General features: G+C 34.2%; 50 protein-coding genes (1 of these 50 running past the window's edge). 20 read left to right on the forward strand and 30 right to left on the reverse strand.

What is annotated here, in order from left to right; translation table 11 throughout:
* Positions 1–96: 96 nt before the first annotated feature.
* The 5 genes from OD803_RS12950 to OD803_RS12970 form a co-directional block, all read right to left on the reverse strand.
* Complete coding sequence (locus tag OD803_RS12950; protein WP_262733737.1) at positions 97–2,061, reverse strand: putative porin; 1,965 nt, start codon at positions 2,059–2,061, stop codon at positions 97–99.
* A gap of 114 nt (positions 2,062–2,175) precedes the next feature.
* A complete protein-coding gene (locus OD803_RS12955) occupies positions 2,176–3,027 on the reverse strand; it encodes a hypothetical protein (RefSeq protein WP_129761001.1) in 852 nt (283 codons plus the stop codon).
* 22 nt (positions 3,028–3,049) lie between these two features.
* Positions 3,050–3,865 (reverse strand): DUF4843 domain-containing protein, encoded by an 816-nt coding sequence (locus OD803_RS12960; RefSeq protein WP_262733739.1) that lies wholly within the window; start codon positions 3,863–3,865, stop codon positions 3,050–3,052.
* Between the two features lie 17 nt (positions 3,866–3,882).
* On the reverse strand, positions 3,883–5,301 hold the full coding sequence (locus OD803_RS12965) for a RagB/SusD family nutrient uptake outer membrane protein (RefSeq protein ID WP_262733740.1): 1,419 nt from the start codon (positions 5,299–5,301) through the stop codon (positions 3,883–3,885).
* Positions 5,302–5,313: 12 nt separating this feature from the next.
* Positions 5,314–8,349: a SusC/RagA family TonB-linked outer membrane protein gene (locus tag OD803_RS12970; protein WP_129761004.1), complete on the reverse strand. Its 3,036-nt coding sequence runs from the start codon at positions 8,347–8,349 to the stop codon at positions 5,314–5,316.
* Between the two features lie 198 nt (positions 8,350–8,547).
* On the opposite strand from OD803_RS12970, the gene OD803_RS12975 reads away from it, so the two are divergent.
* The 6 genes from OD803_RS12975 to OD803_RS12995 all read left to right on the forward strand — a co-directional run bounded on the left by OD803_RS12975 (position 8,548) and on the right by OD803_RS12995 (position 15,174).
* Complete coding sequence (locus OD803_RS12975) at positions 8,548–9,150, forward strand: ribonuclease HII (RefSeq protein ID WP_262733742.1); 603 nt, start codon at positions 8,548–8,550, stop codon at positions 9,148–9,150.
* 27 nt (positions 9,151–9,177) lie between these two features.
* Positions 9,178–11,616, forward strand: a complete 2,439-nt coding sequence (locus tag OD803_RS12980; RefSeq protein ID WP_262733743.1) for a ribonuclease HII — start codon at positions 9,178–9,180, stop codon at positions 11,614–11,616.
* 258 nt (positions 11,617–11,874) lie between these two features.
* Positions 11,875–12,924 (forward strand): nucleoid-associated protein, encoded by a 1,050-nt coding sequence (locus OD803_RS12985; RefSeq protein WP_129761007.1) that lies wholly within the window; start codon positions 11,875–11,877, stop codon positions 12,922–12,924.
* 123 nt (positions 12,925–13,047) lie between these two features.
* On the forward strand, positions 13,048–13,557 hold the full coding sequence (locus tag OD803_RS14685) for an STM3941 family protein (protein ID WP_442899863.1): 510 nt from the start codon (positions 13,048–13,050) through the stop codon (positions 13,555–13,557).
* 123 nt (positions 13,558–13,680) lie between these two features.
* Entirely contained in the window at positions 13,681–14,556 is an 876-nt protein-coding gene (locus tag OD803_RS12990) for a hypothetical protein (protein WP_262733744.1), read from the forward strand.
* Positions 14,557–14,823: 267 nt separating this feature from the next.
* Positions 14,824–15,174: a hypothetical protein gene (locus OD803_RS12995; protein WP_262733746.1), complete on the forward strand. Its 351-nt coding sequence runs from the start codon at positions 14,824–14,826 to the stop codon at positions 15,172–15,174.
* Here OD803_RS12995 and lipB read toward each other — a convergent pair.
* From lipB to OD803_RS13010, 3 genes are all read right to left on the reverse strand, one after another.
* Positions 15,171–15,881, reverse strand: coding sequence for a lipoyl(octanoyl) transferase LipB (lipB, locus tag OD803_RS13000; RefSeq protein ID WP_262733748.1), 711 nt, complete (start codon positions 15,879–15,881; stop codon positions 15,171–15,173). The two genes, OD803_RS12995 and lipB, sit on opposite strands and share 4 nt — an antisense overlap.
* Positions 15,882–15,885: 4 nt before the next feature.
* Positions 15,886–16,641 carry a hypothetical protein gene (locus OD803_RS13005; RefSeq protein ID WP_262733749.1) on the reverse strand — a complete coding sequence of 252 codons (756 nt, stop codon included), beginning with the start codon at positions 16,639–16,641 and terminating at the stop codon, positions 15,886–15,888.
* A 64-nt stretch (positions 16,642–16,705) separates the two neighbouring features.
* Entirely contained in the window at positions 16,706–16,864 is a 159-nt protein-coding gene (locus OD803_RS13010) for a YqaE/Pmp3 family membrane protein (protein WP_129761015.1), read from the reverse strand.
* A 276-nt stretch (positions 16,865–17,140) separates the two neighbouring features.
* On the opposite strand from OD803_RS13010, the gene OD803_RS13015 reads away from it, so the two are divergent.
* The 6 genes from OD803_RS13015 to OD803_RS13040 all read left to right on the forward strand — a co-directional run bounded on the left by OD803_RS13015 (position 17,141) and on the right by OD803_RS13040 (position 25,630).
* Positions 17,141–18,199, forward strand: coding sequence for a helix-turn-helix domain-containing protein (locus tag OD803_RS13015; protein WP_262733751.1), 1,059 nt, complete (start codon positions 17,141–17,143; stop codon positions 18,197–18,199).
* Between the two features lie 107 nt (positions 18,200–18,306).
* Positions 18,307–18,738 (forward strand): DUF1573 domain-containing protein, encoded by a 432-nt coding sequence (locus OD803_RS13020; protein ID WP_262733753.1) that lies wholly within the window; start codon positions 18,307–18,309, stop codon positions 18,736–18,738.
* A gap of 109 nt (positions 18,739–18,847) precedes the next feature.
* Positions 18,848–20,539, forward strand: coding sequence for a lysine--tRNA ligase (gene lysS / locus OD803_RS13025; RefSeq protein WP_262733755.1), 1,692 nt, complete (start codon positions 18,848–18,850; stop codon positions 20,537–20,539).
* A 185-nt stretch (positions 20,540–20,724) separates the two neighbouring features.
* Positions 20,725–21,987: a hypothetical protein gene (locus tag OD803_RS13030; protein WP_262733756.1), complete on the forward strand. Its 1,263-nt coding sequence runs from the start codon at positions 20,725–20,727 to the stop codon at positions 21,985–21,987.
* A 157-nt stretch (positions 21,988–22,144) separates the two neighbouring features.
* Positions 22,145–24,640 carry a zinc-dependent metalloprotease gene (locus OD803_RS13035; RefSeq protein ID WP_262733809.1) on the forward strand — a complete coding sequence of 832 codons (2,496 nt, stop codon included), beginning with the start codon at positions 22,145–22,147 and terminating at the stop codon, positions 24,638–24,640.
* A 93-nt stretch (positions 24,641–24,733) separates the two neighbouring features.
* Positions 24,734–25,630 carry an endonuclease/exonuclease/phosphatase family protein gene (locus OD803_RS13040; RefSeq protein ID WP_262733758.1) on the forward strand — a complete coding sequence of 299 codons (897 nt, stop codon included), beginning with the start codon at positions 24,734–24,736 and terminating at the stop codon, positions 25,628–25,630.
* 73 nt (positions 25,631–25,703) lie between these two features.
* Here OD803_RS13040 and OD803_RS13045 read toward each other — a convergent pair whose 3' ends face one another.
* The 7 genes from OD803_RS13045 to OD803_RS13075 form a co-directional block, all read right to left on the reverse strand.
* Entirely contained in the window at positions 25,704–27,341 is a 1,638-nt protein-coding gene (locus tag OD803_RS13045; protein ID WP_129761021.1) for a dipeptidyl-peptidase 3 family protein, read from the reverse strand.
* Between the two features lie 52 nt (positions 27,342–27,393).
* Positions 27,394–27,945, reverse strand: a complete 552-nt coding sequence (locus OD803_RS13050) for a GDYXXLXY domain-containing protein (RefSeq protein WP_262733760.1) — start codon at positions 27,943–27,945, stop codon at positions 27,394–27,396.
* Between the two features lie 10 nt (positions 27,946–27,955).
* The gene (locus OD803_RS13055; RefSeq protein WP_262733762.1) at positions 27,956–29,239 is read right to left on the reverse strand and encodes a DUF2157 domain-containing protein; all 1,284 of its coding nucleotides are present in this window, start codon (positions 29,237–29,239) and stop codon (positions 27,956–27,958) included.
* 31 nt (positions 29,240–29,270) lie between these two features.
* On the reverse strand, positions 29,271–29,534 hold the full coding sequence (locus OD803_RS13060; protein ID WP_129761024.1) for a hypothetical protein: 264 nt from the start codon (positions 29,532–29,534) through the stop codon (positions 29,271–29,273).
* Between the two features lie 69 nt (positions 29,535–29,603).
* Complete coding sequence (locus OD803_RS13065) at positions 29,604–30,086, reverse strand: hypothetical protein (RefSeq protein ID WP_262733764.1); 483 nt, start codon at positions 30,084–30,086, stop codon at positions 29,604–29,606.
* A gap of 35 nt (positions 30,087–30,121) precedes the next feature.
* The gene (locus OD803_RS13070; protein ID WP_262733766.1) at positions 30,122–30,589 is read right to left on the reverse strand and encodes a hypothetical protein; all 468 of its coding nucleotides are present in this window, start codon (positions 30,587–30,589) and stop codon (positions 30,122–30,124) included.
* 8 nt (positions 30,590–30,597) lie between these two features.
* On the reverse strand, positions 30,598–30,747 hold the full coding sequence (locus tag OD803_RS13075; RefSeq protein ID WP_161566759.1) for a hypothetical protein: 150 nt from the start codon (positions 30,745–30,747) through the stop codon (positions 30,598–30,600).
* A 151-nt stretch (positions 30,748–30,898) separates the two neighbouring features.
* Here OD803_RS13075 and OD803_RS13080 point away from each other — a divergent pair, with 151 nt between their 5' ends.
* The 3 genes from OD803_RS13080 (at position 30,899) to OD803_RS13090 (ending at position 33,436) form a co-directional block, all read left to right on the forward strand.
* Positions 30,899–32,410, forward strand: a complete 1,512-nt coding sequence (locus OD803_RS13080; protein ID WP_262733767.1) for a hypothetical protein — start codon at positions 30,899–30,901, stop codon at positions 32,408–32,410.
* A 78-nt stretch (positions 32,411–32,488) separates the two neighbouring features.
* Positions 32,489–32,959 carry a hypothetical protein gene (locus OD803_RS13085; RefSeq protein ID WP_131508974.1) on the forward strand — a complete coding sequence of 157 codons (471 nt, stop codon included), beginning with the start codon at positions 32,489–32,491 and terminating at the stop codon, positions 32,957–32,959.
* A gap of 138 nt (positions 32,960–33,097) precedes the next feature.
* Positions 33,098–33,436 (forward strand): hypothetical protein, encoded by a 339-nt coding sequence (locus tag OD803_RS13090; RefSeq protein ID WP_131508973.1) that lies wholly within the window; start codon positions 33,098–33,100, stop codon positions 33,434–33,436.
* A 33-nt stretch (positions 33,437–33,469) separates the two neighbouring features.
* Here the strand turns inward: OD803_RS13090 and hemL are convergent, their stop codons facing one another.
* From hemL to OD803_RS13105, 3 genes are read right to left on the reverse strand one after another with little or no spacing between them, the layout of a single operon-like run.
* Positions 33,470–34,756 carry a glutamate-1-semialdehyde 2,1-aminomutase gene (hemL, locus tag OD803_RS13095; protein WP_262733768.1) on the reverse strand — a complete coding sequence of 429 codons (1,287 nt, stop codon included), beginning with the start codon at positions 34,754–34,756 and terminating at the stop codon, positions 33,470–33,472.
* A gap of 3 nt (positions 34,757–34,759) precedes the next feature.
* Entirely contained in the window at positions 34,760–35,575 is an 816-nt protein-coding gene (locus OD803_RS13100) for a glucosaminidase domain-containing protein (protein ID WP_262733770.1), read from the reverse strand.
* Between the two features lie 6 nt (positions 35,576–35,581).
* Complete coding sequence (locus tag OD803_RS13105; protein WP_262733772.1) at positions 35,582–36,472, reverse strand: 1-aminocyclopropane-1-carboxylate deaminase/D-cysteine desulfhydrase; 891 nt, start codon at positions 36,470–36,472, stop codon at positions 35,582–35,584.
* Between the two features lie 131 nt (positions 36,473–36,603).
* Between OD803_RS13105 and OD803_RS13110 the strand changes: the two genes are divergently transcribed.
* On the forward strand, positions 36,604–40,308 hold the full coding sequence (locus OD803_RS13110; protein ID WP_262733774.1) for a T9SS type A sorting domain-containing protein: 3,705 nt from the start codon (positions 36,604–36,606) through the stop codon (positions 40,306–40,308).
* 79 nt (positions 40,309–40,387) lie between these two features.
* Here the strand turns inward: OD803_RS13110 and OD803_RS13115 are convergent, their stop codons facing one another.
* Positions 40,388–40,627 (reverse strand): hypothetical protein, encoded by a 240-nt coding sequence (locus tag OD803_RS13115; protein WP_332006943.1) that lies wholly within the window; start codon positions 40,625–40,627, stop codon positions 40,388–40,390.
* 134 nt (positions 40,628–40,761) lie between these two features.
* On the opposite strand from OD803_RS13115, the gene OD803_RS13120 reads away from it, so the two are divergent.
* The 4 genes from OD803_RS13120 (at position 40,762) to OD803_RS13135 (ending at position 45,301) form a co-directional block, all read left to right on the forward strand.
* Positions 40,762–40,923 carry a DUF5522 domain-containing protein gene (locus tag OD803_RS13120; RefSeq protein WP_161566758.1) on the forward strand — a complete coding sequence of 54 codons (162 nt, stop codon included), beginning with the start codon at positions 40,762–40,764 and terminating at the stop codon, positions 40,921–40,923.
* A 17-nt stretch (positions 40,924–40,940) separates the two neighbouring features.
* Positions 40,941–42,935: a urocanate hydratase gene (locus tag OD803_RS13125; protein ID WP_262733810.1), complete on the forward strand. Its 1,995-nt coding sequence runs from the start codon at positions 40,941–40,943 to the stop codon at positions 42,933–42,935.
* 18 nt (positions 42,936–42,953) lie between these two features.
* Positions 42,954–43,499 (forward strand): DUF4136 domain-containing protein, encoded by a 546-nt coding sequence (locus tag OD803_RS13130; RefSeq protein ID WP_131508967.1) that lies wholly within the window; start codon positions 42,954–42,956, stop codon positions 43,497–43,499.
* 125 nt (positions 43,500–43,624) lie between these two features.
* On the forward strand, positions 43,625–45,301 hold the full coding sequence (locus OD803_RS13135) for a SulP family inorganic anion transporter (protein WP_262733778.1): 1,677 nt from the start codon (positions 43,625–43,627) through the stop codon (positions 45,299–45,301).
* 33 nt (positions 45,302–45,334) lie between these two features.
* On the opposite strand, the gene OD803_RS13140 is transcribed toward OD803_RS13135, so the two are convergent.
* The 11 genes from OD803_RS13140 to OD803_RS13190 form a co-directional block, all read right to left on the reverse strand.
* Positions 45,335–47,410 carry an alpha-ketoacid dehydrogenase subunit alpha/beta gene (locus tag OD803_RS13140; RefSeq protein ID WP_262733780.1) on the reverse strand — a complete coding sequence of 692 codons (2,076 nt, stop codon included), beginning with the start codon at positions 47,408–47,410 and terminating at the stop codon, positions 45,335–45,337.
* Between the two features lie 112 nt (positions 47,411–47,522).
* Positions 47,523–48,590: a branched-chain amino acid aminotransferase gene (locus OD803_RS13145; protein WP_129761038.1), complete on the reverse strand. Its 1,068-nt coding sequence runs from the start codon at positions 48,588–48,590 to the stop codon at positions 47,523–47,525.
* A gap of 49 nt (positions 48,591–48,639) precedes the next feature.
* Complete coding sequence (locus OD803_RS13150) at positions 48,640–49,920, reverse strand: dihydrolipoamide acetyltransferase family protein (RefSeq protein ID WP_442899864.1); 1,281 nt, start codon at positions 49,918–49,920, stop codon at positions 48,640–48,642.
* Between the two features lie 206 nt (positions 49,921–50,126).
* Positions 50,127–50,723 carry an acyltransferase gene (locus OD803_RS13155; RefSeq protein ID WP_262733783.1) on the reverse strand — a complete coding sequence of 199 codons (597 nt, stop codon included), beginning with the start codon at positions 50,721–50,723 and terminating at the stop codon, positions 50,127–50,129.
* Complete coding sequence (locus OD803_RS13160) at positions 50,723–51,475, reverse strand: enoyl-CoA hydratase/isomerase family protein (RefSeq protein WP_262733784.1); 753 nt, start codon at positions 51,473–51,475, stop codon at positions 50,723–50,725. Before OD803_RS13160 ends, OD803_RS13155 begins: the two co-directional genes overlap by 1 nt.
* Positions 51,476–51,568: 93 nt before the next feature.
* Positions 51,569–54,106, reverse strand: a complete 2,538-nt coding sequence (paaZ, locus tag OD803_RS13165; RefSeq protein ID WP_262733785.1) for a phenylacetic acid degradation bifunctional protein PaaZ — start codon at positions 54,104–54,106, stop codon at positions 51,569–51,571.
* A gap of 213 nt (positions 54,107–54,319) precedes the next feature.
* Positions 54,320–55,531 (reverse strand): 3-oxoadipyl-CoA thiolase, encoded by a 1,212-nt coding sequence (pcaF, locus tag OD803_RS13170; RefSeq protein WP_262733787.1) that lies wholly within the window; start codon positions 55,529–55,531, stop codon positions 54,320–54,322.
* 25 nt (positions 55,532–55,556) lie between these two features.
* The gene (locus OD803_RS13175; protein WP_262733788.1) at positions 55,557–55,946 is read right to left on the reverse strand and encodes a four helix bundle protein; all 390 of its coding nucleotides are present in this window, start codon (positions 55,944–55,946) and stop codon (positions 55,557–55,559) included.
* Positions 55,947–55,972: 26 nt separating this feature from the next.
* Entirely contained in the window at positions 55,973–56,377 is a 405-nt protein-coding gene (locus OD803_RS13180; protein WP_131508958.1) for a PaaI family thioesterase, read from the reverse strand.
* Positions 56,377–57,531, reverse strand: coding sequence for a 3-hydroxyacyl-CoA dehydrogenase NAD-binding domain-containing protein (locus OD803_RS13185; RefSeq protein WP_262733790.1), 1,155 nt, complete (start codon positions 57,529–57,531; stop codon positions 56,377–56,379). The genes OD803_RS13180 and OD803_RS13185 overlap by 1 nt, the downstream gene beginning before the upstream one ends.
* Positions 57,532–57,605: 74 nt before the next feature.
* A protein-coding gene (locus OD803_RS13190; RefSeq protein WP_262733791.1) for a four helix bundle protein crosses the window boundary here: on the reverse strand, positions 57,606–57,671 show its end. Its footprint extends 300 nt past the window's final position; only the last 66 of its 366 coding nucleotides appear in the window; its start codon lies beyond the right edge, outside the window — the gene reads right to left on this strand; it ends in the stop codon at positions 57,606–57,608.

Below are 57,671 nucleotides of genomic sequence, written 5' to 3' on the forward strand. Positions count from 1 at the left end.
CTTTAAACATATATATACATACACTTAAAACACACAAAATAACTCTACACTATTAATCACTATTAACTATATGTATAGTATAGGTGTAATAAAAGTTTATAAAAAGAAGTTCCACACAACACCAAATCTTACTGTGAAGTCTCGGTATGGATAATTGGGAGCCGAGTAATAATTATAACCTGTCCAAGCTGAGTTAAAATGTTCTGCTTTTAAATAGATTCTTGTTTGACGAACTTTTGCATTGATAAAAAAGTCTAGCCTCGGAAAGTTTCCTATTTTAGTATTGTTTTGAACGTAAAATTCAGCAAGTACTGGATCGTAAGCATTCATATTATATTCGGAGAAATAATTAAATATGACTCCTGTTTGTAAATAGAGTGCTTTTTTAAAGAAGTGATTAGAATAGTATAATGTATTCCTAGTTATTATTTTTGGTACATTTAATATGTTTTCTCCATTTAGTACTTCTTGATACATGATGGTGTTGTCTAATGCAAATTTCCCATACTTAATTTCTTTATTAAGTTTTAATCTAAAATAATTAATTGAGGAATTAGCTTGATATGGTTTTACAAACGTAGTGTCAGTTTCTTTTTGAAAATAGGTGTAATTATCAATTATAGTATAATCAAAAGAAAGGTTTGCAATTTTTTTAGACTGTAATTGAAAAGCTATTTGTTGTGTATTAATATTTTTAAATAAGCTAGTGTTATCCCAATTATAGTTTAAATAGTCGCTTTGGTATAATTGAAAGTTATAATTTGGTGCTCTAGAACTTGAATTGAATGTTGCTAAAGCTTTAGTATTGTCATTAATTTTATAGGAGGCTTTAGCTTTAAAAAAGTTTCCCTCAAAATCTCCAGAAACGTTAACCCCTAGTTCTCCTTCTATACTAAACTTGTTGAAAGATTTATTATATGCTCCTCCTACAGATAAAACATCTCCCTTTATTCTATTAGTGATACTATTGTCATCTAAAAACACAACTGTATCATATCCATAGTTAAAATTATTGTAATCGAGATTTAATCTTAAATGACCAATATCTTTATTATGATAACTTGCATAAAACCTATTGTAGAAATCTTCTAAAGTTACTTTGTCATTAATACTACTGCTTAAAAAAGCGTCACCAAAATAATCGTTTTGGGTAGTTTGTGTAAATTGGTAATATTTATCTTCAAAAGAAATATTGTTACCGATTATTAGGGTATTATTAGCTAATGAGTCTTGAGCTTTGGTGATTTGGTATTGGTGCTCTAGATGAAACCTCTTACCTTCTAGTATGCTTTCAGCATTTTCAAAATTTGGATCAAATACAGAACGGTCTAAAAACTCTTCATCTCCAGTTTCAAAATTTACTAAGTCTTCATCTTGCAAACCTCCATTTTCTTGGTTCATTAAATCTTGCATGACAATGTGAGCTCTAACCTTGTATCTTCTATTTTTTGTAGTGTAATTGGTAGTAAACCTAAAATTACCAGTACTTGTTAATATGTGCTGGTATTTTCCTAACGAACGAAGTCCTTTGTATGCAATAGAAAAATTTAGTTGTTCAGAAGTATTAACTGTAAAGAAGGCGTCTAATAGTTGACCTTGTTCAAAAGCAGATTTATAAAGAAGTTCTGTAAAAGGGGTTGGAACGTGATAATAATTAATGTCTTCAATTTGCATATAATTAAAATGTCTTGCTCTTGCTCCAAAAAGAGGCATTGTTCTCTCGGAGTAAAAATTAGAACTTAATGTATTATATGTCTGTCCAAGATTTGAAAAGTTAAGTAACTCAAAGTTATCCTTTCTTAAATAGTTAAACTTATACTCCTTTTTTATTGTTAAACTGGTATCAACAATAGTGGTATCGTTTTCAAAAGATATTATTTTATATAAGTCAATTGTAGCATCTTGGTTCTTTATATTTTTATTTGAAGTACTCTTATTTGAACTTCGCATTGTATCATTGACAACTTGATTTCTCTTTAATGCAGCTTTATCAACAGAAATTTCTTGAGCTAATCCTTTTAAACTAAAAAAAAATAATACAATACAAAGAAGGTTTTTCATATGCTTTTGATATACTTGATGCAAAAGTAAATATTTAAAACGAGAATTATAGGTGAATATTATGTATAAAAAAACCCACTTTAAAAGTGGGTTTTTATAAAATATGATTTGTATTTACTGCTTAATAAGCTTGATTACAGCTTCATAATTAGTAGCACAACCAGAATCTGGTTCAAAATCTAAAATATTTACAGTTACTTCAGAATCGTCTGCAGAATCATATGTTCCTGGTGTAGAACCTGTAGATTGACCGATACTACCATTACCACAACCTAATGTACCATTACCTGGTTGAATAGTTCCAGAAACAAATACATTACCACATATTAAGTCTAATGTCATGAAATAAGGAGAGTCGAAAGATCCTGGAGCGTATACATAATTAAATGTACGCGTGTTAGCATCTGCAGTTATGTCAACTATTTGATTACCTCCAAAAGCAGAACCGATACCAAAAGGAGCCGTTCCTGATATTTGTTGCATCATGTAAGAACCAGTTAAGAAATCAGAATCTACTGGACATGATCTAAAAATTGACAAATTGAATTGACTTCTAGCTAAAACACTAGTTTCCTCAACACTGTCTAGATTAAGCTTTAATGAGCTACCCGCTAAAGTAGTTCCTGCATAAATACCTGTTACAGTAAAAGTTCCTACAACAGAACCTGCTGGAATTACTAGGTTACTAAGATTAATGCTATAGTCTACACCACTTTGAGCTGTTGATGAAGGATCTACAGAAACTACATATGATCTATCTGTTGCTTGAGCTTCAGATATACCTACTGTAACTGTGTATACTGCAGGAGCCTCTTCTTCAACTAAAAGTGTTCCACTATTTCCTGGCACAAAATATGCTACAGGAGTTCTATTATCTAAATAGCTTGTATCATCATCTGTACTATCACAAGATACAAACCCAATAAATGTTAATAGAACTAAACTTATTTTTAATATTTTCTTCATAATAATAGTGTTAAATTAAATGTTATTGAGGAGTATAAACTGAAACTCCATTTTCTCCATAACCTGTACAATACCAAGATAATGTAATCACACCTGTTCCTGAATCAACAGAATTAGTTCCACCATCTAATGGAATAATATCACCCCATGGATCAGTTTGACCTTCCCAACTTATATTTCCACAGAAATCTGTAAAAACTAATGTGTTATCTGCCGCATCTGTTCCATATGCACCAGCATAAGGACCTTCGCTATACAATCCACCAGAGAAATCAGATACAGAATAAACACCAGCATCAACTTCAGTAATATCAGCATCTATTGTACTTGGATTATAATCTGGTAAAAAGTCATGATAACCGTAAGTAGTAGTTACAGAATAAGAACCTGATAAATCAGACTCACATTGCTTAAAGATATCTAAGCTATAAGAATTACTAAAACCTGCTACTTCAGCATTTTCAGAATCTAAGTTTAATATTAAACGTGTTCCGTCAGGATCTGCACCATCATAAAGACCTTCTATAACTAATGAACCAGAGTACTCTCCAGCAGCAATAGTAATTGAGTTAGTCACTAAATTGAAATCAACACCTTCTTGTGCAGTTGATTCTGCATCAACAGATACAGAGAAAGATCGTGCAGCATCACTCAAATTAGTTGCAACTAATACAACTTCTTTAGTTGCTCCAGCAGTTGGAACTAATAATGAAGAAGTAGTTGCTCCATCAAAATATACAATACTGTTACCAGTATATTGGTGTACGTTATCATCTTCATCACATGATACTAATACCATTGACAAAAGAATGACTGATAAATAAAATATTTTTTTCATTGTTTTGATTTTTATAATTAGTATCCTGGGTTTTGCTCCATGTTAGGATTTACATCAATTTCACTTTTTGGAATAGGTAATTGAAATCTGTGATCAGAAGCAGTAAGTGTTAAGAATAATGGAGGTGTTCCTGTTCCATCAAAAAACTCACCAGCATTAGTTCTGTTGATAGGTAAACCTTGTCTCTTAACGTCAAAGAAACGGTGACCTTCAAAAGCTAACTCAAGTCTTCTTTCTAACTGAATAGCATCTTTAAGTGCTTGTCCAGTTTCTCCACCACTAACAAAACCAGCATATCTGTTAGATCTTACTAAATCTAATGCAGCCAAAGCAGCACCATCTTGTCCTGTCATTGACGCTAAAGCTTCTGCTTTGTTTAATTGAACTTCAGCAGCTCTAATTACCTTAGAGTCTACTACACCTGAACCAGTGTTAACAGAGCTAGATAAATACTTTGCTACGTGGTTGTAAATTCCAGTAGAACCAAATGGACTAGTATCAATATAAGCAAATCTACGGATGTCAGATGGCTGATATAAGTTGTTTAATCCAAATTCAACAACGTACTCAGAATAAATTCCGTCAGTTAATGTTTGACTGTATGGTACTCCTGTTGACACATTAGTATCAGCATCGAAGTTTTTTAATTCAAAAAGCACACCGTCATCACTTGAATCATCCCAAATACTTGGAAAGTTTGCAGTTGTACTAACACTTGCAGTAACTTGATTAGCTGCAGTTACAACATCTGGCATATTTCCTGCATATAAATGAACTCTAGATAATAATCCATATACAGCATTTCTGTTAAATCTTTCAATACCATTTTCAGAGCTAATTTGATTAGCTGCTGTTTGTAAATCAGTTATGATATTATCATAAACTTCGCTAACTGTATTTCTAGCCGGTGTTTGACGAATATCAGAACTAGTTAAGTAAGGCATACCTAAAGCGCTCCCTGCATCAGCAGATTGTGTTGGTATTTTACCAAATAAATTACATAGGTTAAAATGAGATAATGCTCTACCAGCTAAAGCTTGTGCCCTAATATTATTTTTTTGACTTCCTTCTTCAAGTCTGTCAATATTTTCTAAAATAAAATTAGCTTGTTGAATCACTCTGTATGCTTGAGCCATAAAAGCTCCTTGTGTAGCATTTGCATTATATCTCCACTCGTATGTTACTCTTTGAGTTTGTCTCCCATCTGGGTTATAAATCAAATTGTCTGTTAATACGTCTGGAAAAGACATAAAGTTAGCTCCATAATAGTTTGCTGACTCCATTTGAGTATACATACCATTAATGGCGTTCTCAAAATCAGCTGGTGTTACAAGAGCAACCTCTGCACCTGTAGAACCATAAGGATTCAAATCTAATCTTTCATCGCAAGAGAAAAAGATTAAACTTAATGTTAACAAATAAATATATTTTTTCATATCAAATATTTTTTAAAATTTTAAATCGATTCCTAAAGATAGGTTTCTTGTTGTAGGGTAACTGTAAAGTGAGAACTCCCCAGGAATTACATTAGTTCCTTGTGTTTCACCTGAACCAATACCAACTTCTGGATCACCTTTATAGTGAGGTGCATATGTCCATAAGTTAGTTCCAGAAACATAAATTCTTAAAGCATCGATTGACATTTTTTCTGTGAACTTACTAGGAAGATTATATCCTAACTGTAAACTTCTTAATCTAATGTAATCACCTTTTTGTAAAAATCTATCAGATGTTTGATTAGTGTCATTATTTGGTCTAGGAAGTACGTTAGTATCACCAGGAGTTGTCCAATAGTTAAATGCATCTACTCTTTGGTTTGAATTAGCATTATCACCATCACTTAACATATTCATTTCCATTAAGTTATAAATATAGTTACCTTGCTTGAAATAAAAGTTAGCAGATAAATCCCATCCTTTATAATCTAAAGTTGTGCTAATGCTTCCGTCTAATTCTGCAAATGGAGACTTACCAGACAATGCTACTTCATTACCTGCAGCTTCATTAGTAATATTACCATCAGTATCATAATATAAAGCATCACCATTTGCTGGATTCACTCCTGCATATCTAGGAATGTAGAATGTGTTAACTTCTTCTCCAACTCTAAGAATTGTGTAATAGTTAGAAGTAGTAAATAAATCCTCACCTGTGTTAGTTAACTTAGTAACTTCATTATCATAAAGGTTTAAGTTACCAGATACTGTCCATCTAAAGTCTTGGTTACGGATAATATCAGCTGATAATTCAAATTCCCAACCTTTATTAACCATTTCACCAAGGTTACCTGTAACTGCATATCCACCAGTTGTAAACGGTAATTGCTCGTTAAGTAATAATTCAGAAGTCGTTCTGTTATAATAATCGATTAAACCTCTTACTCTGTTTTTAAATAAACCAAACTCAACACCTACACCGTAGTTAAAGTTCTCCTCCCAACTTAAGTTAGGATCACCAATGTTAAAAGGAACAATACCATTAAGTCCATTGTTATAAGCTACAGGACCATAAGTGGTAATTGAAGCATAACGTCCAATTTGGTCGTTACCAGAAGTACCAGCTGATGCTCTTAACTTTAAGTTGCTTATTATGTCGTTATTTGCTAAAAACTCTTCGTTTGAGATATTCCAAGCAACACTACCACTGAAGAATGTACCGTATTTTGTATTCTTACCAAATCGAGATGAACCATCTCGTCTAATAGTACCTGTAACGATATATCTATCATCGTAGTTATAATCAACGTTTCCTGCAACAGAGAATATTGAGTACTCTGAACGTGCTCCAGCTACTGCAAAAGGAGTTGCTGCTGCATCTAAAACAGATGGTCCTCCTACAGTGAACCCTTGTCCATTAGCAGAATAAGATCTGAAGTTATTAGCAATATATTCAGTTAATGCAGTAACTTCTAAATTGTGTACTTCATTAAATGTATTGTTATACGTTAACTTGTTTAACCAAGTATATGTGAAGTCAAAGCTTCCATTATCAGTTTTACTACCTGTAGGAACTCCTCCGTTAACAATTAAATCTAAAACAGATCCTGGTTGTAAGTAGTTTTCTCTTCTATATTGTTCGTAAACACCTGAACCTTGAGTTCTAAATGTTAAGTTATCATGTAATCTTAAATCTAAGAATAAGTTACCAATCACACGATTGTAGAATCTTGAAGATATATTTTGAGTAAGCTCAGCAAGAACAGGATAACCTGCAGAAGTTGCGTTAAACTGTGGCTGACCGTTAGCATCTAAAATTAAATTACCTGCATCATCCTGTACATATACAGTTTCATAAGGATTGTAATCATAAATAGCTCTAAATGGGTTTTGAACGTTATTTCTATCTCTTGGATCTGTAGTCTCAATAGATGAGAAAGATAAACTTGTTCCAATTGTTGCCCACTCTTTAGCATCATAGTCAACGTTTAAACGACCAGAAAGTCTGTTGTAAGCGTCTAAAGTTTCAATAATACCAGTATCTTCATCATATCCTAATGAGAAGAAATATCTAGTTTTATCTTCTCCACCTTGTGCAGAAAAACTAATAGATTGTACAACACCATCTTGTAATAAATCATCTTCCCAGTTGTGCCCTAAAGCAACTAAGCGATTATACTCTGCATCAGAACTAATAGAAGAACCTTCACCTACGTTTAAACCGTAAGCTCCTAATTCTCTTTCATACTGAAGTTTTTGAGCCGCATTCATCATTTCAAAATTGTCTTTAAGTCTTCTGTTAAATCCAATTCTTGAGTTAATTCTAAAAACAGCATCTTTGTCTTTACCACCTCTTTTAGTTGTGATAAGTACAACACCATTACCACCACGAGCACCATAAATAGATGTAGAAGCAGCATCTTTAAGAACACTGATACTTTCAATCTCGTTAGGGTTAATAGCATTTACATCTTCTTCGTTAATCTGAGCACCATCCACAATATATAATGGTTGGTTACCAGCGTTAATTGATCCAATACCACGAACACGTATAAATGCCGTTTGACCAGGCTTACCGTTCTGAGCTGTTACTTGAACACCAGATGCCTGACCCTGAAGCATATTATCAATACTTACAGAAGGTGCAATTCTTTCAAGGTCTTCAGAAGTTACGTTTGATACTGCTGAAGTTAATTGATCTCTAGATTTTGTATTGAAACCTACAACAACAACTTCTTGTAATACCGCAACATCTTCTTCCATTGATAAATTAATAGTATTACTTGCTCCTACTTTTAATTCGGTAGTTTTCATACTTACAAAAGAAAAGACTAAAGTTTCTCCAACATTAGCTTGAATAGAATAATTTCCATCAAAATCTGTTTGAACTCCTCTAGTAGTTCCTTTTACAATTACATTTACACCAGGCAATGGCAAGCCATCTGCTGCTGATGTAACTGTTCCAGTGATAGTCTTCTCTTGTGCAAAAGAAAACTGCATCACAAACGCCATAAATAGCGTCATTAACCATGTTAACTTTAATTTCATAAAACAATTATTTGAGTTAGTCTAGCGCAAACATCTTAATAATATATTAAATATCCAAGTGTTTCTCATAAAAAAATGTTAACAAAACCACCATGAAACTTAATGTTTTAGCAATTTTAACATTTACATTAAGTTTTTAGCATTTTTAATTTTTATTTGATTTCTTTCTAATGTTTTATTTTTAACAAAAATTTACTTTTGAGTCTTATACACACCTTTTCAAAACATACTCTTGAATGTGGAACTGACGAAGCAGGCAGAGGCTGTCTAGCTGGTCCTGTTACAGCTGCTGCTGTTATACTTCCTAAATCATTTAAAAACTCATTACTTAACGATTCTAAACAGCTATCTCACAAAAATCGTTTTAAACTTAAGTCTATTATAGAACAAGAAGCTCTTGCTTTATGCTATACTCATGTTTGGCAAGATGAGATTGATAAAATCAATATATTAAATGCGTCTATTTTAGCAATGCACAAATCTATTGAAGGACTAAGTGTTGAACCTGAATTTATAATTGTTGATGGTAACAAGTTTAAACCTTATAATAGTATTCCTCATGAAACCATTATAAAAGGAGATAGTAAATACCTTAGTATTGCAGCTGCTTCGATAATTGCTAAAACCGAAAGAGATTTGTACATGAAGCAAATACATGAAGAATTCCCTCAATACAATTGGGCACAAAACAAAGGATACCCAACAAAACAACATAGAGAAGCTTTAAAAAAATATGGTATAACAAAGTACCATAGAACCTCGTTTAGATTATTACCTGAACAATTAAAATTAGACTTATAACTTTTTATATTTGCAAAAACCCTCTTAATGAAACACCTATTTGCATTTTTTATATTTGCTGTATTATTTTCAAGTTGTGACAACAACAGTAATAAAGCAAAGAAACTTGTTGATCTTATTCCTAGCAATGCTACTCTTGTTATAAAATCTAAAAACATTGAAGGTTTAAAAAGCGGACTAAAAAGCAATACGTTAATTGATAAGCTCTCAAGTTATTCTGAATTTAAAAATTTAGAGCAAAACTTCAAACCGCTGGATTATTTCAATCCAAACAGCGATGTTTTAATTTGCCTTAATAAAGATGCTAACGATAGTTTAGAATTTTCTGTTATTAGCAGATTTCATAAAGATATTTTTAAAACCGACTCTATTCCGAATATAATTTCAGAAACGGTTTCATCAAAAACTAAATCTATAACTAAGTCTACTATTAACAATAAGATTATTTACAGCACAATTGTTGATAGTATTTTTATTGCATCCAACAGACTTAAGACTTTAGAGTCCTCTATTGAAAACAACAATACTGTTGATGACGAGTTTAGAAAAATTTACTCAACAACCGACAACTCTAAAACCTTTTCAATAATTTCAAAATCTAAAGGGCAACACTACTTCCCTAAAGCTTTTCTTTCTGACTCCTTAAACAATTTACAGTTTAGCAATTATTTAATGCTGGATGTTGATGTGTTGCAAGACGATATTTTAAGCAACGGAATTACAAAAGCAACCGACTCATCACAAAGCTTAATAAACAGTTTTAAAGGCACATTTCCCCAAGAAAATTTGATTAGTAAAATCAGTCCAAAAGATACTGATGCTTTTGTGAGTTACACATTTAATGATATTAAAATTTTTAAAGAGAATTTAGATAAATTCTACCCTAAAGATTCCACTGAAATTGAAACCGAAATTTTTGACAATATTATAGAGGTTGGCACACTATATTCTAACAACAAAACAGCTGTGTTTTTCAACTCGTTGGACCCAACTACAACTGCTGCTAATTTAGATACATCTAATCCTATTGAAACCTTCAGAGACATTGATGTTTACGAGTTTAAATCACCAGAATTAATCAGCGATTATTTCTCGCCTTTAATCACCAATTCTTCAGCTTCAAATTATTTGAAAATTGAGGACTTTTTTGTGTTTTCAAATGACATTGATTTTTTAAAAGAAATCATTTCAAATTATCAAAATAACACTACGCTTTTTGAACAAGATCATTACAGTCGTATTATGCAAAATTTAAGTGACGAAGCTTCTATTTTAATTTACGGAAATGCTTCAAGACTTAACACTGTTTTAAACACCAATTTTTCAGAAGAAAAAACCCTAGACTTATCAGGTTATCAATCGTCTGCAATTCAATACATCTATGATACTGATTTTGCGCATGTAAACGCTATTATTAAAAAGCATAAAGCAAAGCGTATTTCCAATAGTATTTCTGAAGAAACCACGATTACTTTAGAAGATGATTTACTTACCAATCCACAATTAGTTACCAACCATACCAACAATCAAAAAGACATTGTTGTACAAGATGTAAAAAACAATCTTTACCTCATTTCTAACGATGGTAAAATTTATTGGAAAAAGCAGCTTGAAGGAAAAATACTTGGTCCTATTGAGCAAATTGATAGCTATAAAAACGGTAGACTTCAACTGGTATTTGCTACTTCAAACAGAGTTTATGTTTTAGATAGAAATGGTAAAGACGTTTCTGGTTTTCCGTTGAAGTTTAATGATCAAATAACGCAACCGCTTTCAGTATTTGACTATGATAAAAAGAAAAACTACCGTTTGCTGGTTACGCAAGGTAAATCGCTTTTAATGTATGATAAAGACGGAAAAATAGTTAAAGGCTTTACGTATAAAAAAGCACCAAGCACTATCAATACACAACCGCAACATTTTAGAATTGGAAACAAAGATTATATTGTCTTTTCGCAAGGCAAAAAACTCGAAATCCTAGACAGAACAGGAAAAACAAGAGTTAAAGCAAGTACTGATATCGATTTTTCAAACAACAACATTTACCTATACAACAACAAGTTTACCACTACAACAAACAATGGTGTTTTAGTACAAATTGACCAAAACGGTAAATTTAGTAGTGCCAATCTTAACTTAAAAGAAAACCATAAGCTTACCACAACCAGTAAGACCTTAGTTACTTTGTCTGAAAATAAACTAGACATAAAATCTAAAACGGTTGAGCTAGATTATGGCGAATACACTGAACCACAAATTTTCTACATTTACGATAAGATTTATGTCACCACTACCGATCTTCAATCCAAGAAAATTTACTTGTTTGACAGTCAAGCAAAGTCCATTGCCAATTTCCCTATTTATGGTAATTCAGCTATTGTATTGGATAATATTGATAAAGACCGAAATCTTGAAGTGGTAACTAAAGGCGACACTAACAGCATTATTTTGTATCAAATCAATTAATTAGCGTCATTTTCTTTGTATATAAAAATCAATTTTGTACTTTTAAAAACGCTATTAATCAATCAATTACAATACATTTTTTTCAAACACCTTTTATTAACTATACAGCGGACAATCCTCATGTAGGTGATGATTTGTTATGAGATTATAGCAACCAAATCTCAAGTCCCTGAGTCTTCATTGCGCCAAAGGAAACTTTGGCGCTTTTTGTTTAAAATAGCTCTAATTTTAGTACTATTGTATCCTTAAAAAAATACTATGATAAAGCGCAACAAAGCATCTATCTCAAAATGCATCTTACATAAAGTCGGTAATAAGTTCAACAGCACAAAAAATGCGTTTTCTGAGCAACTTATAGATTTTGACGAAGTTAGCTACGACCTTATTGTACCTTATCTTTTAAGGCCTTTTACTAGCGTAGCCGAAACCTACAGGTTCAATCATCATTCTAATATTGAGCTTAACGAAATCAACACCTACTCGTCTCAATTACTTAACGATGACAGCAACTTTATTGAAGTATCAAAACACATTGTTACACATTTGTTTGAGCAAAGTAATTCTGCGCAAATAAAAACAGGAGATGTTATTGTGTGCATGCTTCATGATATACAGTATGAAGACTATGTGTGTGACGCTGTTGGTATTTTTAAAATTGAAAACAAAGCGCATTTTTTTCAAACCTATTTAGAAAACAATAGCTACGATATTATTGTACAAAAAGGTATAGCCACCAAAAAGGTTGATAAAGGCTGCATAATACTTAATACTGCTGACACCGAAGGTAAAATTGTACTAAGTGTGGATAACAATAACTACGACACGCAATACTGGATTAAAAGCTTTTTAAACGTTAAATATCCTGACGACTCTAACCAGCATACTAAAAACTATATCGAAATGTGCCGAGAGTTCTCAAAGGATGTAATGCAACCACAGTTTGGAGGTCAAGAGCAAAGTAACTTTTTAGCTAAAACGGTTGACTTTTTTAAGGAAAACGAAATTATAAACGTTGAAACCTTTAAAGAAGATGTCTTTGATGACGAAGATAGAATACAGCTTTTTGAAGACTACAAGAAAACCTATGAAAGTGACCACAACCTTGTACTGAGAAACCAGTTTGATGTCTCTGAAGTCGTACTTAAAAAGCAAAAACAAAAAATAAAAACCGAAATAAAGCTAGACACCAACATACAAATAAAACTAGATGTTGATGCACCTGATGCCTCTGCCGAATATTTAGAAAGAGGCTATGATGAAGCTAAAAAAATGCACTATTACAAAGTGTTTTTTAACGAAGAAGGCTAAGCTTGACTTTGTGAAATTTTTCAGCTAGCTTCATCTAACAGTCTATATAGATTATTAAAACAATCCTTATCTTTATAAAGTTGTGTGTAATTAAAACTCAACTGAAAATGAACAAAATAAAGAATGTATAGAGAATTTAAGTTTAAAAAAGGTAAAGTCTTATTTGGACTGATTTTTTATGTACTACTGCTTTTAATATTCATTTCTTTTTTAATAAATCCTGAAATTTATATTAGGAAAGTTTTTATGACCGAAAGAAGTATTATAATAATTGGGATAATTGGAATTATATATTCATCTTCTGTACTATATTCCTTTATTATACTACTCTCAAGGAAGTATTCCATAAAAATTACGGAGGAATTTTTAATTGACAATTCAAAGTATGAATCATTGGGAAAAATAGAATGGAAAGATATTTCTAAAATACAAAGGTTTAAGAAAAACAATATAGAGTTGACTCTGAATAGAGATATCCTTAAAAATAAAAATTTACTGAAAAGATTTCTGACTTTTATGCATAATTGGAATTACAATAAAAGTATTCTCATTTCAAGCGCTTTAACTGATTGTAACACTGAAGAACTTTTTGTAACAATTTCAGGAGCTTATGAAAGAAATAAATTGAGATGAAAAAACCACACACAATAATGTATAACCGCAATTTATTCATAGCTTATTACAAAGCGCTTTTTCAACAAAGAAAACTAAACATGGCTTTATAAAGTTGTAAGCCATTTGAACAGACCGATAAAAATGAATAAAAACCGAGAATTTTGGTACTTCCTATTACAAGGAACTTTAGACGATAAAACAGGTGTCTATTCGAACTATTATACTTACGGAACACATTGCGGAGATTGCCTATCAAAAGCAATGAAAACAGCAGAAAATGAAGGTGTAATAAAGCCAGTATTAATTGAAACTTGTAGACTAGATGATTTAGAGAGTTTTGAATTACCAGAAAATGCAGTAAAAATTAACTCGGACATTTTTATGCTTCCAACTTTCAGTACTTATGAACTAAAAGGAGAAGAAACGGAATTTACACCACCAACAGGAATTGCATTCGGAACAGACGAAAATGAATATGAAACAGATTTAATAAAGGAATGTTTTGTTGCTTATAACAAAAATGACAACGGAATATTTGAATTTGAACTTGTTGCAGATAATTCTCGACTGATAGAGACTTATTTTAATGCAATTGACTTTTTACCTGCCACAGACGGATTTTGGATTTTTATCCGTGACCATTGGGAAAATGAACAAACAGAACTGTTTGCAGGAAAAGATTTAATTTCAAAAGAAGATATAATCAAATTCTTAAGGTTTAATAATGAATCAACTTTAAAAAACGGATTTATCGACATTGTGGTTCATTCAAAAAAGGGAGAAACAAATTTGACCTTGGATGAACATAAAAAAATTCAACTACACACAAAAGACGAGTCTGTATTCAATGAATTCATTGGAAAAATAGTTGGAATCGGATTTGAACAAACTAGAGATTATTACAACATTGAATTTGGTTATTATCATTGGCATTATCGAACAGATAAAAGTTTGGGTAGAACTGAATTCAAAAAAATGTTGAGAGAACAGAATTTTGAACAAATTAATATAAATTAAAAAAAACGGCTTACAACAATGGCTATAAGTAATTGCTTGTTCTCGCCTACACTTCTAAAAAACACCTTTATATTATTTTCTTAATTAGCAACAAGCAAGTACCCTTTTTAACTTCTATTTCAACCCTAAAAACCACTATTATACTGAAAACATTAGTGTTATATTAACAAAAAATAATAGCGCTTTTTAGTATATTCGTATTTCAAATTGTATATTTTAAGAAATCAATAAAAAACAATAAATAACACTAATTCAATACTTTACATTATGAAATCAATTCTTATTTTAGTTTTAGCACTTTTTTCGTTTAGTATTCAAGCTCAAGACACTGTTAAAGAAGGAGACGTTTTGCTTATTGGTAAAGCTAGTGGCGAAACCTACTCGCATGTAGATTTTCCACGTTTAAACACTTTAGTAAAAAGAGGTAGTGTAGCGTCTTACAAAAATGTAGTTGGTGAATTGGCAGTAGTAGAATCTGTAACTAAAAACAAAGACAACACTGTAAAAATCACTTTGAAATTAAAAAGCGGAAAGAAGTTTTTTAACTACTTAAACTCAGTTTCTGCCGATTATGATAAAGCTATAGCTTCAGGCGAGCTTAAGCAAGCAGCATATTAAACCGAAACCGTATTTAGTTTTGCCTCAAATAGAGTTGAAAAATGTTTTAATAATTTTTCCTTTACTTGAGGCATACTTATACGCTCTACGCCCAACTCTACATTAAGCGACGTTACAGCCTTTCCTCTTATACCACATGGTATAATGTTATCAAAATAGCCTAAATCAGCATTGACGTTAAGTGCAAAACCATGCATAGTTACCCAACGACTCGCTCTTACTCCCATTGCGCAAATTTTTCTTGCAAATGGCGTACCTACATCCAACCAAACACCTGTTTCTCCAGGACTACGCTCTGCTTTTAAACCGTATTCGGCAAGCGTAAGAATAATCATTTCTTCTAGTAATCTCAGGTATTTATGAATATCGGTAAAAAAGTTATCTAAATCCAAAATAGGATAGCCAACAATTTGACCTGGTCCATGATAGGTAATATCTCCTCCTCTGTTTATTTTATAAAACGTAGCTCCTTTGTCTTTTAGCTGCTCCTCGTTTAAAAGCAGGTTAGACATATCACCACTTTTCCCTAAGGTGTACACATGAGGATGCTCTACAAACAAAAAATAATTACTTGTAGGCTCATTAGTAGCTTCTCTTCTATTGCGAATCTTTAGGTCTAAAATGCTTTTAAAAAGCTCTTCTTGGTAATCCCAAGTGTCTTTATAGTCTTTTAAACCTAAGTCTTGTATGTCAATTGTTTTGTTCAAAAAATTAGTCTTCTAAAATTACTTCAACATCTAAAAGTGCAGGGTTTTTTAACGACTCCATAAAGTTAACTTCTAGAGTAAAACTTTTACGGTCATCACTAAACAAGGCTGCTTCGTTTGATACTGATTTTATAGGTTTAGGGAAATGATAATTCAATGTATAGTTTGAAGTTGCAAACATCATTTCCATAGAGCTTAAACTATCCATAGCTTGTTGGTGAAGTTCTGTATCAATAATTTTAGCAGAACGCTTAAAAACACCTTTCTTGAAAGTATATTTAATATCTGTAGCACTATTACTTCCTAAGCTAGAAAACGGGTTTGAAGCATCGGCAGGTTTCATTCCACCTTCACCTTGCATGTTACTAACACTGTTCATAGCTTGAAACATATCTTGCAGCTCACCAGCATCTTTAAAATCGGTTAGTAAATCAAACTTCATAACGCTAGTTTCAGTATCCATAAGCATGTGCATTTTAAAGTTCTCTAAAGCCTTAAGCTTATCTTGGTCCTCTTGTGGAAGCTTAGAAATACTATCTCTTTTTTCTTCTAAAAAGTCTTTAAACACAATGGTAGAATCCATTCGTTCAGTACCATCTTCTTTCATTTTTTCACCAGCCATTTGCATCAACTCTGAAGCATCCATGGAAAACTCCATTTTACCGCTTCCGTCTTCATTAATGTAAATGTTTTCAGAAAATTGACAACTTGTAAGGCAAACCATTGCCAGAGATACCACTAGTAGGAAAATTCTATTCATTGTATTGAATTTAGATTATGATTAGTGATACAAAGATAGGTTTATTCTGCTTTAGAAAAAAGGCTTATCGATCAGGATTATTTAAGATAACCAAAGCTGCTATAACTCCAGGAACCCAGCCACAAAGCCATAATAAAAACACGATAATTATTGAGCCACAACCTTTGTCTAAAACTGCCAAAGGCGGACAGATTATGGATAAAATTACTCTCCAAATACTCATTGATGATTAGTTTTAATGATTGATGTACTTATTTGACGTGCTATTTCAGCATTTGTTACAAATCAGTTATCCTTCATTCTTAATTTTAATAAAAATATAAAGAAGTGTCAGTTCGAGTAATTTTTAGTTTATAAAAATTGTATCGAGAACTATTTATTAGTACAAATTCTAATTCTCGATACAAATTTTACAATTTATTATTGCAAAATTCACTCGAATTGACAAATTTGCCCTTAAGCGCAATAAGGTTTAATTTTTTTATAGTAGATTCGTGACATGAGGTTTAAAGCACTTTTTGTAGCCTTCGTTTTGATGTCGTTTTATGGTAAAGCGCAGCATTTATTTTCTGGTCAAATTGATAAAGCACATTGGCACGAAAATGTGTACTTATCTGTTATTGAAGACTACAGAAAAATTTCAGGCGTATATCCTGAACAAATTATAGCTAAGGTTACAGCAGATTCTTTAGGTTATTTTCAGTTTACAGGAAATCAGCTAGAAAACGAACATCGCATTTACAGAATTCATGTTGACAATTGCATTGAAAACGAACAAGATGCCAACCATTTTAGCGGACATTGTGATGATAGCAAAGAAATTGTATTTATCGCTAAACACAACGACACCATTAATTTTCCGTTTTCGTTCAATAAACAAATGTTTTGCGATGTAAAATCTGACAACGAACAAGCTAATGCGTTTATAAAAATTGACTCGCTTAAAGAAGACATGCGTTTTGCTTTTGGTGAATTTAGAAGTGAAGCCAACCGTAAACTGAACAACAAAAAGTGGTTTAAAACACTACAGGATTATGGCAAACAACTTAACGAGCCAATTGCTGAGCTTTACATTTATGCATTCCTCTCAGAAAGAAGTAATAGTGTACATAGTTACTATCTTGAAGATTTAAAAAACAATAACTACTACGACGATTTATTGACTCGTTTAGAAGCGCGTTATCCAAACTCACCTTACACCAAACAATATAGAAGTGAGCTAACTTCAGATGAATACATACTATCCAACACCAGCCATAATTCTAGCTTTAATTGGACTTACTTGCTCTATCTTTTATTTGCGATTTCTATCCTTGGGAATTTATGGTTTTGGTTAAAACTAAAAGCCAATAAAAACCAATTCAATAAAACAACTAAAGAACAACTTACCAATCAAGAGCAAAAAATACTAGACTTATTGCTTAACGATAACACTAATAAAGAGATTGCTGAAAGCCTTTTTGTGAGTTTAAGTACAGTAAAAACACATATAAACAACATTTACCGAAAGCTAAACGTACAATCTAGAGACGAAGCTAAGTCACTATTTAACAAATAGTTAATAAAATTCAAACCAGGTACTAGTACTCATTTCAAACCCTAAAAATGTTCTTTTTTTAATTGTAATGTTGATGTTTGCGAAAGTATTAATCAAAAACAAACATTATGAATTATTCAACATTACAAAACAAGAACAACCGTTTAATTTTAAAATTATCATTAGCTGTTTGCTTGCTTATCTCAGGATTCGGTTTTGCACAAGAGTCTGCAAAAGCTGGTCAACTTACCTTTGAAACAGAAGAAATCGACTACGGAACAATTGCGCAACATGCTGATGGAGAACGTACGTTTAAGTTTACCAATACAGGTGAAGCTCCAATAGTAATTTCAAATGTAAAAACCTCTTGTGGTTGCACAGTTCCTGAGTATTCAAGAACTCCTATTTTACCTGGTGAAACAAGTGAGATTACGGTAAAATACGCTACAAACAGACTAGGAGTATTCAAAAAAACAATTACAGTAATGTCTAACGCAGATCAACCTACTAAAGTCCTTAAAATTAAGGGTGAAGTTCTAAAGAGTGATACTGAAGGATAATTATTAAAAACCGTTTGACACTTTTTAGAGTCAAAATGTTAAATCAACCTAAAAAGTTGCGTGCTAGTTGTGTTAAAAAATGTAATTTTGCATTTCAAAATCAAATAGCATGCAGCTTTCAGAACAAGAATTAGTAAGAAGAGAGAAACTCAACAAACTTCGCGATTTGGGAATCAACCCATATCCAGCCGATTTATATCCAGTAGACCATACCTCAAAACAAATAAAATCTGATTTTGAAGAAGGTAAAAAAGTAATTATTGCTGGTCGTTTAATGTCTCGTCGTATACAAGGAAGCGCTAGTTTTGCTGAATTACAAGATAGCGAAGGTCGCATCCAAGTTTATTTTAACAGAGATGAAATTTGCTCTGGTGACGACAAATCAAAATATAACGACGTTTACAAAAAACTTCTAGATATAGGAGACTTTATTGGTGTTGAAGGCACACTTTTTAAAACCAAAGTAGGCGAAAAAACAGTAATGGTAAACGACTTTACCTTACTTAGTAAGGCACTTAAGCCATTACCACAACCACGTGTAGATGCTGACGGTAAAGTTCATGACGCATTTACCGATCCTGAACAACGTTACAGACAACGTTATGCTGATTTAGTGGTAAATCCTCATGTAAAAGAAGTATTCGTTAAGCGTACAAAACTGTTTAACGCTATGCGTCAGTTTTTTAATAATGCTGGTTATTTTGAGGTTGAAACTCCTATTTTACAACCTATTCCTGGTGGTGCAGCAGCAAGACCTTTTGTAACACATCACAATAGTTTAGACATTCCACTATACATGCGTATTGCTAACGAGTTATACTTAAAACGTTTAATTGTTGGTGGTTTTGAAGGTGTATATGAGTTTTCTAAAAACTTCCGTAACGAAGGTATGGATCGTACTCATAATCCTGAGTTTACAGCTATGGAGATTTATGTGTCTTACAAAGATTATAACTGGATGATGGATTTCTGTGAGCAATTACTAGAGCATTGTGCTGTTGCAGTAAACGGAACTCCTGAAGCTACTTTTGGAGAGCATAACATAAGCTTTAAAGCACCATACAAGCGTATTACAATGCGCGATTCTATCTTAGAATTTACAGGTTTTGATATTTATAATAAGACTGAAGACGAGATTCGAACTGCTGCAAAAGGCATGGGAATTGAAGTTGATGACACCATGGGGAAAGGTAAGTTGATTGATGAAATTTTTGGTGAAAAGTGTGAAGGCAACTACATACAACCAACCTTCATTACAGACTATCCAAAAGAGATGAGCCCATTATGTAAAGAACATAGAGAAAACCCTGAGTTAACTGAGCGTTTTGAGCTTATGGTTTGCGGTAAAGAAATTGCAAACGCTTACTCTGAGTTAAACGACCCAATTGACCAAAAAGAACGTTTTGAGCATCAATTAAAGCTAGCTCAAAAAGGAGATGACGAAGCTACTGAGTTTATAGATTACGACTTTTTACGTGCGTTAGAATATGGTATGCCACCAACTTCAGGAATGGGAATTGGTATGGATCGTTTAATCATGTTTTTAACCAACAATCAAAGTATTCAAGAAGTATTATTCTTCCCTCAAATGAAACCTGAAAAAAAACAGGTAGAAATGACTGAGGAAGAAAAACTAGTATTCAACATTTTAAAATCTAACTCACCTATTGACCTTAATGAGTTAAAAACCCAGTCTGCACTTAGCAACAAAAAATGGGACAAAACTATTAAAGGGTTAACTGGTAAAAAGTTAGCTAAAGTTAATAAAACTGATGACAACCTATTGGTAGAATTAGCTTAAAATCAACGACATAATCACTAAAAAGAACCGTTAATTAACGGTTCTTTTTTTATGTGTAAACTAAAAGAAAACATTTTAACAGCTCTTTTTGAGGAAAAAAACTAGCACAACACCGATTTAAACTGCTTATTAACAACTTTTTTTATTACATTCGCTCAGCTATTAATCAATTTTTAACCCAAACAATGAAAAAACTTAGTCTAGCTTTAATGCTTATGTCATTATTTTTTTCGTGTAATAATGACGATGACCAAATTACAGTTCCTGAGTGTATAACTCCCTACAACTTAACCGAAACCAATATTACATATCAATCAGCTATAGCGCATTGGGAAGACGACAATGTAGATGCTGTTTATAAAATTGAATTTGGTGTTAGTGGATTTCAATTAGGCACAGGACAATCATTTACAATTTATGATAACTCCTACTTATTTACAGGCTTATCAGCTAATACAACTTATGATTACTACGTAAAAACCATTTGCGACATCAGTAACGAGAGTATTTTATCCAGTGTAAAAAGCTTTACTACGCTACCTAATCCTGTGATTCCTGAGTTTAAACCTACACTTTCTGAATTAAATCTTTTTAGTGGAAATTTATCCAATTTACAACCTAGCACTTATACTTTTGAGTACGAATTACATTCAGCACTTTACACTGATTACGCTCATAAACAAAGGCTAATAGCTTTACCGCTTGGTGAAGAAATGATATACAACGGAGACGGTTTACCACTTTTCCCTGACAATACTGTTATTGCAAAAACCTTTTATTACAATGTTGACGACAGAGACGAGTCGCTAGGAAGAAACATTATTGAAACTAGAATTCTTATAAAGTTAAATGGCGAATGGGAAGCAGGTAATTATGTTTGGAATGAAGCACAAACAGAAGCTTATCTAGACAATGATGGTTTAGAACTTCCTGTAAGTTGGATTGACAATAACGGAGACACTAAAAATGTTAATTATAAAGTACCATCTTATGATGATTGCTTTACTTGTCACCAAACTTATGGAGCAATGACTCCAATAGGACCAAAATTAAGAACACTTAATTTTAGCGTTGATGATGTTAACCAACTTCAAGCTTTAAAAGACAGAATGTTTCTTGCAGGTCTTTCTGACCCAAGTACAGTAAGCACATTACCTAATTGGGAAGACACTTCTTTATCAACTCAAAAGCGTGTTAGAGCTTACTTTGACGTAAACTGCGCGCATTGTCATTCAGCTGGTGGTTTCCATAACGAAAGTTATTATGAAGCATTAAACTTAGACTACGAATCAGATTTTGAAGATACTTTTATTTACGAAAGACGTTATAGCATTATGGCAAGAATTCAAACTTCAATTGAAGGCTACAGCATGCCTTTTATAGGTGTTACAACACCTCATCAAGAAGCGTTAGATTTAATTATACCATATCTAGAAACCCTAGAATAAGAATAAACTTCACAAATAAAAAAGCAGCTATAAATCAATAGCTGCTTTTTTTATATAACACTAATTTAACGTTAAAAAAATACTAAAAAACTCTAAAAGACCTCTAAAAATTTTCAAGTATTCCGTATTTTCACGCATCTTAATTTAAAACCAACATATTTTGAAACGATTTTCTATTAAATTGCTTTTTGTTGCAACAGCGTTCCTAGCGTTCTCTTGTTCAACAACAAAAAAAGCAAGCAAATCAAAAACCTCAGCAAGTGCTTCAGCCAAAGCACCTTCTAAAAAACCAGGAAAAAACGACCCACAACCTTACAGTAAAGTAATCACAAAAGATGCTAAAAGTGATGCTGGTCTATTTACAGTTCATCAAGTTGATGAAAGTTTCTTTTATGAAATCCCTGATTCTCTGTTTGAGCGTGAAATGTTAATGGTAACAAGAATAGCTAAAACTGCTAGTGGACTAGGTTTTGGTGGTGGAAAACAAAACGAACAAGTATTACGTTGGCAAAAGAAAGGTAACAAAGTAATTTTAAGAGTAGTATCTTACAATGTTGTTGCTGCTGACTCACTTCCAGTGCATGAAGCTGTAGTAAACTCAAACTTTGAGCCTGTATTATTTACGTTCCCTGTAAAAGCTATTGGAAAAGACTCTACGAGTACAGTAATTGACGCATCTCCTTTATTTGAAAAAGATGTAAAAGCTTTAGGACTACCACAGTTTAGAAGAAGCGGTTATAAAGTTTCTAGAATGGAAAGCGATAAATCTTTTATTGAATCTATTAAAAGTTACCCTCACAACATTGAAGCTAGACACGTAAAAACGTATGCAGCTGGAAATCCGCCTTCAAACTCTAGCACAGGAACTATTTCATTAGAAATCAACAACTCAATGATTTTGTTACCAGACAACCCAATGAAACGTCGTTATTTTGACAAACGTGTTGGATGGTTTACAAGCACTCAAACAGATTACGGACTTGGTGACCAAAGAAGTAAAACTCTTGAATACTTAGACCGTTGGAGACTAGAAGTAAAAGACGAAGACATTGAAAAGTTTAAAAGAGGAGAATTAGTTGTTCCTAAAAAACAAATTGTATACTACATTGATAGAGCAACTCCTGTAAAGTGGAGAAAATATATTAAACAAGGAATCGAAGATTGGCAAGTAGCTTTTGAAGCAGCCGGTTTTAAAGAAGCTATTATAGCAAAAGATCCTCCATCTGTTGAGGAAGACCCAGAATGGAGTCCTGAAGACGTTAGATATTCTGTAGTACGTTATTTAGCATCTCCAATCCCAAATGCTAATGGACCTCACGTAAGTGACCCAAGAACAGGAGAAATTTTAGAAAGTGATATTAACTGGTACCACAACGTTATGTCTTTATTACGTGGTTGGTTCTTTGTACAAACTGCAGCTATCAACCCAGATGCTCAAAGCCCAGAGTTTAGAGATGAAGTTATGGGACGTTTAATTCGTTTCGTATCTGCTCATGAGGTTGGTCATACATTAGGATTACCACATAACATGGGAAGTAGTGTTGCTTACCCAGTTGAAAAATTAAGAGACGCTGAATTTACTCAAAAGTATGGTACAGCTCCTTCTATTATGGATTATGCACGTTTTAACTACGTTGCGCAACCAGGAGATGAAGGTGTTGCATTAATGCCAAACATTGGTGTTTATGATAAATATGCTATTGAATGGGGTTACAGACCTATTTTAGACAAAACTGCTGAAGAAGAAAAACCAATCTTAAACAGCTGGATTACAAAGCATGCTGGTGACCCAATGTACAGATTTGGACACCAACAAGTAGGTGATATTCACGACCCAAGCTCTCAAACAGAAGATTTAGGTGACGACGCTATGTTAGCAAGTGAATATGGTATTAAAAACTTAAAGCGTATTGTACCAAACTTAATCACATGGACAACTGAAGCTGGTGAAGGTTATGATGACTTACAAGAAATGTACGGTCATGTAGTGTCTCAGTTTAACCGTTACATGGGACACGTATCTAACAATATTGGTGGTGTATATGAGCATTACAAAACTGCTGAACAAGATGGTGTTGTTTACACTGCAGTACCTAAAGACCACCAAAAACGTGCAATGAAGTTTATACAAGAACAATTATTTGATACTCCAGATTGGTTAATTGACAAAAACATTTTTGATCGTATTGAGTATTCAGGTTCTGTTGATCGTGTTAGAGGAATACAGGTAAGAACATTAAACAACATTATGAGCTTAGGTAAAATGCAACGTTTAACCGAAGCTGAAACATACAATGGTAACAATGCATATTCGTTAACAGACATGATGAAAGATATGCGTTCAGGTATTTGGAGTGAATTACGTACAGGTAGAAAAATAGATACTTACAGACGTAATTTACAACGTGCTCATATTGATAGACTAGGCTATTTAATGACTGCTGATAGTCAAAGAAAAGCTCCTGATTTTGGAGGGTACCAAAAGTCTACTGCTGTTAACACAAGTCAATCAGATATTAGAGCAGTTGTAAGAGCTGAGTTAAAATCACTTCGTAGCCAATTACGTTCGGCTCGTGGTGCTGATGAAATGAGTAGAATTCATATTGCTGATGCCTTAGAGCGTATTGATGCAATTTTAAATCCGAATGGATAATTTACATTAGTAATTAATAACTGAAAAAGCTCCAGAATTATCTGGAGCTTTTTTTATACAATAATAGCATAAATCAACAGTTAAATAGTAATGATGAAGCTTATCAAAAAGTATCGTAACTTCCCTTTAATAGTCTTTGTTATACTGCTTTTAATTCATTTTGTTTTAAAAGACAATTTCCCTTTAATCAGCACTGTATTTTACAGCACACCTCTTATAACCATTATTTTTTATGGTATTGTTTTATGCTTTATTTTTTGTAGAAAAAGAAAACTAGTTCTACTTCTTTCTGCTTTATTAATTCTATTAACTTTCTATTTTTTCAACAACTATTACTTCAGTAATAAGGCAAGCATTGAAAATACCACATCCTTAATATTTTGGAATGTGGCTAAAAAAGAACACTTTCCTATCGAAATAATTTCAAATATCATCCGCGAACACAACCCAAATATTCTATCATTTGTTGAAGCTGTAGATGTTTCAAACGAGGACTTAAATACTCTTAACAAATTACATTCTGAGTTTGAATTTAAAGTTTTGGAAGGAAACATGCTCATTGGAATTAAAGGTTCAATCATTGAAACCAATTATCTTTCTAAAAGTGATAACTACAGATTCAACTTTATTAAAGCCTTAGTTAAAAACAAAGAACTTTCTATTTTAATGACTGATCTTTATGCAAGTCCGTTAAAAGACAAAACAGAAGCGTTTGAACAAATAGCACTTTACAACGAAACACACTCATTTGATTTTATTCTAGGTGATTTCAATACGCCTTATGAAAGCATTCATTTTAAACAGCTTAAAAACAACTTTACTAGTTTCCACTCAAAAAGCAACGGTTTTACAGCTACATGGCCTTTTGGTATTCCATTGTTGGAGTTAGATCAAATTTGGATTTCAAAGAAATTCAACCCTATAAAGCTAAACAAACACTACTTTCAAAATTCATCTGACCATGCTTTATTAGTTGCATCATACCAATAAATAAAGCTTAAGTATTGAAACAAAAAAAGCTCTAGGTTTCCCTAAAGCTTTCTTTTATATTAATGAGTTTAAATTACAGTCCTAATACATCTGCTCCTTGTTCGTAAATAACATCTACAGGAATATTAGCAGAACTTAAACGGTCTAAATCTGATTGTAATTCCTCTGAGATTTTACCTTTTTCAGCAACAAGTTTTGCTACACCATCATAGTCACCATTTCCTTGAAGTGTTAAAATAAGACTAGATAAATCTTTCATTGCAACAATCATATTTGCATAGTCAATTTTATAAGTTCCGTCAGCATTTCTCGTAAACGCACCTTTGTCTTTAAAGAAATTAAAACGAATCATATTTGCCTTTCCATGTGCTGATGATGCTCCAAAACGAACAGAACGGAAAATACTAGCCATAAACGTAGTCATGTAGTCTTTCATATCGCCATCGATTTCGCCTTTTTCATGTAATTGTTGTACCATATAAAGTCCTAACACGTCTGCTTTTCCTTCTTCTAAAGCACTTGCAAGCTCTTTTAACGACGTTCTAACTGTTCCTTTACCGTTTATAGTATTTTTTATACCAAGACCATGTGCCACCTCATGAAACATTGTATTAGCAAAAAAAGCATCAAAAGTGATGTGTTGTCTTTGGCTTTCATCTATTAACACATCTGAAATTGGTACTAAAATTTTATCAAACTTAGCACGCATAGCATTTTTAAGCTGAAGACGTCTAGTTCCTTTTTGTAACTGTACTTCTTCATCGTTAGGTAAGTTAATAGCAATTGTTTTACTACCAGAGTTACAATCTCCAGCATAATATACTACATCGTAAGCATTCAAATCGCTATCTGTTCCTGGAGTTTCTTGTTTATAAGCATCTGCTACAGGAATTCCTTTTTGAAGTTCTGGTAAAAAACTAGCAAAACGCGCTAATTTAGCACTCCACTCTTGGTCTTTAATTAGCACATAACCTTCGTGTGCTGCTTTATTACCAAACATTTGGTCTTCATAAGTTTCAATAGGACCAATAACGATATCAAGCGTATTGGTTTTCATGTCCATCCAAGCTAAATCACTTGGTTGATAGTTATCATCTAATAACGCTTGTGCTCTTAGCTCTAAGTATGTTTTTAAACCTTCATCTTCTGCTAGTTTAGCTGCTTCTTTTAATAATTCAGAAACCTCCTTAACTTCATTTTCAAATTGTTTGTGATAAGGAATTGAATACAGTTTTCCATTTTCGTCTCTACGCACAAAGTTGTAGATGCTTGATTTATCTTCAATATCAGCAGCTTCAAATTCTTCTTTGGTCATATCCTTTGGGTAAAAATTTGCGCCTAAAGGCTTCTCTCCCACACCTTCAACAAATGGTTTATTACCATCTAATCTATCCCAAGGACCATAATTGATTTTCACAAAGGTTTTAGTGTCTTCGTCTTCAATTGAGTTCAACAACTCTGTTTTGTCTCCATAGGCTTCATACCAAAATAAGTCGTTCATTTTTTCAGCAGCTTTAATAAGCAAAGGCAACATTTGTTGTTCTTTTTCGGAAAGCTTATTTACATCTGAAGTTAGTTTAACGCTTACGTATTTACCTAAGTTTTTTTGCATTTCGGTTTGCGTTGGTTCTTCACTTACTACTTCTTTTTTGTCTTCTTTACAAGACGATACAATCACCATAAGTGAAAGCATTGCGAGTATATTCTTCATAAAATTTAATGAGTTAATTTTGATTGTTTCAAAGTTAGTCATTTCAAATATACTATTCAACATAATCAGCAATAGGAATCTCATCAATAAACACATTATCCAACACTGTTTCGCCTTCTTTTATAAACACTAAAGCGTAAGTGTTATTGGGCATTGAATCATTTTGTGCATTTGCATGAGCAATTTCAGCGTCATAAGCTTTGGTTTCGTTCATATAAAACTCGTTAAACGGATAGTCTAAACGAAGTGTTTTATCATACCTGCTATAGTAACTCACTTTTGCATTTATAAAATTCCCATTACTAGGTTTAACTCTAGTTACTTTATCAATCTTAGCAAACCCTAAACTATCCTCAACAATCAATACGAAAACCGGTTCATGTCTTAGCCAAGTAGAATCAGTAGTTTTTATAGTATTAGCTTCAAAATTGAGGTAAATATACTTGCCTTTAAATGGGTTTGAAGGATCTACAGGTTGAGTTTTAAATTTAAAAGCTGTTCCTGTTTTTAAAATATTTTCTTGGTTAAAAATCATTTGAGCTGGAAGTATCAATTGCGCAGCAGCAACCAAAATAAACACGATGAATATATGTATCGTTTTCATGATTTAATGTTTAAGAATTAAGTTTAGACTTTTGCTTTTTAAGCATTACATAATTAGTTATAAAAAATCCAGCACCAACACTCACAAAAAGCAAACCTCTAATAACGTAGCTCATATCTGTATCAAAAAATCGACAGACAACCAAGGCTGTTATAATAATCAAACCGTAGTTTAAAATTCCGAAGTGAAATTTATCTGTTCCTATTTTTACGGTTATTAATCCTAAAGCAAAAATGATACAGTTAATGGCAATTGTTGGTATAATACTGTTGCTTGTTCCTATAAAAAACAAAACAGTAAACATAATGAATACGACGTGAAACAAATTGAAACCTTTAATCCATTTTTTTGAATACGAATACCCTAAAACTATTGCTGTCACTACAAACAAAAACAAGGCAATAAAAAACTCTTGAGAGGCAAACGTTGAATTGTTTTCGTTGAATTCCCAAATCCAGTTAAAGCTTGTCCATAATAATAAAATTACTGTTCCTACAGAACCAAAAATCAAGTATCCATTACGTCTCAATTTTTGATCATCAAAAAACGGAATCTTGCCAATGTTATAAAACAAACCGAACAAGATAACATACATTAAATACCCATAATCACCTTGATTGTTTACAAAAGCACCTAAGATGATAGTGCAACTTAACGGCAATATCCAGTTAAATATTGAAGTAACGTTGGCTTTTGGATGGTTTTTTAATAGTTGCCAGTAATGTGGCAACACCAAAACCATTAACCCTAAATACAACCAAGGTGTTTGTTGCATTGTAAAATAACCGTAACCATAGTTGCATGCATAATATGTTGCAAACACTATGTGAAGCATTGCCAACGTATTGGATTTGAGCAAATAAATTAGTGGTAAGCATAGTACAATCCAAGTGAGTAAAAAAGAACTTAAATCACCTGGTATATTATAAATTTGGCTTACCAAAGCTATGCTAGAACCTACTGCAAAAAATAGAAATGTTCCTGAGGCTTCTTTCCAAGTGACACTCTTATTTTTTAAAATAGAATAGCCTACAAACAACTGACCTATTACCAAAGGTAAAAATGCAAAAATGGTTTTTGTCGCTCTTGTAAAATTGTCCCAATTATGTGCTAAAATGAGAATAACACCTAAGCCGACCAAAATGGATCCCAACACACCAAATACTGTAAATAATTTATTTGGTTTATCGTCTTGTTTCGATTGGTAATAGACCTCAATATTACGAGCCACGTCTTCTGAAATGACTTGGTCTTTCACCAACTGTGGTAATTCTTTTATGAGTTTTGAGTTCATTTTATTATAGTTATAAATACTAAATTAATTTTTATTGAAAAGGAAAAAGCAAAAGAGTCAGGAAAATCATAAAAACCATCATTAATACAAACACATGATTTCTATTCGATTTATTTTTCTTTATGTAAATAAAGTAATAGACTATACTTAAAATTATTCCTAAAGCTATTAAAAACGGAATTGTCAATACTATAATTAATGAACCTCCACCATCTACCATAGGAATGATAGGAATCAAAATAAATGTAATGAAACCGCTTAAAATAAGTAAAATGACTTTTGAGAAATCTTTCATTATTGATTTTGTTTTAAAACCTCGCAACCAAAAATTTAGCTACGAGGTTTGAGGTTAACTAACCAATCATCAAAACAAAAAAATCATATATATAATGATGCCTTCGGCAATTCCTGTTACGATGCTCATTCCTAAAATGTCCTTAATCTTGGTTTTTAAAAAGAATACTGTACTTAGTATCGCTATAATAGCTGCCAATAAGATTTCTAAAGCACCTATTTTAGACAGTAAAAATGTAATACCAGTAAATGCTACAGTAATTGCTACCGTAATGATGCAGAACTTTATTATTTCCTGTTTGCTATAATTACCTTCAATAAATCCTTTGCGTAAATCTCTTAATATTGAGAGTATAAAAAGCAATGGCACTACTGATAAAAATGGTGCAAAAATAACTTTGATGCCTTTTACTATAGACAAATCGTTGTAAAAGAAAAACGCAATTGCGGTAAACGCTAAAAGACCTGCAACAATTATAGATTGAAATGTGAATAGTAGTTCTCTTTTTCCTGAGTTACTTGTTGGTTTTGGAGTATTCATAATTGGATTCATAATATTAAATTTTGATGATTAAACTTTGTTTTGATTTAAGCTGATAAAAAGAATATGTGTATCGCTAATGACAATAACACACCACTTAAAATACCGTTAGCTCTTAAGTTGTTATACAGAATGTAATTAAGCACATAGCTACTAATAGTTGTAGAGTTTATTAAGTGCGCAAAAATTAAATTATCTTCAAGTTTTTGACTTGTTATTAGTTCTACAAACTGCATAAACAGTACACCTATAACAATAGTAGCAACCAGCAACACTGTTGCTGGTTTTTGGTTTTTTGCTTTGTATTCGTCTGTGTTTTGCGGTAAAAAATGTTCTATTAAAATAAAACGCACAAAAAACAACATTGGAATTGGGAATAGTATTGATGCTATAATTTTAATAACATCTTTTAAGGTTTTTATTTCGTCGTATCCTAAAAACACCAAATAAATAAACACCACTACCGAAATTCCTGTAGTAACAATAAAAGCTGTATTTAAATTTTTGAGTTTCATTACAGCCACTATTGGTTAATACTTGCAACAGTATTATTTGCCATAAAGGTGACACAGTTATTGTACTGCGTTACAACTTCTTTAGAAATAGATTTTGAAAAGATTGTAATTGTACCGAATACGATTACAAATACACTTACTTTTAAGAATGATTTCATAATATTTTGTTTTGTTGATTACACAGCAAATCTGCGACACTTCACAAAATATCAAAACACGTTTTTAAAATATTACTGACGATATATTTTATAATATACAGTTAAAAAATACTATATTTACTATTACAATTAATTATTTACTGACGATTAAATGACTGACTTAAAATCTATTATTTCTACATTTTCAAGCGAAGACCAACAGCGTTTTGTGTTGTATTTAGAAAAAAAGAACAAACGCAACGACACTAAAAACATTCAGTTATTTAAGCTATTAACTAAGGACGGTTTAACATCTAAAGACATCTGCATAAAACTTTATAAGAGCAACAAAGCAGATGCCTATCATGCGTTGCGCAAGCGTTTGTTTCAATCTTTAATCGATTTTATTGCGAATGCAAATCTAGAAGAAGAAAACTCTGTTGATATGCAAATTATAAAATACATTTTAGCTTCTAGAACATTCCTACTACACAATAACCCTAAAGTTGCTTACAAATTATTAGACAAAGCCGAATTATTAGCACAAGAGCACTACCTATTCCCTATTCTTAATGAAATTTACCATACCAAAATACAGTATGCTTACACCAATCCTACGGTTGATATCGACACACTAATAACCAAGTTTAAAATCAACCAAAAAAATCACTTTTTAGAAGAAGAACTCAATATTGTGTATGCAAAAATTAGACAAACATTACACAACATGACCTACAAAGGTGAGATTGTCGATTTTCAAACCTTATTAAATTCAACGCTAAACGAACACAACATAAGCGTTTCAGAATCTATGTCGTTTAAATCGTTATATCAACTCATGACCATTGTAAGTATTTCTGCTTTTGTCACTAACGACTATCTAAAAATCGAACCGTTTATCATCAATACTTACCAAAGCATTAAATCGCACAAAACCAAAAACAAGCAACCTTTTTATCACATTGAAGTACTTTATTTAATAGCCAATACACTGTTCAGAAACAAAAAATTTAATAACTCATTAGAGTATCTAAACCTGATGCATGAACAAATGTTACAGCATAAAAAGAAACACTACAATAATTTTAAACTAAAATACAACTTACTTACTGCTTTAAACTATAATTACACCAACCAACAAGACAAAGCCATAGCATTACTAGAAGGTTTTAGAGTACCAAAACATCCTGATATAGAATCGTTATTAGACATCTATTTAAGTTTAGTGATGTTTTACATTCAAAAAAACGAGTTCAAAAACGCTTTAAATATCTTTTCAAAATTTTACCATACTGACAATTGGTATATGCAAAAAGCTGGAAAGGAATGGGTTATTAAAAAGAATTTAATTGAAATTATTTTACATATTGAACTCAAAAATATCGACCTAGTAGAATCGCGTTTATTAAGTTTTAAAAGAACGTATCGTAGTTACCTAAAAAACATCAACCAAGAACGTGTAATTACATACTTAAATCTTGTGGAGTATTACTATAAAAACCCAGAGCAAGTCACCACAACAACGTTTAAAAACAAAGTAGAAAACTCATTTGTTTGGCTAGATGCAAAGCAGGAAGACATCTTTGTTATGAGCTTCTATTCTTGGTTAAAAAGTAAGATGGAACACCAACCACTATACACCACAACACTCAACTTAATCACTAAGGCTCAAACTGTTAATTAGTAGTTAAATTTCATCTCAATATTAAACCTTTTAAAACAACAGAAGTCAAAAGAACAAATAACTTTAAAAATAGACACGATGAAAAAAGCAATAATCATTGCGTTGGCACTAGTAGCTTTTCAAGCCAATGCACAGGAAAGAAAAAAAGATTTTAAAAAAGGAGAAAGAAAAGAACGAATGGAAATGATGAAGGATTTGACTCCTGAAGAATTTGCAACATTACAAACTAAACGCATGACACTTGAGTTGGATTTAACCGAAAAACAGCAAGAGCAAATGCAAGCTATTCATCTAGAAGAAGCACAACTTAGAAAAGCACAAATGGAAGAACGTCAAAAACTAAAAGATAGTGATGATGCCGAAAAGCCTTCTAAAGATGAAATGGTAAAACGAATGAACGACAGATTAGATCATCAAATAGAAGTAAAACAAAAAGTAAAAAACATTTTAAACGCTGAACAGTTTGAGAAATGGGAGGAGTCAAAAGCTAAGCATAAAGACAAAAGAGGAAAGCGTAAAATGATGAAAAAAGAACACAATAGAGATTAACATTTTTGATTGGTTGAGTATAGTTTTTTTGTTAATTGAAGCATCGAGATAAAACTCGGTGCTTTTTGTTTGTGATTATATCACAAAAATCATTAATTTAGTCAATCTATTTTTTTAAATACTTTAATCTTATCTATAATGAAAAAAATAATTACGCTTTGCTTATTTGCTTTTGCAATGTTACTTGGAGCACCTCAACTAAGTGCACAAAACAAACTTCAAATAAATCAAGCAGCTTCTGAAAAAGCAAAGGAACTGAAAAAAACCCTCAAATTTGATAACATTCAACAAGAAGAAGTGTATCAAGCATTTCAAGAGTACGAAAAAGTATATCAAAGAATAAGCTCTGACATGGAAAACAATAAAGAGCTTAAGCAAAAGATTGACTTAGTATTGGCTCAAAAAATGAAAAAAATATTAAACGAAGAACAATACACGAGATACAAAGAACTCTACAACGTAGAAGACGAAGAATAAAAAAAAAGCGGTTTTTAAACCGCTTTTTTTATTTTATAATGTTTTAGCTACTCTACTAACAGCCTCAATAGTTTTATCTAAATCTTCATACGATAAAGCATCACATAAAAACCAAGTTTCAAAAGCACTTGGAGCAATATAAACACCTTCGTTTAACATACCATGAAAAAAGGCTTTAAAACTAGCGTTATTTCCTTTAGCCGAAGTTTCAAAATCATAAACCTCATCTTTACAAAAATGAACCGAAATCATTGAGCCCACTCTATTGATTACATGATCTATGTTATGCTCTTGGAGTGTTTTTGTCATACCTTTGTGAAGGTATTCTGTTTTTTCAGCTAAACGTGTAAACAACTCATCATCTAAATTAATTTCGGTTAACATTGCTAAACCAGCAGCCATAGCTAATGGATTTCCACTCAATGTTCCTGCTTGATAAACAGCTCCTAAAGGTGCAAGGTGATTCATAATTTCATTACGTGCAGCAAAAGCGCCTACTGGTAATCCGCCTCCAATAACTTTTCCAAAGCAAACAATATCTGCATCCACATTAAACAACTCTTGAGCACCACCTTTAGCAAGTCTAAAACCTGTCATAACCTCATCAAAAATCAATAGAATATTATGAGCATCACATAATGTTCTTAGTTTCTGTAAGAAGTTATCTTTTGGTGGAATACAACCCATATTCCCTGCAACAGGCTCTAATATAATACACGCTATTTCATCTGCATTTGCTTTTATAAGCGCTTCAACATTATCAATATCATTATACCTAGCCAACAAGGTATCTTTTGCTGTACCTTCAGTTACTCCAGGACTATTAGGACTACCAAAAGTTACTGCTCCACTTCCTGCCTGTATTAAAAACGCATCGCTATGTCCATGATAGCATCCTGCAAACTTTATTATTTTCTCTTTTCCTGTAAACCCTCTTGCAAGTCTTACCGCACTCATACAAGCTTCGGTACCTGAGTTTACAAATCTAATTTTATCAATATTTGGCACCATACTAATTGCCAATTCAGCAATTTTAGTTTCAATCTCAGTAGGCATACCAAACGACGTTCCTAGTTTCGCTTTTTCAACCACAGCTTCTACAACTGGTTTATGTGCATGACCTAAAATCATTGGTCCCCAAGAATTAATGTAATCTATATATTGATTATCATCTTCATCAAAAACATAAGCGCCTTTTGCTGATTTTGCAAAAATTGGAGTTCCTCCAACAGCTTTAAACGCTCTAACAGGTGAGTTTACTCCTCCAGGAATTACATCTTGAGCTTCTTTAAATAAAGCACTACTTCTTTTATATAACATAAATTATTCAGATTTTATAATAAGCACCTGACCTATCGCAAGGTCATTATTACTCATATTATTCAACCGCTTAAGAGTTTCAACAGTTGTATTGTATTTTCTAGAAAGTGAATAAAGCGTATCTCCTTTTACAACTTGATGTGTAAGATGTCCTTCTTCAACAACATCATCATATTTGTTTGAAGGCCTACCAAGCACTTCTTCGTCATAACGATAAAGCTGATAGCGCTCAATTAAACTTATCAGTTTTTCTGGATATTTTCTATCGGTTGCATACCCTGCAGCTCTTAACCCTTTAGCCCAACCTTTGTAATCATCAATCTTTAACTGAAATAATTTTGAATAACGACTTCTTGATGTTAAAAACGTAGAATGATCTTCAAACGAAGAATTTGCATGATTGTATTTTCTAAAACATTCCTGAGAAGCATCGTCATCATGGTAAATTTTAGCACCTGTCCATCCATGACATTTAATACCAAAATGATTATTTGCTTCAACTGCCAAACGCCCTTTTCCTGATGCTGACTCCAGTATTCCCTGAGCTAAAGTAATACTTGCTGGTATTTTATATTTTCGCATCTCCTCCATTGCTATTCCACTATAAGTTGCAATATATGCATCAGTAGGACTAGCATAAGTTTTTGGAGAAGTATCTTCCTTTTCAGACGGATTAACTACAGTAGGTTCTTTTTCTGTTGGCCTTGAAACTTGTTCTGTTCTTGTAGTATTTCGTTTCTTTTTTGTAACAATTTTCTTTTTTGAACCACAGCTTAAAGCAATGGAACATAATAATAGTACAGCAAGTAGTTTTCTCATAAATTCTTAAACGATTAAAGGCCTATTTTGTTGCTTTAACTTTTGGTTCATTCCTTCAATTCCTTGTAAACCTCCAGTATGAATTGCTAATATTTTGGAACCTTTAGGAAAATAGCCTTTTTCAATTAAATCGTAAATACCAAACACCATTTTACCTGTATAAATAGGATCTAAAGGCACATTATGTTTACTCTTAAAGTTATTGATGAATTTTATTAAATCATCATTAGTCTTTGCGTAACCTCCAAAATGGTAATCGGTTATTAACTCCCAATTATTTTGTGTTGCAAATTTAGCAATTTCTTCTTGTAAAAAATCACCTTTTAACGCAGGAAATCCTAGAATCTTTTGATGTGAATTGCTAGAATTAATAACCCCAGAAATAGTACATCCTGTTCCAACAGGACAGCAGATGTAATCAAAAATGCTGTCTGCTTCAGTCAAAATCTCTTCACAACCTTTTACAGCAAGTTCATTAGTACCTCCTTCAGGAAGAAGGTAAAATTCCCCAAACTCTTCTTTTAAGTTTTTTATAAAATCCTCATTAGTCTTTTCTCTATACTGCTGTCTTGTAACAAACTTAAACTGCATGCCACAAGCGTAAGCAAAAGACAAAGTAGGGTTAGTCTTAAAATTAGTTTTAAGCTCCTCTCCTCTTATAATCCCTATAGTTTTAAACCCAAATTCTTTACCAGCTGCTGCAGTTGCTGAAATATGATTTGAAAAAGCTCCACCAAAAGTCAGTAATGTATCAATATTTTGGTGTTTTGCAAACTCTAGATTGTATTTTAGCTTTCTTAGTTTATTTCCAGACACAAATTTATGATTGAGATACTCAGCTCTCACAAACAAACGATTATCAATATTTAAAGTATTTTTAATAGGTTTTTTTTGCATTTAAACAGTTTTTCAATAAAATTTCAAAAACAAACGTTAAAACTATAATTATTTTTCATAAATTTAACATTATAACTCACTCCAAATCTATCATTTAAATAACTAATCTAACATTTACAACAAGTAATGTTATGGCTAATTTAATGTTTAGGTTTATGATAAGAAAATTACCCCTCTCATCTCTGTTAATATTTTCTTTTTGCATATATAGTTTTAGTCAAACTAATAATTGCAATAATTTAGCTTCAGGAGAAATTACTGTAAGCACAAGTTGCAACCCAGTATCATTCAATAGCAACAACAATACTAATTATTGGGATGGCGCAACAGGCTGTAATGCAGGTGACTTTGATGATGCATGGGGCTGGTTTGTTGCCACCAGCAACTCAACAACAATAATATATAACACTAGCGACAATAACCGAGACCCTATTTTAACTCTTTTTACAGGTGGATGCAATACAAATATGACAAGTATAGCATGTGCGGATGATGGATTAGATGGCGATTCTGAAACTATTAATTACGCAACAACACCAGGAGTAACATACAGAGTAAGAATTCAAGACTGGAATAGTAATTCTAATATGAATGGCACCATTTGCGTATATTCTTCAACCCCTCCATCAAACGACAATTGTGGAGGTATCAATCTCACATCAAATTTACTCACCTGCAACAACACAAGCGGCACCACAGTAGATGCAACTCCATCTGGTTTAACATCATGTTATTTTAGCAATGCAAATGATGATGTATGGTATAATTTTACTGCTTTGACTGACACTCATACCATCACTGTAACCGAAGGAACTCTAGACGATGCTGTTTTTGAAATATTTTCCGGCACTTGCGGCTCTTTGACTAGTGAACTCTGTGTAGATGATTATTACACTAATGAATCAGCAGAAATAACTGGCTTCACGCCTGGAAACACTTACTATATAAGAGTACATAGTTATGGTAACAACCCTGGAACTTTTGACATATGCATTACACACCCTTGCCTTCCTGGTAATGGCACAGGCACCACAGCTTTAGCTTGCCCAAGTGTTGATGTTATGGATAGTGGAGGAAATGACACTGCAACTATTAATTGTACTTCACCTTCCTCCGTAGACTTAGAAGCTAACTATCTAGAACTAGGAGAAACCACAAGCTATAACGTTGAAAGCATAGCTTACAACCCACCTTATCAATTTGATTGTTTAGCAAACCCTGTAAGTGTAAATACTGACGACGTATGGTCTCCTACAGTTAATCTTCCTTTTGATTTCTGCTTCTACGGACAAACATATAATTCGTGTGTAATTGGTTCAAATGGAGTGATCTCTTTCGACAGTTCACTTGCTGGAGGCCCTACAGGATGGAGAATCGACAACAACTTACCAAACAATGTAGCTAATGCCTCAAATGGCACTACCGATTACTTTTACGGCCCATCAATTTTCGGAGTACATCACGATATTGACCCTAGCGCTGGCGGAGAAATAGCTTGGGAACTTATAACTCTTAACACTGGCTGCAGAGCTCTTGTTGCAGCTTGGAGTGATGTACCAATGTATGATAGCGCCAATTGGGGAGATGGTAGTGTGCTTTACTCAGGAATGATTGTTTTTTACGAAAACACTAATGTCATTGAAATTTATATTGAAGAAAAACAATTAGACGATAGCCCTTTTGTTCCTCCTATTTGGAATAATGGTCGCGCTCAAGTAGGTCTCCAAAACAATACAGGTACTTTAGCCTCAGCTGCTCCTGGAAGAAATGACATCAATACTACCTGGACTGCAACTAACGAGGCATGGCGTTTTGTTCCATCTGGAAGCTCTATCACTGATTTAAAATGGTATGCTAATTCAATTTCACCTGCTAATGAAATTATTGACCCAGATGATGATGGTATCATTACCGTTTCACCTACATCTACAACAACTTACATAGCCGAAGTAACCTATAATCTTTGCAACAGCTCTACAATTGTTGAAACAGATAATTTCATCGTTACTGTTAATGGTGTAAAAATATGGGATGGCTCTGAAGCTACTAACGATTGGATGGAACCACTCAATTGGTCTGATGACACTATTCCTACTTCAGCAGACTGTGTAGTAATTCCTATCACAGGAAATGACCCAGTACTTTACACCAATAACACTGGAGATGGATTAAATCTTACAGTACACGATGGAGCAACTTTAACAGTACAATCTGACGCCTCTGTCACAATTGTTGACTTTGTAGACATACAAGGTGTAGGAACAATTCAAATCAATAGTAGTGGTAGTTTAATTCAAGTTAATGATGTACCAACTGTTCCAAATACAGGCAACATCACAATGAACAGGGATGCTAATATAAGAGGTACTGATTACGTATATTGGTCATCTCCAGTCAATAATTTTAATGTAAATAATGTTTCCCTAGGCACTTCAACAAATTATATTTACGAATGGATTACAACTATACCCAATGGTTTTACACCTCCTCCTGTTATTCCTATTTGTTTTGGAAACTGGTCAAACTCAGCAGGATCCTTAATGCAAAATGGGAAAGGATATATTGTAAGAGGTCCAGATGCTTTTACCAACACTCCTGCTACTTTTACCGCAACATTCAATGGTGTAGCCAATAATGGTATTATCACCAAAACTATTAATAGCGGAACCAACACAAACACAAATAGTAATTTCTCATACAATCCGTATGGCAATGATTTATTAACCGTAACTCCATTTGATGACAATTGGAATTTACTAGGCAACCCATACCCTTCAGCCCTTGATGCTCAAGCATTTTTAACCCATCCTAATAATACCATTATTGAAGGAGCAGTTCATATATGGACTCATGGCAGCATTCTAGGAACTTATACCGATTCATTTTATGAAGACTATGTATTAAATTATAATATCTCTGACTATGTAACATATAATTTCTCTGGGACCAATACCTATCAAGACGAATCATTTAGTGGACAAATAGCCTCTGGTCAAGGGTTCTTTGTTTTAGCACTTAATGATAGTGAAACTGGTAGCGTTACATTCAACAATAGCATGAGACAACTGTCAGCAAGCTATGATAATAGTCAGTTTTACCGAACACAATCAAGCAACAATGTAAATTACAATACTGAATCAAGCCTAGAAAAGCATCGTATTTGGTTAAACTTAGTATCTCCTAGTCAATTATCCTCTAGCATATTAGTAGGTTACATTGAAGGAGCTACAAATCAAAAAGACCGCCTTTATGACGCATACAATAAAGAGTTCAATGCATTAAACTTGTACTCTAAAATTGATGACAAAGGAATGATCATACAAGGAAGAGCTTTACCTTTCGACCAAAATGACCAAGTACATCTAGGTACAGTTTTAACTGAACCAGGGATTCACACTATAGCTATTAGCAATGTAGATGGCTTATTCACTAATGAAGACCAAAACATATATCTAGAAGACACTTATACCAATACAATACATGATTTAAAAATTTCGCCTTATATCTTTAGTGTTAGTCAACCAACAACATTTGACGACCGTTTTATCTTAAGATACACCAATGAAACACTTGACATCGACAAAGATGACGTTAGAAGTCAATTAAGTATCTCTGCTCCTAACGGTGATTATATTAAAGTAAAATCCGAAACAAACACTATAGATTCTGTAATTATCTACGACCTATTAGGCAGAAAATTATTTGAGCAAAAGAATATTAACCAATTAGAATTTATCATACAAGACAGTAATCTTTCGGATGCCACATATATTGTAAAAGCTACTCTTACTCAATCTAAGAAACAAAAAATCCAAAGAATCATTTTAAAACAGTAAAAAATTAATATATAGCACTTCACTACAAAAAGGCCTATCCAATTACGTTAGGTCTTTTTTGTATCTAACTTGAATAAAACTATAAATACTTTAAAAAACTATACAACCTACGATACTTTAAATAATCAAGCTGAGCTTCCTGAAAGTAAGCTTCTCGCTCAAAAGAAATATTTCTGTAAGCTAAACTCCATCTTTTATACTGCAAAAGTCTTATAAGAAACTCAAAACCATAAATCACAAAAAAAGGAATAATCAACAATTCTATTTGTTGTTGTAAATGAATTCGCTCATGATTTAAAAGCACAGCATCTTCTTTCAAAGCTTTATACTTTAAGAATACAAAAGGGAAAATTGTAACCCCGACATAACCTTTAGGCACTATATATTTCGAAACCAATATCATAGTCTTGAAACTTCAAAAATCAATCCAAATTACATTATCTTTGTTAGATTATGAAAAAAATCATTCCTATTGAAGAAGGAGATTATTACTTAACTCCTGAAGGCTATCGCTGTTTCACAGAGCAATACCACCTAAAACGTGGCTATTGCTGTGAAAGCGGATGCAGACACTGCCCATACGGATTCAATAAAAAGCAATTAAAAAGAAACTAATGTCAACAACAACTAACATATCTTTTAAAGAACAAATACTACAAGGAATACCAAACACATTACCTAATCCTAAACCTTATGAAGCTTCTATTAATCATGCACCTAAACGCAAGGAGATTCTTTCTGATGAAGAAAAAAAATTAGCGCTTCAAAATGCGTTGCGCTACTTTGAACCGCAACACCACGCAACACTTCTTCCTGAATTCAAAGAAGAATTAGAGACTTATGGACGCATTTACATGTATCGTTTTCGTCCAGATTATAAAATGTATGCACGCCCAATTGATGAATATCCTGCCAAATCAAAGCAAGCTGCAGCTATCATGTTAATGATTCAAAACAATTTGGATTATGCTGTTGCACAACATCCACATGAATTAATTACGTATGGTGGCAATGGCGCTGTGTTTTCCAACTGGGCGCAGTATTTATTAACCATGCAATATTTAGCAACCATGACTGACGAGCAAACGCTTGTTATGTATTCTGGTCATCCTATGGGTTTATTTCCATCACATAAAAACGCGCCTCGTGTAGTTGTTACCAACGGAATGATGATTCCTAATTATTCCAAACCAGATGATTGGGAAAAATTCAACGCTCTTGGCGTTACACAATACGGACAAATGACAGCCGGAAGCTATATGTATATTGGACCTCAAGGCATTGTTCACGGCACAACAATTACCGTTTTAAACGGATTTAGAAAAATAAACAAATCTCCTAAAGGACATATTTTTGTCACCTCTGGTTTAGGCGGAATGTCTGGTGCGCAACCAAAAGCAGGCAACATTGCTGGCTGTATTACGATTTGTGCAGAAGTAAATCCTAAAATCACTCAAATTCGATTAGATCAAGGTTGGATTGATGAAAAAATTTCAGATTTAGATGAATTAGTAACACGAGTACAAAAAGCGCAAACAAACAAAGAAACAATATCAATAGCATATCTAGGAAATGTTGTTGAAGTATGGGAAAAATTTGATAAATCTAATATTCATATTGATTTAGGAAGTGACCAAACTTCATTGCATAATCCTTGGGCTGGAGGTTATTATCCTGTTGGATTATCTTTTGAAGATGCTAACGACATGATGGCAAATAATCCTGACCTATTCAAAACCAAAGTTCAAGAAAGTTTACGTCGTCATGCAACTGCTATTAACAAACACACAAAGAAAGGCACTTATTTCTTTGATTACGGAAATGCCTTCTTGCTCGAAGCTTCTCGTGCTGGTGCAGATGTTATGTCTGAAAACCCAACTATTGGTCGTGAATTTAAGTATCCAAGCTACGTGCAAGATATTATGGGACCAATGTGTTTTGATTACGGATTTGGGCCATTCCGTTGGGTTTGTACTTCGGGTAAACCAGAAGATCTAGCAAAAACAGATGCTATTGCTTGTGAAGTTTTAGAAGAAATCATGAAAAACTCACCTGAAGAAATCCAACAGCAAATGGCTGATAATATTCAGTGGATTAAAGGTGCTCAAGAAAACAAATTAGTTGTAGGCTCACAAGCCAGAATTCTTTATGCAGATGCCGAAGGTCGAATGAAAATCGCTAAAGCATTCAACGATGCCATTGCAAAAGGCGAAATAGGCTACGTTGTTCTAGGTCGTGATCATCATGATGTATCAGGTACAGATTCACCTTATCGTGAAACCAGCAATATTTACGATGGTTCTCGTTTCACTTCAGATATGGCTATACACAATGTTATAGGAGATAGCTTCAGAGGAGCCACTTGGGTAAGTATCCACAATGGTGGTGGCGTTGGCTGGGGAGAAGTTATTAATGGTGGGTTTGGTATGGTTCTTGATGGTACTAATGAAGCAGAAACACGCTTAAAATCAATGCTTTTCTGGGATGTAAACAATGGTATTTCCAGAAGAAGTTGGGCAAGAAATGAAGGTGCTGTTTTTGCTATAAAACGCGCTATGGAACAAGAACCTAATTTAAAAGTTACGGTTCCTAATATAGTTGACGACAAACTAATGGACTCGTTATAAACTCAAATAAAAAAGAATATGAAAAACACATTAAAACTATTAAGCTTTGTAGTTATTACTACAATCTTCACATCATGTAGCTCAGTGAGAGTTGCATCCGACTATGATAAAAGAGCAAGTTTTGACAACTATAAAACGTTTGCCTTTTTTAAAACAGGTATTGATAAAGCAGAGATTAATGACATTGACAAAAAACGTATTCTACGAGCTATTGAAAGTGAACTTTTGGCCAAAGGATACACAAAATCTGAAAACCCTGATATCCTAGTAAGTATCTTTACCAAATCAAGAGAAAAAGTAAATGTCTACAACAATGGCTGGGGACCTTACGGATATGGTTGGGGTTGGAACCCATGGTATTGGGGACCTTACAACAACACTTCTGTTTCAACTTCAACAGAAGGAACACTATACATCGATTTAATTGATGCCAACAAAAAAGAATTAGTTTGGCAAGGTATGGGAACTGGATATTTGACTAAAAATATTGATAAAAAAGAAGAACGAATCAATGAGTTTGTTGCTAAAATCATGGAAAAATATCCTCCTGAGCTAAATCAGTAAAATCTTTTTATATAATTTAAAAAAGCATCAAACATTAGTTTGATGCTTTTTTATTTATTCTTCAATAGCACGCATTTTAGGCTTAACCTATAAAAACTTATATTTGCGGCTTCAAAAAGTAAATTATGATTTTAGGTCAAACTACAAAAAAGAATTTTACCCAAAACCCTAAAGACGATATTTTATCAGGCCTTACAGTTGCATTAGCATTAGTACCTGAAGCTGTTGCTTTTGCCTTTGTTGCTGGCGTAGATCCTTTAGTTGGATTGTACGGTGCTTTTATGATGGGAATCGTTACCGCTTTGTTTGGTGGTCGACCAGGAATGATTTCTGGTGCTACTGGCGCAATGGCTGTAGTTATGGTGCACCTTATTCAAAAAGGAAATGAAGTTGGTATTAATTTAGATACACCTATTGAAAACCTTGGGCTTCAATGGCTTTTTATTACCTTACTATTTGTTGGTGGTATTCAAATTTTGGCAGGTGTTTTTAAACTCGGAAAGTTCGTTAGGCTTATTCCACATCCAGTAATGATGGGATTTGTAAACGGTTTAGCCATCGTCATTTTCTTATCACAATTAAAATTATTTCCTAATGCTGTACCGCAGGATATTTCATTTTTTGACAATACCTCTGAGTGGTTCTCAGCATTATTCTCAAATGCTGCTTTTTGGAAAATGATGGGCTTCATTGGATTGACAATGGGAATTATGTACGGACTACCTAAACTCACCAAAAAAATTCCTGCAGCTTTAGTTGCAATCCTTGTTGTAGCTTGTATTACGATTTTTGGTGGAATTGAAATGAGCACTGTTGGTTCTTTTATTGCAGAAGGCGGCGGAAAAGGTTTAGAAGGTGGATTACCAACATTTCAAGATCAAATTTTCGGATTATTCGGAACACTCGTTGGACATTGGGATATGATTATTTCAACTGCTTTTATATTGGCTGCTGTAGGTTTAATCGAATCTCTAATGACCTTAAACCTTGTAGATGAAATCACTGAAACAAGAGGTAATGGAAACCGCGAATGTATTGCTCAAGGAAGTGCTAATATGCTAAATGGTTTATTTGGTGGAATGGGTGGTTGTGCTATGATTGGTCAATCTATCATCAACGTAGATTCTGGTGGTCGTGGTCGTTTATCTGGCGCATTTGCCGCAGTAGCTTTGTTAGGTTTTATTCTATTTGCTGCACCATTAATTGAACAAATTCCAATTGCTGCTTTAGTTGGCGTGATGTTTATGGTAGTTATCGGAACATTCGCTTGGTCTAGTTTTAGAATCATTCGTAAAATACCTATTGCTGATGCCATTGTACTTATTGCTGTTTCAGCAATTACCGTTTGGAAAGATTTAGCAGTAGCTGTTATCGCTGGTGTAATAATTTCTGCATTAGTATTTGCTTGGAAAAACGCAACAATGATTAGAGCACGAAAACGTATGCAAGCAGATGGCACAAAAACTTACGAAATTTGGGGACCGTTATTCTTTGGGTCTATTCAGAGTTTTAATTCTAAGTTTGATGTAAAGAATGATCCTGAAAACGTTGAAATAGATTTTGTAGAGTCTCGCGTCAGTGACCATTCTGCTATGGAAGCTATATTCAATTTAGTGAATAAATATGAAGCTGCTGGCAAGAGCTTAAAATTGAAACATCTTAGTGAAGACTGTAAAGCTTTAATGTATAAAGCAAGCCCTAAGTTTAAAGAAGTTATTGTCGAAGACATCAATGATCCTCGCTATTATTTAGCAGCCAATCCTGAAGAATTTACAAAACCGCTTTCGGAATACGATTTATAAAAGAAAAGCGACTCAATTGAGTCGCTTTTTTATTTAATATTTCAATAACACTTCTATTTTAACTTTCACCTTTTCAGTTGAAGGAATCATGGTTTGTTCTAATGTCGAATTCAATGGAATCGCAGGCATATTTTCACTACCAATCGTCATTACTGGTGCATCTAAATATTTAAAGCATTCTTCCTGAATTTTCCCAGATAATGCTCTTGCAAAACTGTTGTTACTTGGCTCTTCAGTTACCACTAAACACTTACCTGTTTTCTTAACCGATTTCATTATAGTTTCTTCATCTAGAGGATACAATGTTCTTAAATCGATAACTTCTATTTGATCTTTTAAACCCAATTCTTCCGAAGCATTCATTGCCCAATGCACACCCATTCCGTAGGTTACAATGGTACACGTTTCTACATCGTCTTGCTTCCAAATTTCTTGTAACACCCAAGCTTTCCCAAAAGGCAATACGTAATCTTCAGCAGGTTCTACAGAGGTTGCACCTTGTGTTCCTGGTACTTTAGACCAGTACAAACCTTTATGCTCAAAAATAACTACTGGATTTGGGTCGTGATATGCGGCTTTTATTAAACCTTTTAAATCAGCGCCATTACTTGGGTAAGCAATTTTTACACCTCTAATGTTAGTGACTACACTTTCTACAGAAGATGAATGGTATGGTCCACCACTACCATAAGCACCAATTGGCACACGCAAAATCATACTTACAGGCCATTTTCCGTTACTTAAATAACAGCTACGACTCACTTCGGTAAATAATTGGTTGAGTCCTGGCCAAATATAATCAGCAAACTGAACCTCAACAATTGGTTTTAAGCCTACCGCACTCATCCCAACCGTAGAACCCACGATAAAAGCTTCTTGGATTGGTGTATTAAAAACGCGGTCGTCACCAAATTTCTGTGCTAATGTTGCCGCTTCTCTAAATACACCACCAAGTCGGCCACCAACATCTTGTCCATAAAGCAAACATTCTGGATGCTTGCGCATTAATTCTTCAACAGCGAATAAAGCACAATCTACCATTACTACTTTTTCTGCACCTTCTGGTGAACGCTCACCTTTTTCTTCGGTAATTGGTGTTGGTGCAAAATCGTGCATAAATAAATCTTCTGGTGTTGGATCTTCAGCTTTCAAGGCTTTTTGAAAATCATTCTCAACCAACGTTTTTATTTCCGCTTCAATAGAATCAATATCTTTTTGAGTAAAACCATTATCTAACATTTGCTGTTTTAAAACAGGATACGGATCACGAGATTTTGCTTCTTCCAAATCATCTCGATACCATTCCATACGTACACCAGATGTATGATGATTCAATAACGGTACTTTAGCGTGCACCAAAAATGGTCGACGCTCTTCTCGTATGGTTTTTATAACTTTTTCTAATGCTTCGTAGCTTTCAATAAAGTTAGCACCATCAATAGAAATGGCTTCTAATCCGTGAAAACCTTTTGCATATTCTGCAGCATTTTGAGCTCTGGTTTCGGCTTCATTGGCTGAAATATCCCAACCATTGTCTTGCACCAAATATAGAATAGGCATTTGCTTTAAAGCTGCCATTTGAAAGGCTTCTGCAATTTCACCTTCGGTAACTGATGCATCACCTAAACTACAAACCGTGATAGGGTTCAGTTTAGATTCTTCGCTATCGCTCTGAATGACATTAGGATTCGTTAAATCTTGCTTTTCTATATATTGCATTCCCATCGCGACACCAGTTGCAGGAATGGCTTGCATACCTGTTGCTGATGATTGATGTGGAATTTTAGGCTTATCGGCATCTTTTAAACTTGGATGCGAATAATAGGTTCTTCCACCAGAAAATGGATCGTCTTTTTTAGCTAACACCTGAAGCATTAAATCATAAGGCGTCATACCAAAAGCTAACAACATTGCATCATCTCTATAATACGGAAATGCATAATCTTGAGGTAACAATTGCATTCCTAAAGCTGTCTGAATGGCTTCGTGACCACGTGATGTGGCGTGCACGTATTTTGAAACTACTTTGAAGTTGGCTTCATACAATTCTGCCATTGTTTTGGCGGTTACTAAATTGGTAAATCCTTTTTTTAATATGTCTTTATTCATTGTTTTCTGAACTTATTTCTGCGTTAGGGATTGCAGCGGCATCCTTTTTTGCCATTAAAAGCAAAAAAGATATAGCGTAAAGCCCGACCCTTGTGGTAACGCCCAAATTATTTTAAGCTAGCTCTTCTTCAACCTTTATCATCCAGTTGAATTTATCTTCAATTTTTCCTGTTTTTATGGCATTTAACGTATCATTAACCTCTAATCCTACCGGACTTTCGTCAGAGACGTGAATGTCACCATTTTCTGTGCCAATACTCTGAATGTAAGCAATACCAACGGCTGTTCCGGTTCCGAAAGCTTCCTCCAAAAGGCCTTTTTCTGATGCTTCTCGGATTTCGGTAAGCGTGATTGGACGCTCAATAACTTCAAAACCTTTATCTTTTAAAATATCGATAACACTCATTCTGGTAATGCCATCGAGAATGGCACCATCGCGACGTGGTGTGATGAATTTTCCATCGATTTTGAAGAAAATATTCATTGTTCCCACCTCTTGAATGTACTCGTGCTCAACAGCATCTAACCACAATACTTGATCGTAGCCTTTTGCTTTTGCCAATTCCGTTGGACGAATTGCTGCTGCATAATTTCCAGCTGCTTTTGCTTCGCCTGTACCACCATCTACGGCACGAACGAATTTCTTTTCTGCCCACAATTTTATACGCTTGCTGAAAAACGGTCCTGCTGGCGATGCCATAATGATAAACTTGTAACTTGTGGCTGCACGCATACCGATAAAGGCTTCATCGGCATACATAAATGGACGCAAATATAATGCACTACCGTCTTGTGGCGGAATCCACGCTTTGTCCATAGCTACAAGCTGTTTTAAACCTTCTACAAACAACTCTTCTGGAACATTTGGCATTCCCATTCGGTCTGCACTAAAGTTTAAACGCGCTGCATTTTTATCGGCACGGAATAGCATTGGTGTTCCGTCTTCATCTACATTAGCTTTCATGCCTTCGAAAATGGCTTGTCCGTAATGCAACGCCATTGCTGCTGGATGCGTTGGAATTAAAGCTAAAGGTTCTATTCTTGGGTTTTGCCATTCACCATCTTTATAATCGCAGATAAACATATGATCTGTGAAAGAGGTTCCTAATGGTATGTTGTTGAAGTCGATGGTATCGACTTTTGATTTTTCTATTTTTTTGATTGCTATGTTGTAAGACATAATTTTTATAAATGATGAAATCCTGAATCAATTTCAGAATGACAGTTAACTATATTTTTCTATTCGTATCAAATTGCTCTAAATAATCGGCAACTCTTCGCACAAAGCTTCCACCTAGGAAACCATCAACGACACGATGATCGAAAGACAGTGATAAGTACATCATACTTCTAATAGCGATTTCATCGCCTTTTTCAGTTTCGATGACTTCGGCTCGTTTTTTTATGATTCCTAATGCTAAAATGGCAACTTCTGGTTGGTTGATTATTGGTGTTCCCATAACGCTTCCAAACGTCCCAACGTTAGAAATAGTGAACGTGCTGCCTTTGATATCGTCGCCACTCAACTTGTTTTCTCTTGCTTTGCCTGCTAGCTCGTTTACGTTTTCTGCTAACTCTTTTAAGTCTTTAGTGTCAGCATTTTTCACCACTGGCACAATTAAATTTCCACTTGGTAATGCTGTTGCCATACCAATATTAATATCTTCTTTTACGATGATATTACTGCCATCTACCGAAGCATTGATGTTTGGAAAATCCATGACCGCTTTAGCTACTGCTTCTACAAACAATGGTGTGAACGTTAGTTTTTCACCATATTTTTCCTGAAAAGCAACTTTATTCTCATTTCGCCAATTTACCATATTGGTTAAGTCGGCTTCAACATAAGCTGTTACATGAGGCGACGTATGCTTGGAATACACCATATGATCTGCAATCATTTGACGCATACGATCCATTTCTACAATCTTTCCTTTGCCTTTATCAAACGTTAGTTGCGGAATGCGATAAGCCGTTGGATCTTGAACCACTGGCTGCGCAAACTTATAAGGTCTGCCATCTTCGATATAATTGAATACATCGCTTTTTCTTAATCGTCCTTCGTTTCCGGTTGCTGGGATTCTTGCTAATTCTTCAAAACTAATGTGATGCTCTTTGGCTATGGAAATGATTAGTGGTGAGAAGAACTTTGAATTCGAAGTTGAAGCTGAAGTTGAAACCGAATGAGATTCCTTGTTAATACTAGATGCTATTGAAGGACTCTTTTTGGTCTTCGTTTTTGATGTCTCGACTGCGCTCGACGTGACATCATTTTTCGATTTCGGTTTCGATTTCGATTTTTCTATTTCTAGAAGAGCGATAACCTCACCAACTTTTACCACATCTTTTGCTTGGTATTTGGTTTCTAGCAACGTTCCTGCTGCTGGTGCAGGCACTTCGTTATCCACCTTATCTGTGGCTACTTCTAATATGATATCGCCTTCATCAAAAGAATCACCTTCATTGATTAACCAATTAATAATGGTTCCTTCTGTGATGCTCTCGCCCATTTTGGGCATTTTTAGTTCAAATTTAGACATAGTCTTTATCTTCAATTTAGATTCCACATCAAGTGCGGAATGACTAAACGCATTAACTAGCGTTTGTTAGTTTTTATTTCTTACGCGTTAGCGATTGAAACGGCATCCTTTTTTGCTATTAATAGCAAAAAAGATATAGTGTAAAGCGCGACCCTTGTGGTAACGCCCAAATTATTTTACTTTTTCATAAAATCCCTCAAAGTGTCATAAGCACCTTCTTGGATTTTCATATTTTCAGGAACTTCGCTTAATGGCTCAACGGCTTTTAGACTGTTGTGACAATCTTGTGGCAACTGCTGATATAACTGCGTTCCTTTAGTTTTCCAAGCAATCATCTCGTCGCTTACCTGCTTGATGACTTTTGCTGGATTACCAACCACCAAACTACGTGGTGGAATTTTAGTTTCGGCCTTAACAAATGCCATGGCACCAACGATACTTTCATCTCCAATTTCGGCATCATCCATAATTACGGTATTCATACCAATGAGGCAATTACGACCCAAATTGGCTCCGTGAATGATAGCTCCATGACCAACGTGCGCACTTTCTTTTAGGGTAATAGATTTACCTGGAAACATATGCACTGTACAGTTTTCCTGCACGTTAACACCATCCTCTAAAATGATTTGTCCCCAATCTCCACGAATGGCTGCACCTGGACCAATGTAACAGTTTTTGCCAATGATGACATTACCTGTGACTGCTGCCAATGGGTGCACAAAACTACTTTCGTGTACGACTGGTGTGTATCCTTGGAATGCGTAAATCACTATTTAAATCTTTTTAATGTTTCTTTTGTAAAATCACTTAACACCAAACGACCACTAATGGTTGCTCTTTCGGCTAAAAGCGTGTCCCAATCTTCGGTTCCTTGCCAGAAGATTTTCTTCATTTCTTTCATTGCTTCTGGATTGTAGTTGCAAAGATTTTCGGCAAAGGTTTTTACGGCTTCGTCTAATGCTTCTGTAGTATCAAACACTTGTGTAAATAAGCCTTTTTGTTTTGCCCATTCTGCTGGATAAAAGGTATTGGCATCAATGGCGATTTGTGACATTCCGCTTAATCCTAACTTGCGCTCTACGGCTGGACCTACCACAAACGGACCGATACCAACGTTTAGCTCACTTAATTTAATAGCTGCGAACTTAGTTGCCATACAATAATCGGTTGCAGATGCTACTCCTACTCCACCACCAACGGTTTTTCCTTGCACGCGACCAATGATAAATTTTGGACATTTTCGCATCGCATTAATCACGTTAGCAAATCCTGAAAAGAAGACTTTCCCTGTGGCTTCATCATTGATATTGATAAGCTCGTTAAAACTTGCTCCTGCACAAAACGTTCTGTCGCCTCCACTTTTTAAGACGATAACTTTAATGTCGTCATTATTGCCAGCATCGGTGATAGTCTGTGCTAGTTCAGCCAGAATATTTCCTGGTAATGAATTATGCGCAGGATGAAAAAATTCGATGTATCCTACTTGGTTTTCTATTTCTAACTTAACATAAGGGTCACTCATATTTTTTATTTTATTGTCATTCCTGCGTAGGCGGGAATTTATTTTTAATTATTGCTTTATTATGGATTCCGCATCAAGTGCGGAATGACAAGATTATATTAATCCAAATTGTTCAAAATGATGATTTAAATGTTTTCTTTCGAGTAAGTAAGATTCGTAACGATTCAACTCGCCAAATACTAAATTCTTCAATTTAGCATCTGGATTTTCCTTGAAAAACTCGATATATTTTTTACGTTGTTCTTTAAACTTCTCAATCGATGTTTCTAAATCTTGATATTTTAAATCGTCTAGCGTGTCTTTTTCTAACTGTGGAAATTGAGAGTTTTGTGGAAACTTTCTATAGTTATACAAACTTGCGTGCACCTTGTCTAAAATCTTTTCTGGTGTGGCAATTTCAAAATCTTGAATTTCGCCAGACGCAATTTTATAAGTGTATTCTAAATGCTCAATCATATGTTGAGGCGTCATAATTCCCCATTTTGGTTTAGCGTCTGCTTTTAACTTTGATAAGCATTCATTGATTTTCCCTTCGGTCATTTCAACAAATGTTTCTTGCTTTTTCTGAACCATTGTTAAGATGGTAGCCACGGCAACCAACGGACTGTCTTTGTCTGTTTTTTGACTTTCTGGACGGTTTTCAAAATTAGCATCAAAAACCTCAACGTGCCATTTTACAATACCACTTGGATGCTCGGTTGATGAGACATCTCTATCCACTTTTTCCTTACAAGTTAAACGCACATAAATAGTATCGTTGTGATATAACGGTCTTAAAAATCGGATAGAATCCAAACCGTAATTTGCCGCAACAGGTCCTTTATTTGGATACACAAATAAACCAGCCGCTGCCGAAATTATAAAATAACCGTGCGCTGTTCGCTTTTCGAAAATACTTCCATCTAAAGAGGTAATATCTGTGTGTGCATAGAAATGATCCCAAGTTAAATTGGCAAAATTTTGAATATCAGTATCCGTAAGTGTACGCTTGTGCGTTTTTAAAGACATTCCTGGTTGAATATCTTCCCAATGGTACTTAAACGGATGATCTTCAGCCTCCTTATATTTTGCATTTTGCTGATAAATGCCTGTGATTTCAGTAATGGTTGATGGTGTTCCTTGAATGGCTGTTCGTTGCAAATAGTGTTTAATACCACGCATTCCACCCATTTCTTCGCCACCACCAGCACGTCCTGGACCTCCGTGAACCAAGTAAGGCAATGGCGAACCGTGACCTGTACTTTGTTTTGCCATTTCTCGATTAATGACCAATATTCTTCCGTGATGACTTGCTGCATTTACAACATAATCAGTTGCAATGTTATCATCGTAAGTTGCAATAGAAGACACTAACGAGCCTTTACCCATTTGCGCTAATTGCACAGCTTCGTCCATTGACTTGTAAGGCATAATGGTACTTACAGGTCCAAAAGCTTCAAGCTCGTGTACAACATTATTCTGAAAAGGATTATCAGTTCTAAACACCACTGGACTGATGAATGCACCTTTATTAGCATCCGCACCAATGGTTTCAATCTTATCTAAATTACCATAAACCATTTCAGCTTCTTTGCTGATATCTGCAATAGAACTTTTAACAGCTTCAACTTGCTGTTTACTTACCAATGAGCCCATTCTTACTTCCTTAAGTCTTGGGTCTCCAATGGTTACTTTATCGAGCTCTTTTGCTAATGCGATTTGAACATCTTCAACTAAATTTTCAGGAACAATAATGCGTCGGATGGCTGTACATTTTTGTCCGGCTTTTACGGTCATTTCTTTTCGAACTTCTTTAACAAACAAGTCGAATTCTGGTGTTCCCGGAACTGCATCTTCGCCTAAAATAGATGCATTAAGCGAATCTGCCTCCATAGTAAAAGGCACAGATTCTTCAATTAATCTTGGGTGTGCTTTTAATAATCGACCAGTTGCTGCCGAACCTGTAAAAGTCACGACATCTTGAGATTCAACAGTATCTAATACAGTTTTTACGGTTCCGTTTATGATTTGAAGTGCGCCTTCTGGTAAAATACCTGAATTGATAATTTCTCTCGCTACAGCTTCAGCTAAATAAGCCGATGATGGCGCAGGTAAAACCACTGCTGGCACACCTGCCATCCAGTTGACAGCACACTTTTCTAACATTCCCCAAACCGGGAAATTAAAAGCATTAATATGTACGGCAACACCTTTTTTTGGCACCATAATATGATGTGCCATAAAGCGTCCTCCACGAGATAAATCGATTGGATCGCCTTCTACGTGAAACGGTTTATTTGGAAACAATTTTCGTAATGATGCATTGGCAAACAGATTACCAAAACCACCTTCTATATCTATCCAACTATCTACACGAGTTGCGCCAGTTCTATAACTTAAATCGTAAAATTGTTCTTTGCGTTTTGTAAGGTAAAGTGCCAACTTTTTAAGCATATTACCTCGTTCTTGAAAGGTCATTTTACGAAGTACTTCGCCTCCTTTTATGCGTCCGTAGTTAAGGACTTCAGGAATATCTAATCCTTCAACAGCCCAATTTGTAAAATGTTCGCCTGTAATGGCATCGTAAATTGGTGTTCCTTCCTCTTTTCCTGTAGTCCATTGTCCTTGGACGTAGTGTTGAATTTTGTTCATCTTACTTTATACTTTATTCTGGATTCCTACTTTACTCATCGATTCTTAATTCACTTAATTAAATTCGTGAATCTTCGATTTCGCGGGAATGACAAATCATTTATTAATCACTGACCATCTCTGGTTGGTGCGTTAGCGATTGAGGCTTTGTTGAAGCTCCTCGCAGAGAGCGACTGCCGAAAGCGCGACCCTTGTGGTAACGCCCAAATTATTTTAAATATTCACATTTTCGATCACAGCTGCATAGCCTTGACCTACGCCAATACACATCGTTACCAATGCGTAGCGCTTGTTTTGCTCTTTGAGCTCTAAAGCCGCTGAATAGGCAATTCTGGTACCTGTAACGCCAAGCGGATGGCCTATTGCGATAGAGCCTCCATTTGGGTTGATTCTTGGGTCATTGTCTGCCAATCCCCAAGCTCTGGTGCACGCCAATGCTTGTGCTGCAAAGGCTTCGTTGAGCTCTATGATGTCGATATCGTCCATTGTTAATCCGGCTTTTGCCAAAGCTTTGTTGGACGCCTCAACTGGACCAATGCCCATAATTCGCGGCTCTACACCTACGACAGCGGAACTCACGATGCGCGCTAAAGGCTTTAGATTGTATTTTTTCACAGCCTCTTCACTAGCGATAATGGTTGCTGCTGCTCCGTCGTTTAAACCTGATGCGTTTCCTGCGGTCACGCTTCCACCTTCTTTTTTAAAGGCTGGTCGTAATTTGGCTAAAATCTCTTTTGACGTTGTTGGTTTTACAAATTCGTCTTTTGCAAAAACAATTGGGTCTTTTTTGCGTTGAGGAATTTCGACAGGTAAAATTTCTTTTTCTAATCGTCCGTTTTCTTGTGCTTGTGATGCTTTCATCTGACTCCAGTATGCGAATGCATCTTGGTCTTCTCGTGAAATGTTATATTTCTCGACAAGATTTTCTGCTGTCATTCCCATTCCGTCTGTGCCATACATTTCGTGCATTTTTGGGTTTACAAACCTCCATCCGAATGTAGAATCGTAAAGTTTTGAATCGCCTCCAAAAGCGCTTGATGGTTTTGCCATAACGTATGGTCCGCGTGTCATATTCTCAACACCTCCAGAAATGAATACATCGCCATCGCCTGCTTTTATCGCTCTGTTGGCGTGAATAATTGCTGACAAACCTGAACTACACAGTCTGTTTACGGTTTCTCCTGGAACTGTAAATGGTAATCCTGCTAAAAGTGATGCCATTCTAGCGACATTACGATTGTCTTCTCCTGCTTGGTTAGCACAACCAAGAATAACATCGTCGTATGCTTCTTTTGGAATGTTTGGGTTTCGTTTTACAATTTCTTTAATTACTAAAGCTGCTAAATCGTCTGTACGTACAGCCGATAATGTGCCTTTGTAATTTCCTATTGGTGTTCTTATGCCGTCTATTATGTATGCTTCCATTCTTAAGGAATTAGTTAAATAGGTATTAGGGATTAGTTTTATTTCTTTCTGTAATTGTTCGTCTTAATGAAGACATCATTTTTGTTAATTCTGATAATTGCTCTCGATTTTGCTCATCTTGTTGAAAATCGATATAATTTCTTCTTCTTGCTTTTGTACTACAACTCACACATTCATTAGCGCTATGTATTGCGTGATTAATGTGCTTTATAAATTGAGCATCTGAACCTGGATAACCTTCAGCTATATTTAATGCTACTGAATCAGCTGCTCTTCTAAATTGAGATGATAACGCATAGAGTTCGTGATTAGGAAATTGCCTCACTTGACGATCAACACTTTCGCCAAAATCCATTGCTTTTTGGTAAATCTTCAAGTCCTCAAACTTAAAATGATATTTACTTTTATCACTCATTCCTACTTCCTAATCTCTAATGTCTTTTATTCCCAATCTTTTTGAGTGCGATAAACAACACCTTTAAAAAGTGCTACCAGTTCATCTCCTCGTTTTACTTCTACGATATTAAACCCGAGTCTGTTTTTTACGTTTTCTATCACAGATTCAGCGACTAAATAATCTCCTTCATTTAATGCTTCAATATGATTGATACTAGTTTCTATGGACACAGCAAATTTTCCGTGTGTATTTGCCGCAAAACCAAAAGCGGTATCTGCCAATGCATAACTGATTCCTCCATGTGCTTTTCCCATACTATTAAGCATTTCCTTGCGAACCGTCATTGCCACGCGACAACGACCGATTTCGCATTCTAAAATTTCGATGCCTAGCCAACTGCTAAATGCATCTTGACTTAACATTTTATGTGGAATTTGTTCTCCTTGCATTAAAAGAATGTTTTATTTTCTTTATTCATTTTACGCAACAACGGACTGCAACGGTAACGGTCTTCGTGGTACTCGTTGTACAATTCATCTAGTTTGGTTACACACCAATCAATGCCTTTTTCATCTGCCCAAGCTAATAATCCTTTTGGGTAATTAACCCCTTTGGTCATAGCGTTGTCTATATCTTCTGCTGATGCGATGTTTAAAAACAAGGCGTCTGCTGCTTCGTTGATTAACATTACTAAAACACGGTCGAAAATGGTTTGTGATAATTCGCTATCTTGTTTTGGCTCTTGCTTTACAGCTCCTTCAGAATAATCATAATATCCTTTTCCAGATTTTCTTCCAAAATAACCTGCTTCACTTAAACGTTTTTGTGTGAAACTTGGCTTGTATCTTGGATCGAAATAAAAGGCTGTAAATACGGTTTCTGTGACTGTGTAATTAACGTCGTTACCAATGAAATCCATTAATTCGAATGGTCCCATTCTGAAACCTCCCAATGTTTTTAAACTATAGTCGATGGTTTCAAAATCAGCAATGCCTTCTTCATAAATTCTTAACGCTTCTCCGTAAAATGGTCGCGCTACGCGGTTTACGATAAAACCTGGTGTATCCTTGGCAACAGCTACTGTTTTCTTCCAACTTTTTATAGTTTCAACGGATTTGTCTAAAACCGCTTTTGAGGTTTGCACTGCTGGAATGACCTCAACCAATTTCATTAATGGTGCTGGGTTGAAAAAGTGAATACCAATGCAACGCTCCGGCTTTTGCAATGATGATGCTATGGATGCTATAGATAAACTCGATGTGTTTGATGCTATAATACAATCATCCGCAACATAGCTTTCCAATTCAGAAAAGACTTTCTTCTTGATATCGATATTTTCAACGATAGCTTCAATCGTAAGATTTGAATCTGCTAACGCTTTTAGGCTATCTACATACCTGATATTTGACTGAATTCTGTTTTTTTCTTCAGCATCTATTCGACCTTTTTCAATGAGTCTATTTAATATTTTTTCAAGACTTGCTTTAGCTTTATCTAAAGCCTCTTGGTTGGTATCGTATAATTTTACGGAACAACCTGCAGTTGCCGCTACTTGAGCAATACCGCTTCCCATTGTTCCTGAACCGATGATTCCTACATTCATAATTAATATCGAATATTGAATGTTAAATACAGAATTTAGAAGTGTTGAATTTCTATTATCTGATAAACATCCATCTATTTATTTTTATTTTGCGATGTTCGAATACTCGATACAAAAATCGCAATGAGTTCATTATTTTC

Origin of the sequence: Gaetbulibacter sp. NE (assembly GCF_025548475.1) — a bacterium.
GTDB lineage: Bacteria > Bacteroidota > Bacteroidia > Flavobacteriales > Flavobacteriaceae > Gaetbulibacter_B > Gaetbulibacter_B jejuensis.

What these genes read in the sequence shown, in the direction of transcription:
- OD803_RS13020 (WP_262733753.1), top strand. Translation starts at nt 18,307, where the DNA reads ATGAATTATTCAACATTACAAAACAAGAACAACCGTTTAATTTTAAAA.
- OD803_RS13130 (WP_131508967.1), top strand. Translation starts at nt 42,954, where the DNA reads ATGAAAAACACATTAAAACTATTAAGCTTTGTAGTTATTACTACAATC.
- paaZ (WP_262733785.1), bottom strand. Translation starts at nt 54,106, where the DNA reads ATGAACAAAATTCAACACTACGTCCAAGGACAATGGACTACAGGAAAA.
- OD803_RS14685 (WP_442899863.1), top strand. Translation starts at nt 13,048, where the DNA reads ATGTATAGAGAATTTAAGTTTAAAAAAGGTAAAGTCTTATTTGGACTG.
- OD803_RS13100 (WP_262733770.1), bottom strand. Translation starts at nt 35,575, where the DNA reads ATGAGAAAACTACTTGCTGTACTATTATTATGTTCCATTGCTTTAAGC.
- OD803_RS12990 (WP_262733744.1), top strand. Translation starts at nt 13,681, where the DNA reads ATGAATAAAAACCGAGAATTTTGGTACTTCCTATTACAAGGAACTTTA.
- OD803_RS13120 (WP_161566758.1), top strand. Translation starts at nt 40,762, where the DNA reads ATGAAAAAAATCATTCCTATTGAAGAAGGAGATTATTACTTAACTCCT.
- OD803_RS13065 (WP_262733764.1), bottom strand. Translation starts at nt 30,086, where the DNA reads ATGAATCCAATTATGAATACTCCAAAACCAACAAGTAACTCAGGAAAA.
- OD803_RS12980 (WP_262733743.1), top strand. Translation starts at nt 9,178, where the DNA reads ATGAAACACCTATTTGCATTTTTTATATTTGCTGTATTATTTTCAAGT.
- OD803_RS13075 (WP_161566759.1), bottom strand. Translation starts at nt 30,747, where the DNA reads ATGAAATCATTCTTAAAAGTAAGTGTATTTGTAATCGTATTCGGTACA.
- OD803_RS13005 (WP_262733749.1), bottom strand. Translation starts at nt 16,641, where the DNA reads ATGAATAGAATTTTCCTACTAGTGGTATCTCTGGCAATGGTTTGCCTT.
- OD803_RS13010 (WP_129761015.1), bottom strand. Translation starts at nt 16,864, where the DNA reads ATGAGTATTTGGAGAGTAATTTTATCCATAATCTGTCCGCCTTTGGCA.
- OD803_RS13015 (WP_262733751.1), top strand. Translation starts at nt 17,141, where the DNA reads ATGAGGTTTAAAGCACTTTTTGTAGCCTTCGTTTTGATGTCGTTTTAT.
- OD803_RS13060 (WP_129761024.1), bottom strand. Translation starts at nt 29,534, where the DNA reads ATGAAAGATTTCTCAAAAGTCATTTTACTTATTTTAAGCGGTTTCATT.
- OD803_RS13150 (WP_442899864.1), bottom strand. Translation starts at nt 49,920, where the DNA reads ATGGGCGAGAGCATCACAGAAGGAACCATTATTAATTGGTTAATCAAT.
- OD803_RS12995 (WP_262733746.1), top strand. Translation starts at nt 14,824, where the DNA reads ATGAAATCAATTCTTATTTTAGTTTTAGCACTTTTTTCGTTTAGTATT.
- OD803_RS12985 (WP_129761007.1), top strand. Translation starts at nt 11,875, where the DNA reads ATGATAAAGCGCAACAAAGCATCTATCTCAAAATGCATCTTACATAAA.
- OD803_RS13135 (WP_262733778.1), top strand. Translation starts at nt 43,625, where the DNA reads ATGATTTTAGGTCAAACTACAAAAAAGAATTTTACCCAAAACCCTAAA.
- OD803_RS13105 (WP_262733772.1), bottom strand. Translation starts at nt 36,472, where the DNA reads ATGCAAAAAAAACCTATTAAAAATACTTTAAATATTGATAATCGTTTG.
- OD803_RS13145 (WP_129761038.1), bottom strand. Translation starts at nt 48,590, where the DNA reads ATGTCTTACAACATAGCAATCAAAAAAATAGAAAAATCAAAAGTCGAT.
- OD803_RS12960 (WP_262733739.1), bottom strand. Translation starts at nt 3,865, where the DNA reads ATGAAAAAAATATTTTATTTATCAGTCATTCTTTTGTCAATGGTATTA.
- OD803_RS13055 (WP_262733762.1), bottom strand. Translation starts at nt 29,239, where the DNA reads ATGAACTCAAAACTCATAAAAGAATTACCACAGTTGGTGAAAGACCAA.
- OD803_RS12970 (WP_129761004.1), bottom strand. Translation starts at nt 8,349, where the DNA reads ATGAAATTAAAGTTAACATGGTTAATGACGCTATTTATGGCGTTTGTG.
- pcaF (WP_262733787.1), bottom strand. Translation starts at nt 55,531, where the DNA reads ATGGAAGCATACATAATAGACGGCATAAGAACACCAATAGGAAATTAC.
- OD803_RS12955 (WP_129761001.1), bottom strand. Translation starts at nt 3,027, where the DNA reads ATGAAGAAAATATTAAAAATAAGTTTAGTTCTATTAACATTTATTGGG.
- lysS (WP_262733755.1), top strand. Translation starts at nt 18,848, where the DNA reads ATGCAGCTTTCAGAACAAGAATTAGTAAGAAGAGAGAAACTCAACAAA.
- OD803_RS13110 (WP_262733774.1), top strand. Translation starts at nt 36,604, where the DNA reads ATGGCTAATTTAATGTTTAGGTTTATGATAAGAAAATTACCCCTCTCA.
- OD803_RS13160 (WP_262733784.1), bottom strand. Translation starts at nt 51,475, where the DNA reads ATGAGTGACCCTTATGTTAAGTTAGAAATAGAAAACCAAGTAGGATAC.
- OD803_RS13030 (WP_262733756.1), top strand. Translation starts at nt 20,725, where the DNA reads ATGAAAAAACTTAGTCTAGCTTTAATGCTTATGTCATTATTTTTTTCG.
- hemL (WP_262733768.1), bottom strand. Translation starts at nt 34,756, where the DNA reads ATGTTATATAAAAGAAGTAGTGCTTTATTTAAAGAAGCTCAAGATGTA.
- OD803_RS13085 (WP_131508974.1), top strand. Translation starts at nt 32,489, where the DNA reads ATGAAAAAAGCAATAATCATTGCGTTGGCACTAGTAGCTTTTCAAGCC.
- OD803_RS13050 (WP_262733760.1), bottom strand. Translation starts at nt 27,945, where the DNA reads ATGAAAACGATACATATATTCATCGTGTTTATTTTGGTTGCTGCTGCG.
- OD803_RS12965 (WP_262733740.1), bottom strand. Translation starts at nt 5,301, where the DNA reads ATGAAAAAATATATTTATTTGTTAACATTAAGTTTAATCTTTTTCTCT.
- OD803_RS12950 (WP_262733737.1), bottom strand. Translation starts at nt 2,061, where the DNA reads ATGAAAAACCTTCTTTGTATTGTATTATTTTTTTTTAGTTTAAAAGGA.
- OD803_RS13185 (WP_262733790.1), bottom strand. Translation starts at nt 57,531, where the DNA reads ATGAATGTAGGAATCATCGGTTCAGGAACAATGGGAAGCGGTATTGCT.
- OD803_RS13070 (WP_262733766.1), bottom strand. Translation starts at nt 30,589, where the DNA reads ATGAAACTCAAAAATTTAAATACAGCTTTTATTGTTACTACAGGAATT.
- OD803_RS13080 (WP_262733767.1), top strand. Translation starts at nt 30,899, where the DNA reads ATGACTGACTTAAAATCTATTATTTCTACATTTTCAAGCGAAGACCAA.
- OD803_RS13180 (WP_131508958.1), bottom strand. Translation starts at nt 56,377, where the DNA reads ATGCAAGGAGAACAAATTCCACATAAAATGTTAAGTCAAGATGCATTT.
- OD803_RS13040 (WP_262733758.1), top strand. Translation starts at nt 24,734, where the DNA reads ATGAAGCTTATCAAAAAGTATCGTAACTTCCCTTTAATAGTCTTTGTT.
- OD803_RS13045 (WP_129761021.1), bottom strand. Translation starts at nt 27,341, where the DNA reads ATGAAGAATATACTCGCAATGCTTTCACTTATGGTGATTGTATCGTCT.
- OD803_RS13090 (WP_131508973.1), top strand. Translation starts at nt 33,098, where the DNA reads ATGAAAAAAATAATTACGCTTTGCTTATTTGCTTTTGCAATGTTACTT.
- OD803_RS13175 (WP_262733788.1), bottom strand. Translation starts at nt 55,946, where the DNA reads ATGAGTGATAAAAGTAAATATCATTTTAAGTTTGAGGACTTGAAGATT.
- OD803_RS13140 (WP_262733780.1), bottom strand. Translation starts at nt 47,410, where the DNA reads ATGAATAAAGACATATTAAAAAAAGGATTTACCAATTTAGTAACCGCC.